This is a genomic window from Caballeronia sp. GACF4 (assembly GCF_023631025.1).
Taxonomy (GTDB): domain Bacteria; phylum Pseudomonadota; class Gammaproteobacteria; order Burkholderiales; family Burkholderiaceae; genus Caballeronia.
Genome location: NZ_JALQDW010000044.1, coordinates 1 through 55,622, shown reverse-complemented (window position 1 = coordinate 55,622; position 55,622 = coordinate 1). Strand labels below are relative to the sequence as shown.

Annotated in this window: 44 protein-coding genes, 2 pseudogenes and 1 riboswitch; of the genes and pseudogenes, 31 read left to right on the top strand and 15 right to left on the bottom strand. The window is 62.7% G+C overall.

The window, feature by feature from the left end; all coding sequences use genetic code 11:
• From NCR40_RS30945 to NCR40_RS30905, 8 genes and pseudogenes are all read right to left on the bottom strand, one after another.
• Nucleotides 1-350, bottom strand: a pseudogene (locus NCR40_RS30945) (hypothetical protein); the annotation flags it as partial.
• Entirely contained in the window at nucleotides 343-1,149 is an 807-nt protein-coding gene (locus NCR40_RS30940) for a DUF3304 domain-containing protein (protein WP_250511775.1), read from the bottom strand. The gene NCR40_RS30940 and the pseudogene NCR40_RS30945, both read right to left, overlap by 8 nt.
• Nucleotides 1,150-1,257: 108 nt before the next feature.
• Nucleotides 1,258-1,908, bottom strand: a complete 651-nt coding sequence (locus NCR40_RS30935) for a hypothetical protein (protein ID WP_250511774.1) — start codon at nucleotides 1,906-1,908, stop codon at nucleotides 1,258-1,260.
• Between the two features lie 99 nt (nucleotides 1,909-2,007).
• Nucleotides 2,008-3,441: pseudogene (locus NCR40_RS30930) on the bottom strand (type VI secretion system Vgr family protein); the annotation flags it as partial.
• A gap of 439 nt (nucleotides 3,442-3,880) precedes the next feature.
• A complete protein-coding gene (locus NCR40_RS30925; RefSeq protein WP_250468052.1) occupies nucleotides 3,881-4,912 on the bottom strand; it encodes an alpha/beta fold hydrolase in 1,032 nt (343 codons plus the stop codon).
• 152 nt (nucleotides 4,913-5,064) lie between these two features.
• Nucleotides 5,065-6,315: an acetamidase/formamidase family protein gene (locus NCR40_RS30920; protein ID WP_244831831.1), complete on the bottom strand. Its 1,251-nt coding sequence runs from the start codon at nucleotides 6,313-6,315 to the stop codon at nucleotides 5,065-5,067.
• Nucleotides 6,316-6,339: 24 nt separating this feature from the next.
• Entirely contained in the window at nucleotides 6,340-7,914 is a 1,575-nt protein-coding gene (locus tag NCR40_RS31405; RefSeq protein ID WP_284503553.1) for an amino acid ABC transporter permease/ATP-binding protein, read from the bottom strand.
• 19 nt (nucleotides 7,915-7,933) lie between these two features.
• Nucleotides 7,934-8,815, bottom strand: coding sequence for an ABC transporter substrate-binding protein (locus NCR40_RS30905; RefSeq protein ID WP_244831832.1), 882 nt, complete (start codon nucleotides 8,813-8,815; stop codon nucleotides 7,934-7,936).
• Nucleotides 8,816-9,116: 301 nt separating this feature from the next.
• Between NCR40_RS30905 and NCR40_RS30900 the strand changes: the two genes are divergently transcribed.
• Nucleotides 9,117-11,477, top strand: coding sequence for an acetamidase/formamidase family protein (locus tag NCR40_RS30900; protein WP_250511773.1), 2,361 nt, complete (start codon nucleotides 9,117-9,119; stop codon nucleotides 11,475-11,477).
• 23 nt (nucleotides 11,478-11,500) lie between these two features.
• Here the strand turns inward: NCR40_RS30900 and NCR40_RS30895 are convergent, their stop codons facing one another.
• A complete protein-coding gene (locus NCR40_RS30895; protein ID WP_244831834.1) occupies nucleotides 11,501-12,406 on the bottom strand; it encodes a LysR family transcriptional regulator in 906 nt (301 codons plus the stop codon).
• Nucleotides 12,407-12,534: 128 nt separating this feature from the next.
• Between NCR40_RS30895 and NCR40_RS30890 the strand changes: the two genes are divergently transcribed.
• The 5 genes from NCR40_RS30890 to NCR40_RS30870 all read left to right on the top strand — a co-directional run bounded on the left by NCR40_RS30890 (nucleotide 12,535) and on the right by NCR40_RS30870 (nucleotide 19,382).
• The gene (locus tag NCR40_RS30890; protein ID WP_250511772.1) at nucleotides 12,535-13,956 is read left to right on the top strand and encodes a M20 family metallopeptidase; all 1,422 of its coding nucleotides are present in this window, start codon (nucleotides 12,535-12,537) and stop codon (nucleotides 13,954-13,956) included.
• Nucleotides 13,946-15,238, top strand: a complete 1,293-nt coding sequence (locus NCR40_RS30885; RefSeq protein ID WP_244831836.1) for an MFS transporter — start codon at nucleotides 13,946-13,948, stop codon at nucleotides 15,236-15,238. Before NCR40_RS30890 ends, NCR40_RS30885 begins: the two co-directional genes overlap by 11 nt.
• A gap of 23 nt (nucleotides 15,239-15,261) precedes the next feature.
• Complete coding sequence (locus NCR40_RS30880) at nucleotides 15,262-16,317, top strand: serine hydrolase domain-containing protein (RefSeq protein WP_250511771.1); 1,056 nt, start codon at nucleotides 15,262-15,264, stop codon at nucleotides 16,315-16,317.
• A 440-nt stretch (nucleotides 16,318-16,757) separates the two neighbouring features.
• Nucleotides 16,758-17,387, top strand: a complete 630-nt coding sequence (locus NCR40_RS30875) for an SCO family protein (protein WP_250511770.1) — start codon at nucleotides 16,758-16,760, stop codon at nucleotides 17,385-17,387.
• A 30-nt stretch (nucleotides 17,388-17,417) separates the two neighbouring features.
• Entirely contained in the window at nucleotides 17,418-19,382 is a 1,965-nt protein-coding gene (locus tag NCR40_RS30870; RefSeq protein WP_250468059.1) for an RICIN domain-containing protein, read from the top strand.
• Between the two features lie 510 nt (nucleotides 19,383-19,892).
• Here the strand turns inward: NCR40_RS30870 and NCR40_RS30865 are convergent.
• Nucleotides 19,893-20,810 (bottom strand): LysR substrate-binding domain-containing protein, encoded by a 918-nt coding sequence (locus tag NCR40_RS30865; protein ID WP_250511769.1) that lies wholly within the window; start codon nucleotides 20,808-20,810, stop codon nucleotides 19,893-19,895.
• Nucleotides 20,811-20,967: 157 nt separating this feature from the next.
• Here NCR40_RS30865 and NCR40_RS30860 point away from each other — a divergent pair, with 157 nt between their 5' ends.
• From NCR40_RS30860 to NCR40_RS30815, 10 genes are all read left to right on the top strand, one after another.
• The gene (locus NCR40_RS30860; RefSeq protein WP_244831842.1) at nucleotides 20,968-22,023 is read left to right on the top strand and encodes an ABC transporter substrate-binding protein; all 1,056 of its coding nucleotides are present in this window, start codon (nucleotides 20,968-20,970) and stop codon (nucleotides 22,021-22,023) included.
• A gap of 30 nt (nucleotides 22,024-22,053) precedes the next feature.
• A complete protein-coding gene (locus tag NCR40_RS30855; RefSeq protein ID WP_250511768.1) occupies nucleotides 22,054-23,133 on the top strand; it encodes an ABC transporter ATP-binding protein in 1,080 nt (359 codons plus the stop codon).
• Nucleotides 23,120-23,992, top strand: a complete 873-nt coding sequence (locus NCR40_RS30850) for an ABC transporter permease (RefSeq protein WP_244831844.1) — start codon at nucleotides 23,120-23,122, stop codon at nucleotides 23,990-23,992. The genes NCR40_RS30855 and NCR40_RS30850 overlap by 14 nt, the downstream gene beginning before the upstream one ends.
• Nucleotides 23,993-24,006: 14 nt before the next feature.
• Nucleotides 24,007-24,804 (top strand): ABC transporter permease, encoded by a 798-nt coding sequence (locus NCR40_RS30845; protein ID WP_250511767.1) that lies wholly within the window; start codon nucleotides 24,007-24,009, stop codon nucleotides 24,802-24,804.
• Nucleotides 24,801-25,943 (top strand): NAD(P)/FAD-dependent oxidoreductase, encoded by a 1,143-nt coding sequence (locus NCR40_RS30840; protein ID WP_244831845.1) that lies wholly within the window; start codon nucleotides 24,801-24,803, stop codon nucleotides 25,941-25,943. Before NCR40_RS30845 ends, NCR40_RS30840 begins: the two co-directional genes overlap by 4 nt.
• A 7-nt stretch (nucleotides 25,944-25,950) precedes the next feature.
• Nucleotides 25,951-26,313 carry a (2Fe-2S)-binding protein gene (locus NCR40_RS30835; protein WP_250495321.1) on the top strand — a complete coding sequence of 121 codons (363 nt, stop codon included), beginning with the start codon at nucleotides 25,951-25,953 and terminating at the stop codon, nucleotides 26,311-26,313.
• The gene (locus NCR40_RS30830) at nucleotides 26,303-27,709 is read left to right on the top strand and encodes an FAD-dependent oxidoreductase (RefSeq protein WP_250511766.1); all 1,407 of its coding nucleotides are present in this window, start codon (nucleotides 26,303-26,305) and stop codon (nucleotides 27,707-27,709) included. Before NCR40_RS30835 ends, NCR40_RS30830 begins: the two co-directional genes overlap by 11 nt.
• On the top strand, nucleotides 27,702-28,877 hold the full coding sequence (locus NCR40_RS30825; protein ID WP_250511765.1) for an NAD(P)/FAD-dependent oxidoreductase: 1,176 nt from the start codon (nucleotides 27,702-27,704) through the stop codon (nucleotides 28,875-28,877). Before NCR40_RS30830 ends, NCR40_RS30825 begins: the two co-directional genes overlap by 8 nt.
• 59 nt (nucleotides 28,878-28,936) lie before the next feature.
• On the top strand, nucleotides 28,937-29,290 hold the full coding sequence (locus tag NCR40_RS30820; RefSeq protein WP_244831849.1) for a RidA family protein: 354 nt from the start codon (nucleotides 28,937-28,939) through the stop codon (nucleotides 29,288-29,290).
• Nucleotides 29,291-29,400: 110 nt separating this feature from the next.
• Nucleotides 29,401-29,569, top strand: a riboswitch (FMN riboswitch).
• A 100-nt stretch (nucleotides 29,570-29,669) separates the two neighbouring features.
• Nucleotides 29,670-30,173, top strand: a complete 504-nt coding sequence (locus NCR40_RS30815; RefSeq protein ID WP_250468067.1) for a 6,7-dimethyl-8-ribityllumazine synthase — start codon at nucleotides 29,670-29,672, stop codon at nucleotides 30,171-30,173.
• Between the two features lie 232 nt (nucleotides 30,174-30,405).
• Here NCR40_RS30815 and NCR40_RS30810 read toward each other — a convergent pair whose 3' ends face one another.
• Nucleotides 30,406-30,588: a hypothetical protein gene (locus tag NCR40_RS30810; protein ID WP_244831852.1), complete on the bottom strand. Its 183-nt coding sequence runs from the start codon at nucleotides 30,586-30,588 to the stop codon at nucleotides 30,406-30,408.
• A 279-nt stretch (nucleotides 30,589-30,867) separates the two neighbouring features.
• Complete coding sequence (locus NCR40_RS30805; protein WP_250511764.1) at nucleotides 30,868-31,578, bottom strand: hypothetical protein; 711 nt, start codon at nucleotides 31,576-31,578, stop codon at nucleotides 30,868-30,870.
• A gap of 160 nt (nucleotides 31,579-31,738) precedes the next feature.
• On the opposite strand from NCR40_RS30805, the gene NCR40_RS30800 reads away from it, so the two are divergent.
• The 5 genes from NCR40_RS30800 to NCR40_RS30780 are packed head-to-tail and all read left to right on the top strand — an operon-like array spanning nucleotide 31,739 to nucleotide 39,123.
• Entirely contained in the window at nucleotides 31,739-32,524 is a 786-nt protein-coding gene (locus tag NCR40_RS30800) for a type VI secretion lipoprotein TssJ (RefSeq protein ID WP_250511763.1), read from the top strand.
• Nucleotides 32,525-32,534: 10 nt separating this feature from the next.
• The gene (tssK, locus tag NCR40_RS30795; protein WP_350029341.1) at nucleotides 32,535-33,920 is read left to right on the top strand and encodes a type VI secretion system baseplate subunit TssK; all 1,386 of its coding nucleotides are present in this window, start codon (nucleotides 32,535-32,537) and stop codon (nucleotides 33,918-33,920) included.
• 1 nt (nucleotide 33,921) lies between these two features.
• Nucleotides 33,922-34,902 (top strand): DotU family type IV/VI secretion system protein, encoded by a 981-nt coding sequence (locus NCR40_RS30790; protein WP_250511762.1) that lies wholly within the window; start codon nucleotides 33,922-33,924, stop codon nucleotides 34,900-34,902.
• The gene (locus NCR40_RS30785; protein WP_250511761.1) at nucleotides 34,899-38,924 is read left to right on the top strand and encodes a type VI secretion protein IcmF/TssM N-terminal domain-containing protein; all 4,026 of its coding nucleotides are present in this window, start codon (nucleotides 34,899-34,901) and stop codon (nucleotides 38,922-38,924) included. The genes NCR40_RS30790 and NCR40_RS30785 overlap by 4 nt, the downstream gene beginning before the upstream one ends.
• A gap of 28 nt (nucleotides 38,925-38,952) precedes the next feature.
• Nucleotides 38,953-39,123: a hypothetical protein gene (locus tag NCR40_RS30780; protein WP_250511760.1), complete on the top strand. Its 171-nt coding sequence runs from the start codon at nucleotides 38,953-38,955 to the stop codon at nucleotides 39,121-39,123.
• Between the two features lie 355 nt (nucleotides 39,124-39,478).
• Here the strand turns inward: NCR40_RS30780 and tssA are convergent, their stop codons facing one another.
• The 3 genes from tssA to NCR40_RS30765 are packed head-to-tail and all read right to left on the bottom strand — an operon-like array spanning nucleotide 39,479 to nucleotide 44,136.
• A complete protein-coding gene (gene tssA / locus NCR40_RS30775) occupies nucleotides 39,479-41,056 on the bottom strand; it encodes a type VI secretion system protein TssA (protein WP_250511759.1) in 1,578 nt (525 codons plus the stop codon).
• Nucleotides 41,057-41,099: 43 nt separating this feature from the next.
• Nucleotides 41,100-41,840 (bottom strand): response regulator transcription factor, encoded by a 741-nt coding sequence (locus NCR40_RS30770; protein ID WP_250495312.1) that lies wholly within the window; start codon nucleotides 41,838-41,840, stop codon nucleotides 41,100-41,102.
• Between the two features lie 4 nt (nucleotides 41,841-41,844).
• Entirely contained in the window at nucleotides 41,845-44,136 is a 2,292-nt protein-coding gene (locus NCR40_RS30765) for an ATP-binding protein (RefSeq protein WP_250511758.1), read from the bottom strand.
• 294 nt (nucleotides 44,137-44,430) lie between these two features.
• Here NCR40_RS30765 and NCR40_RS30760 point away from each other — a divergent pair, with 294 nt between their 5' ends.
• The 10 genes from NCR40_RS30760 (at nucleotide 44,431) to NCR40_RS30715 (ending at nucleotide 55,505) form a co-directional block, all read left to right on the top strand.
• Nucleotides 44,431-44,919: an Hcp family type VI secretion system effector gene (locus NCR40_RS30760; protein WP_244831861.1), complete on the top strand. Its 489-nt coding sequence runs from the start codon at nucleotides 44,431-44,433 to the stop codon at nucleotides 44,917-44,919.
• 470 nt (nucleotides 44,920-45,389) lie between these two features.
• Complete coding sequence (gene tssB, locus NCR40_RS30755; RefSeq protein ID WP_244831862.1) at nucleotides 45,390-45,884, top strand: type VI secretion system contractile sheath small subunit; 495 nt, start codon at nucleotides 45,390-45,392, stop codon at nucleotides 45,882-45,884.
• Nucleotides 45,885-45,986: 102 nt separating this feature from the next.
• Nucleotides 45,987-47,411, top strand: a complete 1,425-nt coding sequence (tssC, locus tag NCR40_RS30750; protein ID WP_250511776.1) for a type VI secretion system contractile sheath large subunit — start codon at nucleotides 45,987-45,989, stop codon at nucleotides 47,409-47,411.
• A 217-nt stretch (nucleotides 47,412-47,628) separates the two neighbouring features.
• Nucleotides 47,629-48,117: an Hcp family type VI secretion system effector gene (locus tag NCR40_RS30745; RefSeq protein ID WP_244831864.1), complete on the top strand. Its 489-nt coding sequence runs from the start codon at nucleotides 47,629-47,631 to the stop codon at nucleotides 48,115-48,117.
• Between the two features lie 63 nt (nucleotides 48,118-48,180).
• Nucleotides 48,181-48,594 (top strand): type VI secretion system baseplate subunit TssE, encoded by a 414-nt coding sequence (gene tssE / locus NCR40_RS30740; RefSeq protein ID WP_244831865.1) that lies wholly within the window; start codon nucleotides 48,181-48,183, stop codon nucleotides 48,592-48,594.
• Between the two features lie 30 nt (nucleotides 48,595-48,624).
• Nucleotides 48,625-50,370 (top strand): type VI secretion system baseplate subunit TssF, encoded by a 1,746-nt coding sequence (tssF, locus tag NCR40_RS30735; RefSeq protein ID WP_244831866.1) that lies wholly within the window; start codon nucleotides 48,625-48,627, stop codon nucleotides 50,368-50,370.
• Nucleotides 50,334-51,359: a type VI secretion system baseplate subunit TssG gene (tssG, locus tag NCR40_RS30730; RefSeq protein WP_244831867.1), complete on the top strand. Its 1,026-nt coding sequence runs from the start codon at nucleotides 50,334-50,336 to the stop codon at nucleotides 51,357-51,359. Before tssF ends, tssG begins: the two co-directional genes overlap by 37 nt.
• Nucleotides 51,360-51,396: 37 nt before the next feature.
• Nucleotides 51,397-54,081 (top strand): type VI secretion system ATPase TssH, encoded by a 2,685-nt coding sequence (tssH, locus tag NCR40_RS30725; protein WP_250511757.1) that lies wholly within the window; start codon nucleotides 51,397-51,399, stop codon nucleotides 54,079-54,081.
• On the top strand, nucleotides 54,078-54,857 hold the full coding sequence (locus tag NCR40_RS30720) for a toll/interleukin-1 receptor domain-containing protein (protein ID WP_250511756.1): 780 nt from the start codon (nucleotides 54,078-54,080) through the stop codon (nucleotides 54,855-54,857). Before tssH ends, NCR40_RS30720 begins: the two co-directional genes overlap by 4 nt.
• A gap of 159 nt (nucleotides 54,858-55,016) precedes the next feature.
• Nucleotides 55,017-55,505, top strand: coding sequence for an Hcp family type VI secretion system effector (locus NCR40_RS30715; protein WP_244831870.1), 489 nt, complete (start codon nucleotides 55,017-55,019; stop codon nucleotides 55,503-55,505).
• Nucleotides 55,506-55,622 lie beyond the last annotated feature (117 nt).

Below are 55,622 nucleotides of genomic sequence, written 5' to 3'. Positions count from 1 at the left end.
TTGCTCGTCAGCGCGGATACGATTTCGCCGTCTTTGGCTTCTTTGTTGAGGTCCGTGCCCAGGCCGGAGTAGTAGAGCGGATACCAGAACTGATTCGGCAAGTCTTTTTTGCGTTCATCTTTGTTATCGCGGTACGCCTCCCAAAGTCGGCAGATATTGGAATATCGGGACGTCGATGGGTCATCATGGTCACGGTGTCGACCAAATCCATCAAAAAAGAAGCCGATATGAATTACCGCACCGCATGGGATGCAGTCATCGGAAGGATAAGCCTTCGTGTTGACGCCAATTGCGTCCAGCACTTCAAGAGGCGTGCGATCTGCGGGATCGGTTTTGTTCGTATTAGCCATTCTTACTTCCACCTGCGGCATGGATAAACTTGTTGCTCTTAATCTCGCGCACAACATCTGCAGGCAGCCTCTGCATTGCAAGACCAAACGCTCCGGGCTTGCCCTTCGACTCCATGACGATGCGCTGCACCGCCGGGTGTTCGTCAAACTTCGGATTGACGAGCAACGTGTAGTACACGTACTGCTCAAGATCGACCGAGTCGGTGAAGCGGTATTTCAGCCAGCCTTGAACAGCCACACGCGTGGTTCGACGGTAGGCGGCAGCCCAGTCAAGATCGTCTGGATTTGCAGCCTTGCCGTATTTCGTTTTAAACCAATGATGTACTTCAGCATAGTCAAATCGAGAGCCGCTAAAGTCATTGCGAAACTCGAATTCGACATGGTCGTCTGGATAGAAGTGCACAGCCAAGACGTCGTTGCCGGCCCGGTCAGACCTCTTCACAGGATCAAGATGAACCGTGGTTACTTTTTTGATCTCCTTTATGGGTGCGTACAGGTCCTTTACGGCCTCGTCCGCGTCATAGACTTGCCACTCGACCGTGAACTCCGTTCCCTTTAGCTTGTAGCAGCAGCTTATTCTTCCTTCGCCTGACCCTGGCGGCAGATCCCCGCCTCCACTGGCTCGATTCCCGTATTTGTCACGGACCACAAACTCCGTCAGGTTGTACGGCGTGTAGTTCATACCCTCCGCGCTCAACCCGCCATACACTGGCTCAGAAGAAAAAAAGTCGCAGCCCGCAAGAAAGACGGTTGCCACAAGCAAAACAAAGATGTGTTTCATCAAACTTGAAAGGTTCATTCGTATGCGCATGATTGCGTTAGTTCACCATTCCACCAGATAGATAGGGCAATACTTTTGCTTGCAACAACCGCGTTCAACCAGCGACGCCGCACGCGGTTAGCAAGATCAAATTGAATCGGCTTGGCCAACTTTGCTTCCGTTTGCCAAATGATCGAATTTGTTGCTCTTAATCTCGCGCACAACATCTGCAGGCATCTTCTGCATTGCAAGATCAAACGCTCCGGGCTTGCCCTTCGACTCCATGACGATGCGCTGCACCGCCGGGTGTTCGTCAAATTTCGGATTGACGAGCAACGTGTAGTACACGTACTGCTCAAGGTCGACAGTGTCGGTGAAGCGGTACTTCATCCAGCCTTGAACAGCCACACGCGTGGTTCGACGGTAGGCGGCAGCCCAGTCAAGATCGTCTGGATTTGCAGCCTTGCCGTACTTCGTTTGAAACCACTCATCGACCTTTCCATATTCGAATCGAGAGCCGCTAAAGTCATTGCGAAACTCGAATTCGACATGGTCGTCTGGATAGAAGTGCACAGCCAAGACGTCGTTGCCGGCCCGGTCAGACCTCTTCACAGGATCAAGATGAACCGTGGTTACTTTTTTGATCTTTTTTATGGGTGCGTACCCGACAAGCGCGAGTACTTTCTGCACTTTTACGACAACCGCATTCTCGCGCGTATTCGAAGCGTCTGGACCGACGAGCAGGCACATTGCTTTATCGCGCCCTGCAGGGAAATCTGGTTTCGAGATCGCGATCAAGGCGAGATCGTCTGGCGGAGCGATGGGGCTTCGAAGCCAGCGCGAGCGGATGCGCCATTACTTTTGTCGTCGGATCAGCACGCGCGATTATTTGCGCTTGAGGTTATTGACGAGGTCCGGATTGAGGCTGTCATGCAACGCGCCTACGATGATTGGTCTGTTTGGATCTTGTGCCGTAAAAACCAACGCCACCTCGGTCCCGTCGATCAGCGGCATGTGATGACCATAGTTAGGTCCCGCATACGGCCGTGCCATCCGGATAGGGCGACTGCGTCCACCCGGACTCCACTCGTCCAAATCGAACGGCATCTTCGTGACGTACAGGCCCTTCTCCGTGAGATAGCTGTACTTGTACTTGCCTGGAGAATCTATCCGCGCGGGAAGAGTTCCTGCGATCTTCGGTCGCTCAATCTTGTCGATGCTCGTGCGCCATCTCCGATCCGCGGGAATCGCCCGGAAAGCGCACCAATACGACGTACCGCGTCCACCTCCGCAGCGTACCGACGTGACAAAGAGACCATGCGGCGCGTCCTTCGGATTCACGTCCAGACGCATTACCTCACCTGCCTCGAGGGAGAACGGATTGCCTCGGCCTGAATAGCTGATCTGCTCCGCCAGATGCGCCTCATGACGAATCAGCGCAATCGTCTTGCCTTCTTCTTGCGTCTCATAGTGTTCGCCCCAATGGTTGTCCACTCCATCAGTGGTTTTATCGGCAGGCGCGGCATTGGACTCGACTAGCAATGAGACATCCGCTTGCCGATGGTTGTAATCGTCGAGCTGAATTGCTTCGGGCACGCGCCGGGTGATCGTTTTGAGCGAACGAAGCGATTCAGCACCCGCGCTTTCCAAACCGGAATGAAGACGATAAGGAACGACGCGCTGTTTGCGCGCGTAGGCATCGAGATCGTCGCCGAAAATCATGGCGGTACCATTGGACTTCTGCTCGAAGCGAAACCACAGCCCTTCCTCTGCGCAAAGTCGCTGAATGAAGGCGAATGTCGTCTCGTGATATTGAGTCACGTACTCGCGGCGTTTGTATTTGCCGCGAAGCTTCAGAAAATCGAAATCCACGCCAAGGCGATAGCCGTAGTGGCGCAATGTATCGGTGATGATTTCCACGACGGATTGCATCTGGAACAGCCTGCTTTTGCGGGCGCGGGCGAGATCGGCGATCCTGGGTACGAGCACGACGCGGTAACGCGTCTCGTCGGCGGACATTCCGAGTTGCTCAAAGCGGCAGATCATCCCGTGCGTGACGTACGACTTCGGCATCTTGCTAAAGTCCTTCCAGCGCTCACCGAACATTCTTTGCAGATACCCTTGATCGGGATCAACAGGATCGATGGTAAATGTCGCTGGTCGGCCGACGACTTGGTCCATTGGAATATCGGCGACCGGGCTCGTGAAATCTATTTGATATTCATAGAGCTCACTGACGCTCGCTTTGCCGGAAAATCTAAGCACGGAGACGGGAAAGGACTGCGGCTTGAGTTGTAGCGTATAGGCCTGACTTGGCAATACCATCGACATCTAAATACATCTCCTATGAATCTCTTTTGATGCGCGCGAAATTTCGATCCAGCGTTTCGGCATCCTGATCGCACTGCGTAGTTCTTTGCCATGAGATCGACGAATTGCTAGTCGAACTCAATTCAGGCCAGTAAGGAATTGTTGCCGAAAAAATCGCTGCTCGTGCGCAGCCAATCTCTCCGCAATGCGATGCTCGACTATAAGAATTTCTGCAGATTCATCGACTTAACAAGCCATTTGGATATCGATGCAGTATTCTATTTTTAGGAGTTTTCTGATGACCCAAAGGGCTTTCTCGCTGATACATCGGCCACATCTTTACCGAGGCTGCAGTCAGTCACGCGCCCAAAGAAGGCCGCCGTCAAAGCTTCCACCGACGGCGGTCATGTGACTTCCTAACGCGATCCTCGCACGCGCGCCATAACAGGCAACACTCGTCTCACAACTTCGTCACCTGCAACATCGCATCAGCAAACTCCCTCGGCGCTTCCTGCGGAAAGTTGTGTCCGACACCCCCGCCCAGCGTGCGATGCACATACTTGCCCGTGAACTTCTTCGCATACGCAGCAGGTTCGGGATGCGGCGCGCCGTTGGCATCGCCTTCCAACGTGATGGTGGGCACGGAGATGGTCGGTCCTGCCGCAAGACGCTGTTCGAGCGCGTCGTATTGCGCTTCTCCCTGTACAAGCCCGAGCCGCCAGCGATAGTTATGAATGACCACCGCGACATGGTCCGGGTTCTGGAACGATGCGGCCGAGCGTTCGTACGTGGCATCGTCGAAATTCCACTTCGGTGACGCAAGCTGCCAGATCAGCTTGTTGAAGGCATCGCGATTGGCCGCATAACCCAGCGCGCCACGCTCCGTCGAGAAATAGTACTGATACCACCACTGGAACTCCGCCTTGGGCGGCAGCGGCTTTTTGTTCGCCTCCTGACTGCCGATGAGATACCCGCTCACCGACACCAGCGCCTTCACGCGCTCCGGCCACAATGCAGCGATGCAATCTGCCGTGCGCGCACCCCAGTCGTAACCACCGAAGATGGCCTGCTCGATCTTGAGCGCATCCATGAGCGCGACGATATCCACCGCTGTCACGACCTGTTGACCGTTGCGCACGGTATCGGCGGAAAGGAAGCGCGTGGAGCCATAGCCACGCAGATACGGCACGATCACGCGATAACCGGCCGCGGCCAGAATAGGCGCAACCTCGGCATAGCTGTGGATGTCGTAAGGCCAGCCATGCAGCAGAAACACGACCGTGCCATTGGCGGGCCCGAGTTCCGCATAGCCGACGTTGAGCTTGCCCGCATCGATCTGCCTGATCGGGCCAAACGACGCGCCCGCGCTCGTCGCTCTAACAGTGGACGATTGCGCCTTCGCGAACGTGCTGAAGCCGAAGTCCGCAAGGGCGACGCTTGCAAGCGTCGTCCCAAGCATAAGACGACGCCGTTGATTGACGGGTTCTGACATGACCAGACCTCCTTATCGATTGGTTCGGGAATTTTCGTGGGTCCACTTGAAGAGTGGCCTCGACGGTTTTATATCCCAGCCGATCAGGAGCGATGTATCTCAGTGTATCCGTCCATTCAATCTACACATCGCGATTCAAAAGCGCGGAATACTCAGCGCTTTTTGTAGTTTGCAAACACCTCTTTGCGGATGGAGCCATGCACGCCCCAGTTCGCATCGACGACCTGCGTCACGCCGAAATCCGCCGCCACGGACATGAGCGCGATGGCCTCGTCTTCGCTCAGTCCATGAACCGTCATCAAGAAGCGCCGCAGTTTGCGAAAGGCATCGCGCATGGCACGGTCGAGGCTCGCGTGTTGCGCGACTTCGAGTTGCGCGTTGGCGCCGAGTTCGGCGAGATAGTTCGGAAACGTGAAGCCATACACGGACCATTGCTGATCCGTTTCGAGCAGCGGATGCGTCAATCCTTCGAGCAACGTGCCTTCGAGATCCGCCTGCTTGTGCAGGATGAATTCGAAGTCACCCGTGAGCGACGTTTCAATGGCCGTGCCGCCGAGTTCGCTGTCGCCTTGCGCCGCGTGCGGATCGCCGACTGAAAACAGCGCGCCCGCAACGGCCACCGGGTAATACATCTTCGAACCCTTGCCGATACGCCAGTCGTCGATATTGCCGCCGGTATAGCTCGGAGGAATCGAGCTGACATAGTCCGCTTCGGCGGGCGCCACGCCCATGGTGCCGAAATGCAGCCGCGCCGGCACGCGTATGTCGGGCAGGATGTTCTCGCGCTTCTTCACCAGTCGATGATCCACCTGCACGCCAGGATAATCGATGGTCGCATGCACGATGCCGTCCGGGTCGGTCTGCGGCGTCCACACATAGTTGTAGACGGCGCGCGCATACGGCTCGCCGGAAGTATCGAGTTCGAAGATCGTCACGACTTCGCGCGGCTTCGGCTCCTCGATCAGATCGTGATACTGAAAGCCCCACGACGCCGCCACGTTCGAGCCGAAGCATTTGCCCGCATGACACGCGTTGCAACTCGGGCGCGGCCGTACATCGAGGATGCGCACTTCGAGTACATCGCCGGGTTCGGCGCCTTCTATCTCGACAGGCCCGGTCAGCAGATGCACGCCGACGCCTTCGCCATCGCCCAGCTTGAAGGGACCTTCTGTCGGGCCAGCGCCGCGCCGCGATACGCCCTTGTGCTCGCGCGTCCATTCGAACACGCTCTGCGCGCCGGGGTCGCCCGCGACCATGCGCTCGTGGTCGTCGTTGGCATGATGCGTCAGCGTTTCGATGGTGGCGCGGTCGCCCGACTTGAGCGTGAGACGCGGCTCTACCCGTTTGCTGAAGTATCCCCAATGCACGGTGGATGATGAAACGGGCAGCGTGTAATGCTTCATTGAATCGTCCTCGGCTTTAGGGTTTTAATGCACCGTTTCGAGCGTGCTGCCCGCGCCCATCACGTTGAGAAAGCGCGCAGTCAGCGGATGATGCGGATGCGTCAACACCTGATGCGCCGGTCCTTCCTCGACCACCGTTCCGCCGCTCAAGAACACCACGCGGTCGGCCACTTCATCGGCGAAGCGCAACTGATGCGTCGAGATGATCATGGTGAGGCCGTCGTCGAGCGCGAGACGGCGGATCACTTCGAGCACTTCGCCGACCAGTTCGGGATCGAGCGCGGATGTCGGCTCGTCGAGCAGCAGCACGCGCGGGTTCGGCGCAAGCGCACGCGCTATGGCCACACGCTGTTGCTGGCCACCCGACAGATGACGCGGCAAGGCATCCGCGCGATGCACGAGGCCCACGCGTTCGAGCAAGGCATCGGCGCGACGGTTGGCATCGGCGAGCGTTGCGCCGTGCACCCATACGAGCGGCAAGGCAATGTTCTCGCGCGCCGTCAGATGACTGAACAGATTGAATTGCTGAAACACCATGGCGACGCCGAGACTCGCACGTTCTCGCGCCAGCTCGCGCGGATTCATTCGCCGCCCGTCATCGCGAAAGCCGAGACGCCGGCCGCCCACGCGTATCTCGCCTTCGCTCCATTGCTCCAGATGGTTGATGCAGCGAAGCAGCGTGCTCTTGCCCGAACCGCTCGGCCCGAGCAACGCGACGACTTCGCCGGAGCGGATGTCGAGGTCGAAGCCATTCAGCACGGCCTGTTCGCCGTAACGCTTGTGAACGCCACTGATCTGCACGGCCACGCCGTTGCGAGCCAGCGTGTCGTAGCGGCGCGCGCGTTCGGCAGCCGTGATCGGCGCGAAGACGGGCGGCAAGTCGCCGGGACTCGCGGGTTTCGGTGCGGGCGCGGGTTTGCGTCGTCCCCAGAAACCGCCGCCCGTGCTCGCGCGATCCAGATCGAGCGCTCGTTCGATCATCAACTGAATCGCTGCGATGGCGCCCGTGAGACACAGATACAAAAGCCCCGACGCGAAGAAGATCGAAAAGAAGTCGAACGTAGACGATGCAAGCTGCGTGCTACGCAAGGTCAGTTCGCCGACCGAGATCACCGACGCCAGCGACGAGTTCTTCAGTGCGCTGACCGTTTCGTTGCCAAGCGCGGGGATCATCGAACGAATCGCCTGTGGCGCGATGATTCTGCGCATCAGCACGCCCGGCGTCATGCCGAGCGCCTGCCCCGCGAGTGTTTGTCCGCGATCCACGCCGAGCACGCCCGAGCGGAATATCTCGGCGATGAACGGCGCTTCGTTCGCGGCGAGCGCGAGGCCCGCCGCGCCGATCGCGCTCAGTTTGATGCCGATATGCGGCAAGGCATCGTAGGCGAACACCAGTTGCAGAATCAGCGGCGTGCCGCGAAAGATCACCGTGTAGCCGCGCGCGATCGCCGCTAGCGGCCCGATACGGCTCAGTTGCATGGCCGCGAGCACGAGTCCCAGCACGAGGCCGCCCGCGAGTCCCAGCAAGGTCACGGCGATCGTGAAGCGGATGCCGTCCAGAAGATACGGCAGGCCGAGATAGTGAAGGAACAGGTCCATGAGCCGATGCTTCCCGTGCTTACTTCGCGACGATCAATTGCGGCGCGGCTAGGTTCTCCACGCCGAGGCCCCACTTCTTGAGCAAGTCCGACTGCGCGCCGCTCTTCTGAATGGCGACGAGCGCGGCCATCACGGCATCGCGGAAATCAGGCTTGTCTTTCGGCACGCCGATACCCACGAAATACGGCAAGGTCACCGCCGTCGCTTTTTCGAGCTTGTCCGGATACGCCTTGACGGCCTGATCGACCGTGTTCACGTCGTTGATATACGTATCTGCGCGGCCGGCGAGAATGGCCTGGATGCAGTTAGCGTTGTTGTCGTAAAGCTGCACGGTGGCTTCCGGCTTGCCTGCCGCCTTGCATTGCGGCGCGAGCGCCTGAACCAGCGGCACTTCCACGTAGCCGGTGTTTTCAGCGGCGGTCGTGCCGCACATCGACGTGTTGATGCCGGTAATTTTCTTGGGGTTGCCCTTCGCGACGAGCACGCCGTCGAACACCTTCGAATACGTGATGAAATCGGCGGCTTTGGCGCGTTCCTCGGTTGCGTAGATGTCGGAGATGACGATGTCGGCCTGACCGCTCTGCAGCGTCGTGAGCAACGCGGCGAAGGTGACGGGCTTGTACGCCATCGTGAAGCCGAGACACTGCGCGATCATCTCGCCCAAGTCGATATCGAAGCCGACGTACTTGCTCGGATCGTTCGGATCGAGCGCTTCATAGCCCGGCGTGTGCGGATTGATCGCATTGGTGAGCGTCTTGCCCTTGAACTGTGGATACTTCGCCTGCAACGCGCTGCATTCGGCGGGCGATGCGGCGTGTGCTTGCCCCGCGAACGCGAACAGCGACGCGCACAAAGCGCCGAGCCACACGCGAGCTAAACGGCCCATGAGATTCCTTTGCATCGATACGCTCCTGGCGGCTCTTGACCGCTGATGACGATTGACTTGCGATGCCCCGAGCGTAGGCGACCGAAATCCCGCTAACTTGTCTGGCTGCGCACAACTGCTGGTCCTCACGTGCACGCTCGTCCAAGAACCGCTTTCGCCGGTAACGCCGTGTCGCGCACGAGTGCATGCATGCGCCGCGATGGCGCATGCATGCACTGTGGTTCGGCACGCCTTGCATCGCGTCGCCGCATGGCCGCGATGGCGCGGGAGTTGCTTTTCCAAAGCGCGTCTTGCCTGCTATTCGTGGAGTTTTCGCTTGAACCTGTCGCGCTTCACCACCGAGTCGTATCCCGAGTTCGAACGTCGACATGAATGGAAAGCGGCGCTCGCGCGCCTGGGGTGGCACGGCAAGATAGAAGGCGGCGAACGCGGTCTGCAAGGCACGCTGACATCGCGTGTATCGGCGGGCGGCATCGAGTTCACGACGATCGCCTCGGCCGCGCAGACGCTCGAACTGAGCGCCGATCAAAGCGGCAGTCTCATGCTCGTATTGCTGATCGATGGCGACGCCACGCTCGTCGCCGACGGCCTGCGCGAACGCGTGAGCCCGCATGACATCGTGTATGCGGCATCGGGACAAAGCGCGTCGCTGATCTTCGCGGGGCGCTTTCGCGCCTTTATCGTGCGTGCGCCGAAGAGCGCGATCAACGCGCGCTTGCTCTCGCCGCTTTCTTTGCGCGTGGCGCTGCTGCCGGGCGCAACGGGCATGGGCCATATCTTCTCGGGCTTTTTGCGCTCGGTGGTCGAGAGCCTCGAGACCTTGAGCGCCGATGAATTGCGTCCCACCGAACTCGCGCTCGCGGAAATGCTCGTCGCGTGTCTTGCGGGACAGGAACGCAAGGGCTCGTTTAACGGACTCACGCCGTCGCAGGCGGCGCTGTTCTCGCGGCTATGCCGCTTCATCGAAGCGAATCTCGCCGAATCGACCTTGAGCGTCGCCACGCTTGCAAAGGACGAGCGCGTGTCGCCACGCTATGTGCAGAAGCTTTTCGAACTCGCCGGACAGAGCTTTTCGACCTATGTGCGCTCACGCCGTCTTGAGCGATGCCGCGCGGAACTGGCCGATCCGCTCTCCGAGAAAGTATCGATATCGGACATCTGCTTTCGCTGGGGCTTCAACGATCCCGCGCATTTCAGCCGCGTGTTTCGCGAACGTTACGGCGCGTCGCCGCGCACCTTCAGGCACGAGGCGAGCCTTGAAATAGCGCGTCATCTGGTGCGAAGTCTCTCGCGCGGCTTGCCGGTCAATGCGGCGAGCCTGATCGCGCAGGCGCGTCAGGATCATGCGGGCGATACGCTCGTCGCCGTGCGTGAAGAACTCGATGCCGTGCATATCGAACCTCGGCTCGGACGCGACAAGCCGCGCCATCATCTGCTGCGCGCAACGGCAAATACCGTGCATTGGGGCTATTTCAGCCACGATCTGAAGCCCGTGCTCGAAGTACAGAGCGGCGACACCGTGACCGTGGAAGCGCTCACGCAACATGCCGCGGATGACTGGGATCGTATGATCGCGGGCGATCCCGGCGCCGAGAGCGTGTTCCACTGGACCGCCGAGCGCAAGAACGTGGACCGGCGCGGCGCGGGACCGATGAACGCATCGATCTACGGACGCGGCGCGGGCGAAGGCTTCGGCGTGCATATCTGCACGGGACCGATTGCCGTCACGGGCGCGGAGCCGGGCGACGTGCTCGAAGTGCGGATCGTCGATATTCATCCGCGACGCTGCGCGAACCCGAGATATCATGGCCGCGCATTTGGCAGCAACGTGGCCGCGTGGTGGGGCTTTCACTATCGCGAGCTCTTGACCGAACCCAAGCCTCGCGAAGTCGTGACGATCTACGAGCTTCATACGGATACCGAACGCGTCGACGAGAGCGCCTATGCGCGCGCCGTCTACAACTATCGCTGGACGCCGCAACGCGATCCGTTCGGCGTGATGCATCCGATCATCGATTATCCCGGCGTGCCTGTCGATCATTCGACCGTCGTCGAAAATCACAACGTGCTGAAGAACGTCACCATTCCGGTGCGGCCGCATTTCGGCGTGATCGGCGTCGCGCCTCGACAAAACGGTCTGATCGATTCGATCCCGCCTTCGGCCTTCGGCGGCAATCTCGACAACTGGCGCGTGGGACCGGGTGCAAGCGTGTTTCTGCCAGTGGGCGTGGCGGGCGCGCTGCTTTCCATCGGCGACCCGCATGCGTCGCAAGGAGACTCCGAGTTGTGCGGCACGGCTATCGAATGCTCGCTTACGGGCGACTTCGAACTGATCCTGCACAAGAAGCACACGCTCGCCTCACAGCCCTTTGCGGACCTCACGTATCCGCTCGTCGAAACCGCCGACGAATGGGTGTTGCACGGCTTCAGCCACGCCGACTATCTCGCGGAATTCGGCACCAGCGCGCAGAGCGAGGTCTATCAGAAGTCCACGCTCGATCAGGCCATGCGCGACGCCTTCATCAAGACGCGCCGCTTTCTCATGTCGACCAAGGGACTGAGCGAAGACGAAGCGATCTCGTTGATGTCGGTGGCCGTGGACTTCGGCGTGACGCAAGTGGTCGATGGCAACTGGGGCGTGCACGCGATCATCCGCAAGGCGCTTTTCACGGATTAGCGCTTATATATGGAGCGCCATCGTTACTGAACCGCCTCGGGCTCCTCGATCGCCCGCGTCAACAATTCGACGAACGCCACCACCGCTTGCGGCAAGGTGCGTCCCGCCATCGTCTGAATCTGCAAGGTGCGCTGATGCAGTTCGGGATTGCTGATGGGCACGGCCGCCATATCGTCACGCTGCAAACGGCTGCGCACGGTGAGGTAGCCGGTCAGCGTGATGGCGTCGGTGCGTTGCACGAAACTCTGCAAGGCCATGTGATAGTTCGCGATGAACACCGGCTCGAAGACGAGCCCTTCGAGACTGCACGAGATATCGAATAACTGACGCAGCGTCACGCCCTGGTTATGCATGGCCATCGGCCATTCGTGGAGATCGGCGAGCGAAACCGACTCGCGTTTCGCCAGCGGATGACCACCGCGCATCAATGCGAACACCGGCGCGCGCTGCGCATAATGCACGTGCACGTCCTTCTCGGGCGCGACGCTGAAGCACACCGCGACATCGTGCGTGCCTTCGCGCACGCGCTGTGTGGCGACCGATGGCGGCGATACATCGAGTTGAAACTGCGCACGCGGATGCGTCTCCAGAAACCGCGCAAAGGCTTGCGGCAAGAAATCCGGCGCCACGCCTTCGGACGCGGCGACGCGTATCGTCACGCGGCCGCCCGCGCTCAAATCGCGTATTTCATCGATCACGCGCTCGTTTTCCAGATGACTGCGGCGCGCATGATTGGCGAGCAAGCGCCCGGCATCGGTCAAGACCATGCCGCGCGGACGCCGTTCGAATAGCGGTGTGCCCATCTGCTCTTCGAGCTTCGCCATCTGCCTGCTCAATGCCGACACCGCCACGAACAGCCGCTCCGATGCCTTGCTAAGCGAGCCGCTTCGCGCGATTTCGAGGAAGTAACGCAACGCCGTCTCGTCCATTTCCGCCTTCTCGTTCCGCTCCGGGATAACCCTCGATTTGCCTTTTAGGCAAGGGTTCTTGAGAAATATTGTAATTGTCCAGAAATATCGGCGGCGGCAGCATGAGTCACGATTAAAGGGAGAACGACGTGACCCGCGATACCGCCATCCAGCTTGCCACTCAGCGTTATGAGTCCGGCGCGTTCCTCGAAGACCTGCAGCGACGCGTCGGTCTGCGCACCGATAGTCAGGAAGCCGACAGCGGCGCGCGCCTCTTCGCTTACCTCGAAGAAGAACTCACGCCCACGCTCGAGGAATGGGGCTTCGCGTGCCGCATCGTCGAGAATCCGGTGGCGGGCGCGGGGCCATTCCTCATCGCGCATCGCCATGAAGCCGCGGACTTGCCGACGGTGCTTGGCTACGGTCACGGCGATGTCGTACGCGGCTACGACGCGCAATGGTCCGAAGGCCGGTCGCCGTGGCGCGTGACGGTGGAAGGCGAACGCTGGTACGGCCGCGGCACCGCCGACAACAAGGGCCAGCACAGCATCAATCTCGCGGCGCTGAAGGCCGTGCTCGACGCGCGCGAGGGCAAGCTCGGCTTCGATCTGAAGCTGCTGTTCGAGACCGGCGAGGAAGTCGGTTCACCCGGCCTGCATGCGGTGTGTCTCAAGTTGCGCGATGAACTCGCGGCGGACGTGTTGATTGCATCCGACGGACCGCGCCTCGCCGCCAACCGCCCGACGCTCTTTCTCGGATCGCGCGGCGTCATCAATTTCCGTCTCGATGTGAAGCTGCGCGATGGCGCGCATCACTCGGGCAACTGGGGCGGCCTCTTGCGCAATCCGGCCGTGGTGCTGGCAAACGCCATTGCATCCATGGTCGATGAGAACGGCAAGATCGTCATCGAAGGATTGCGGCCGCCGCCGGTGCCGGAATCGGTGCGGCGCGCGCTGGAGGGGATCGTCGTGGGCGGCAATCCCGGCGAACCGGAAGTCGATGCCGACTATGGCGAGCCGGGTCTCACGCCCGCCGAACGCGTGTTCGGCTGGAACAATATCGAAGTGCTGGCGTTTCGCGCGGGCAATCCCGAGAAGCCCGTCAACGCCATTCCGCCGCATGCGTTCGCGCACATGCAGATTCGCTTCGTCGTCGGCACGAACTGGCGCGAGCTTGCCAGGATCGTGCGTGACCATCTCGATGCGCACGGTTTCACCATGGTCGATATCGAAGTGGAACGCGGCATGCCCGCCACGCGCGTCGATCCTGACAACGCGTGGGTGCAGTGGTCGATCCGTTCGCTGACGCAGACGACTGGCAGCGCGCCCGTGCTCTTGCCGAACCTCGGCGGCACGCTCCCCAACGATGTATTCGCCGATGTGCTCGGCATGCCGACCATCTGGGTGCCGCATTCGTATCCCGGATGCTCGCAGCATGCGCCGGACGAACACATGCTCGCGCCGGTGGTGCGCGAAGGCTTGCGCATCATGGCGGGTCTTTACTGGGACCTCGGCGCGCGCGATGGCAACGTAGCGCCTCGGTCGAACGGAGAAGCCCGCCATGAGCACTGATTCCGTCACGATATCCCCCGCGCGCGATGAGCCGGCGAAGCATCGCAACGTGGCGCGTCTGATCGTCGCCACGTCTATCGGCAATGCGCTCGAGTTTTACGATCTCGTCGTCTATGGCTACTTCGCAGGCGTATTGTCGAAGCTGTTTTTTCCCACGCAGGATCACACCGTCTCGCTGCTGCTCACCCTCGGCACCTTCGCGCTGTCGTATCTCGCGCGGCCCGTCGGTGCGCTCGTGCTCGGCTCGTATAGCGACCGGCATGGCCGCAAGGCATCGCTTACGCTGTCCATCGCGATGATGACCGTCGGCACGGCCATGGTCGCGCTCATGCCTTCGTATGCAAGCATCGGCATTGCGGCGCCCATTCTGATCTTCTTGTCGCGTTTGTTGCAGGGCTTTTCGGCGGGCGGCGAGTTCGGCAGTTCGACGGCATTTCTCGTCGAACATGCGCCCGAGCGCAGCGGCTTCATGTCGAGCTGGCAGTTTTCGAGTCAAGGCGCGAGCACGCTGCTCGCGTCGCTCTTTGGTGCCGTGCTGACGAGCACGCTCACGCCTGCGCAGCTCGAAGGCTGGGGATGGCGCATCCCGTTTCTCTTCGGCGTGTTGATCGGACCGATCGGGCTGTATATTCGCCGACGCATGGACGAAACGCCGGAGTTCGAGCAGGCCGAGAAAGTGGCGTCGCCCGTGCGCGAGTTGCTCAAGACGCAGAAGGAACGCTTGCTCATCTCCATTGGCTCGCTCGTGCTCACGACCACGGCCAACTACATGCTGCTTTATATGCCGACGTACGCGACGCGGCAGTTGGGCTTGTCGCCGTCGTCGGGCTTCATCGCCACGTTGACGGCGGGCTTCATCATGATGGTGCTCGTGCCGGTGGTGGGACACCTGTCGGACAAATTCGGGCGCATTCGCATCATGCAGGTGACGGGCGTCGTGTTCTTTCTGACCGTTTATCCGGCGTTCATGCTCATGAATGCCCATCCTTCGCTGCCGACCTTGCTCGCCGCGGTGATCTGGGTCGCGTTACTCAAGGCCACCTACTTCGCGCCGATTCCGGCATTGATGGCCGAACTCTTTCCGACCGCCACGCGCACCACGGGCATGGCCTTCGGCTACAACATCGGCACGACCATTTTCGGCGGCTTCACGCCGCTCGCGGTGGCTTCGTTGATCGCGGTCACGGGCAACAACCTTGCGCCGGGACTGTATCTGATGATCGCTGCGGTCGTGAGCCTCTTTACGCTCGTGTGGGCGCGCATGCGGATCAAGTTGCGCTAAAGCCTTTGCCAGGAACTTTGAAAATGAACGAGACATTGAAACGTGCGATTCAGTTTTCCATCGATCATGAATCGAAGTGGGACCGGAACGTCGATGGCAACTGGGGCGTGCATATCAACGATCCCGCGCCGTGGAACAAGCTGCTTGGACCGGTACATGATCGTGGTCCGGTGTCGGGCGCGATTGCGCTCGATGGCCACGTGATCACCACGTGGGGCAAGCCGGATCGCGCGGACCTTACCTTCAGCATTGCGAAGACGTACCTCGCCTTGCTTGCGGGCGTGGCGCACGACCGTGGCTTGCTGCCCGATGTCGATGAAGCCGTGCGCGAGCGCGTGCCCGGTATCGGCTTCGACGACGCGCATAACGCCCCGGTTACGTGGGCGCAACTGCTGCAGCAGACGAGCGAATGGCAAGGCGAGTGCTTCGGGCTTTCGGATCAGGCGGATCATTATCGCGCGGTGACATTTGGCGAGCCGCCCGCAGGCAAGAAAGGCGACTTGCGGCCGTTGCAGACGCCTGGCACCTTCTGGGAATACAACGACGTGCGGATCAACCAGTTATCGCTTGCGTTGATGCATCTGTTTCGTCGGCCACTCCCCGAAGTGTTTCGTGAAGCGATTGCCGAGCCCTGCGGCATGAGCGATGGTTGGCAATGGGTGGGTTACGACCATGCGTGGACCGAGATCGATGGACGGCGCATGCAGTCCGTTCCCGGTGGAACGCATTGGGGCGGCGGCATGTCGGTCAGCGCGAACGACCAGTTGAAGATCGCGCGGATGTTGCTGGACGAAGGTCTGGTTTCCGGGCGGCGGGTGCTGTCCCGCGAGTGGATCGAGAAAATGCGCACGCCTTGTGATATCGCGCCGTTTTATGGGTTTCTTGTCTGGCTCAATACGGGGCGGAAGATGTTTCCCTCGGTGCCGGAGTCGAGCTATTTTGGCGTGGGCGCGGGAAGTTCGTTCATGTGGATCGAACCTTCCACGCGGCTGGCGGCTATCGTGAGGTGGCTGGATTCGGCGTTTGCCGGGGAGTTTTTTGGGTTGGTGTTCGATGGCGTCAAGAGGATGACGCGTTGAAAGCTTGAGCTTCTTTCCGGCCGACACGACAAGTTGGCCGTCCTCTCATTTCGGGCTTTCGATAAATCTCCCAAGCGCGTACCTAGCGTGCACTAAAAAGGCCCCTGAATTCCGCCTCTGCTAAATGCCCCACATCGCAACATCAGCAGTTCCGACCGAGTAGAACTTCCCGCAATTTCGACCCTTTATTTAAGCGCTCAAACGCAATGTGTCCGAGTACACATACGCGAGTATTTCCATTCGTGCGATGAACGTTCGACGCTGATTTGACCTGCTAAGCTTTGTTCCAATGGCATGACCAATACGCGAACGCGAAGCGGCTCGATCACGCTTCCCGGCATGTACGTCATTGGCCATTCGAACGGCGGGTCAGAGCCATAGAGCTCGATACGGGGATCATCAAAGTGTGGACAAGGTCAAGTTCGGCAGGTCACAAAACGATGCCCGATCGTGTGCGTTCCGGCATTCGTGCATGCACCCCGTCGTTGACTCGTCGCGCCCTGCTCGGTGACATCGCGGCGCTCGCTCTCGGTGCAGCGTCCCCCTTCGCCTTCGCTCAACATGATGCGGTGGGACTCGTCACGCCGCCGCTTCGCCTTGACGATATCGTGCTCGTCGATCAGACCGGCAAGACGCGTCGCTTGAACGAAGTGTTGCGTCACGGCGTGACTGCGTTGCAGACGGTCTACACCGGTTGCGGCACGGTATGTCCTTTGCAGGGCGCGCTATTCAGCGCGGTACAGAAACGCATGACGAGCATCCGTACTCGTCATGCGGTGCAGTTGCTATCGATTGGAATCAATCCGCTTTCCGATTCACCTCAGGCATTGCACGCATGGCTCGCCCAGTTCGAGGCGGGTCCTTCGTGGATCGCAGCGACTCCGACGCTTGCGGATGTCGACAAGATGCGCGTGGCGCTGTCGGGCAGCAAGGCATCGGCAAGTGACATCGCAGACCATTCGACGCAGGTCTATTGCTTCGATGCCAATGCGATGTTGCGCTGGAGAAGCGCCGATCTTCCACGCGTGAACGATGTCTGCGATGTGCTCGGCGCGCTTGCACTGACATAGCTATTCGACTTATCCACGGGGAGCAGGACCATGCCACGAATCCTTTCGGCCGGGAGCGTGTTGCTTGACGTTGCCCGCCATGCGCGCGTCGTCTTGCTGCTGGCGTTGGCGCTAACGTTAGCGAGTGTGTCGCACCAAGTCCGCGCGCAGACATCGGCGCCCATCACGCTAAGCGGCACCAGCATGTGCGCCGACGTGAGCGGCGAATCCAAAACACCGAACGCGCCAGTCATTACATGGCCCTGCACCGGCGGCGCGAATCAGCAATGGAAGCCGGTTGCTACAGGCACGCGCTACAACCTCATCAATCTCAATAGCGGTCTATGCATGGACGTGTCGGGTCAAAGTCCCGATCCTGGCGGTCCTATCATTCAATGGACCTGCAGTGGCGGCACGAACCAGGCGTTTTCGTTGATCCCGCAAGGCGGAGGTTACGCGATCGTCGCGGGACACAGCGGCTTGTGCGTGACCGCGTCGAGTACGACCTCACAAGGCGTGCAACTGACGCAGCAGGTGTGTAACGCAAGCGCGACGCAGACATGGAAAGTCAGCGGCTTGCCCGCGCCGCAAGCTGCATTGCCTTCGAAATGGACGGCGCCCATCACGTTGCCGCTCGTGCCGCTCCAAGCCGCGAATCTTCCCGATGGAACCGTGCTGGTCTGGTCGGCCGACAGCGCCCTCAACTTCACCTCTGGCGAAGTCACGCCGGGCAAGACGTACACGGCGATCTTCAATCCATCGACGGGCACGAGCAAACAAATGATCGTGACCAACACCGGGCACGACATGTTCTGTCCGGGTATCGCCAATCTTCCCGATGGCCGCATCTTCGTGACGGGCGGATCGAGCACGAAAAAGACCAGCATCTATTCGCCTACGACCGGCACATGGACGTCGAGCAATCAGATGAACATTTCGCGCGGCTATCAGGGCAGCGTGACCTTGAGCAACGGTAACGTGTTTCTCGTGGGCGGCTCATGGAATGGCGGGCTCGGTGGAAAGACGGGCGAAACGTGGACCTCGGGCTCGGGCTGGCAAGTCAACGGCGCCATTCTCGACGACTACATCCTGACGAACGACGCTGCGGGCGTGTTCCGCGCCGACAACCACGCGTGGCTCTTCGCGGTCGCCAACGGACGCGTGTTTCATGCGGGCCCGAGCCGCGCCATGCACTGGTTCGACACGGCGGGCAACGGCAGCGTCACCGCAGCCGGCAACCGGGGCAGCGACAATGACGCGATGAACGGCAACGCGGTCATGTACGACGTCGGCAAGATACTTGCCGTGGGTGGCGCGCCGAGCTACGACCAATCGACGGCCACCTCCAATGCGACGCTGATCGACATCAGCAGCGGAACGGCGATCACGCGCACCATCGCACCGATGAGCTATCAGCGCGCGTTCAACAACAGCGTCGTGTTGCCGAATGGGCAGGTCGTCGTGATCGGCGGTCAGACCTTCGCCGTGCCGTTTTCGGACGACAACGCGATCCTCACGCCCGAGTTGTGGGACCCGACCACGAATGCGTTTTCGCGGCTCGCGCCACAAGCCGTACCGCGCACTTATCACAGCATGGCGCTGCTGCTGAACGATGGACGCGTGCTCAGCGGCGGCGGCGGATTGTGCGGCTCGTGCGCCACGAATCACACGAATGTCGAGATATTGACGCCGCCTTATCTTCTCAACGCGGACGGGTCCGCCGCAACCAGACCGACCATGAGTTCCGCGCCGACCGATGCGTTGCTCGGCACGACCATCGTCGTATCGGCGACCAAGGGCATGACAGCATTTGCGCTGATGCGCTCATCGTCGGCCACGCATTCGGTGAACAACGAACAGCGACGCGTGCCGCTGACGTTTACGGTGGGCACCGCTGGCGAGTACAAGTTGAAGATTCCGTCCGATCCGGGCATCGTCGTGCCCGGCTATTACATGCTTTTTGCGCTGAACGCGAAGGGCGTGCCGAGCCTCTCGCGTACCATGCGCGTGCATTGATGGCGCAGCGCTTGGTCGGCCTCGCGCTCGTTGCGATGGTAACGGTTGCCCATGCCGCATGTGAACCGCGCGACCTGGGCTGCGCGATTTTCGACGGAGAGCATCCGCTGTCGACGCATTTGCGTGATGACGATCGCACGTTGCCTGCGTGGACGACTCGTTGCGTCAATTGCCATGTGGGCACATCGAAAGCGGCGGCCTTTGCGCCGCCGCTGACTCGCGAGTCCTTGCTTGGCGAAACGCGTCGTCGCGGAGGGCCGATGAGCCATTACGATCCCATCGCTTTTTGCCGCGCGATCAAGGATGGCGTCGATCCAGCGGACATCGTGCTTCGTCGGGCGATGCCGCGTTACAAGATCGCTGACGCACAGTGCGCCGCGCTCTGGCAATTCGTTATGAGCCGATGAGCGCGCGCATTCGTCGATGCGTCTTGAACGACGCAGCCGCTTCGCGCGGTCACGAGCACGGTACGGCGGCATGAGTGAATCGGTTGATCGTTGCTTGAAAGACTCAAGCCACCTTCGCCCCCTTCACCACCTCCTCCAGCAACTCCGCATGCAGCCCCTTCAGCACCTTCACGAACTCCGATGCCAATCTCTCCCTCGGCCGATGCGGCGGAAACAGCAAATAAGTCGGAAACAACGTAGCCGGCAAAAATGGCTTGATGACAATTCCAGGACCCGCGAAATCCCGCGCGACGATCGGATGCGCGAGCGTCACGCCCATCCCATGACGCACCATCTCGCAGCACATTGCCGTGTACTGCGCCTCGATGGCAAGCACGCGCTCCACGCCCGCACGCTGAAACACCTCGTCCATCAGCGTGCGCGTGCCGTCGCCGTGACACAGCGAGATGAACGACTCGCCTTCGAGATCCTGCGGCTTGATGCTGCGTTTCGACGCCAGCCGATGCCCCTCCGGCATAACACACACCGCCGCCACGTTCGACAACTGCTCGACCTCGCAATCCGACGCCTCGCTCACATACACGGCCACGCCGAGATCGCAGAACTGCGACGCCGTCCAGTGATTGACCGTACCCGATGTGTTCACGTGCAACGACACGGTCACCGTCGGATATAACTCGACGAAGCGCTTGATCGCATGCGGCACGAGAGTCATGCCCGCCGATGGCATCGCCGCTATGCGCAAACGTCCGCTGCCTAGATTGCGTATCTGCGCCGCCGCGTTCGCCAGGCCCTGCAAGCCGACGAACGCACGTTCGACCTCGCGGAAGAACGCGGTGCCCTCGCTCGTGGGTATCAACCGCACGCCGCTGCGCTGAAAAAGCTGCAAGCCGGTTTCGCGTTCGAGCTGCGAAATCAGCCGGCTCACGTTCGGCTGCGAGGTAAAGAGCGCCTTGGCCGCCGCGGTCATCGACCCCGACACCATGACCGCCCGAAACGCCTCGATGTGCTTCAGATTCATGCGTGATCTCCCTCTCCGGGTGAACCCCGATCCATATCATCCATGCATAGGTAGGTATTTTATTCGTATTGGACGATATGGTCCGGCGGCGCGAAACTGCATTTCAACGACGGGTCATGAAGCCCGCCCCCACACCCCGGATCTGGAGATCGTCGTCATGAAAAGAGCGTTGCATCGCCGTCTGTCCGTCCCCGCTTGTACCGCCTTCGCGGCTCTTTCTTTCGCCGCTCCGCTTCTCGCTCACGCCGAAACCACGCTCTATGTCGCCAATGTGGGCGGCTCGAACGAGCAGTTGTATCGCCAGAAAATCATCCCGCCGTTCGAAAAAGCGCATGACGTCAAGATCGTCTACGTTGCGGGCAATTCCAGCGATACCCTCGCCAAGTTGCAAGCGCAAAAAGGCCATCAGCAGATCAACGTCGCCGTGATGGACGACGGCCCGATGTATCAAGCGATGCAGCTCAATCTCTGCGCCAAGCTCGACGAAGCGCCCGTGATGAAGGACGTCTATCCGCTTGCGCGTCTCGGCGCGACGTCGATCGGCGTCGGCATGGTGGCGACAGGCATCGGCTACAACGAGGAAGCGTTCAAGAAGGCCGGTCTGCCGCCGCCCGATTCGTGGAAGGTGCTCACCGACAAGCGCATCAAGGGCAAGCTCGGCGTGCCGCCGATCACCAACACGTATGGTCTGCATACGCTCGTCATGCTCGCGCGTTTAAACGGCGGCGGCGAGAAGAATATCGAGCCGGGCTTCGCGGCGATGACCAAGGATGTCGCGCCGAACGTGCTGTCCTGGGCGCCCACGCCCGGCGAAATGGACGGTCAGATGCAATCCGGCGACGTGGTGCTTGCGCCCTACGGCAGCGGTCGCGCGGTTGCGCTGCAGAACACGGGCTTTCCGCTCAAGTTCGTCTACCCGAAGGAAGGCGCGGTCGCGTTGCAGGTGGCGGCATGCGCCATCGCCGAGAACGCACAGCCGCAGTTGTCGCAGCAGTTCGTCCAGTATCTGTTGAGCCCGGAAGTGCAGGCGTTGCAGGCGCAAGGCATCGGTCTCGGTCCGGTCAACAAGACGGTCAAGCTGACGCCGGAAATCGCCGCGCGCGTGCCTTACGGTCCCGACCAGATCGCGAAACTGACCGCGATGGACTGGACTACGATCAACCAGCATCGCACCGAGTGGACGGAGCGCTGGAACCGTTCGGTCGAGCGTTGAACCCCACACCGGCGTGAAGGAGCGAGGCGCATGGCCTTCCTGACTCTGCAAGGTATCTCGAAACGCTACGGCGATTTCACGGCGATCGAACAACTCGATCTCGATGTCGAACGCGGCGAACTTCTCGCGCTGCTCGGACCTTCGGGTTGCGGCAAGACGACCACGCTGCAAATGGTGGCGGGGTTCGTCACGCCGACCACGGGCCGCATTCTGCTCGATGGCCGCGACATCACGCACGAACGTCCGGAGAAACGCGGCATCGGCGTGGTGTTTCAAAGCTATGCGCTCTTTCCGCACATGACGGTGGCGGGCAACGTCGGCTTCGGTCTGGAAATGCGCAAGGTCAAGCGCCGCGAACGCGAAGAGCGCGTGGACGAAGCACTCGCGCTCGTGCGTCTAAAGGGACTCGGGCATCGCTATCCGAAGGAATTGTCGGGCGGCCAGCGGCAGCGCGTGGCCATTGCACGCGCCATCGCCATGCAGCCCGAACTGCTCTTGCTCGACGAACCGATGTCCAATCTCGACGCCAAGTTGCGCGAGGAAATGCATATCGAATTGCGGGCGATTCAAAAGCGCCTCGGCATCACGACGATCCTCGTCACGCACGATCAGGTCGAAGCCATGACCATGAGCGATCGCATTGCGGTGATGCATCGCGGAACCATCGCTCAATTGAGCACGCCATACGACGCCTACGAGCGTCCCGCCACGCCGTTCGCATCGACCTTTCTCGGGCGCACCAATACGTTTTCCGGCGAAGTCCTGCGGCGCAATCCGCGTTGCGCCGAAGTCGATGTACTCGGCACCACGCTGCACGTGCCGCACGAAGGCCGTCATGTGAACGGCGCGGTCAACGTTTATATCCGCCCGGAGAAGGTGCATATCGCCAATGGCGCAGCGCGCGTGCGCGGACGTATTGCAACGCGCGTGTTCGTCGGCAATCAGTGGCTGCTCGAAGTGGAAACGGAACTCGGCAAGTTGTGTGTCGCGCAGCCGAATCACGGTGCGCCGCCGCCCGAGGAAGGTCACGAAGTCGGCCTCGCCTGGACCGACGACGATCTGCGCGTGCTCACGCAAGATGCTCCGGAGGGTGCTCATGGCCACGCTTGACGACGACCGTCCCGGCGCCGCGCCGTGGCTCCTGTCCGGCCCCGCGCTGCTGCTTTTTGTCGGCTTGCTGCTGGCGCCGCTCGCGCTCACGCTCGTGCTGTCGTTTCGCGTCTTCAGCGACACGGCCGGCGTCACCGCCGCCTACACGCTCACGAACTATTGGGAAGTAGTGAGCGACCCGTACTACCACACCATCTTTCTGCGCACTGCCGGCCTCGCCTTCGCGGTCACGCTGCTCTCCATCGTGCTTGGCGTGCCGGAGACCATCGTGCTCGCGCGCATGAAGAAGCCGTGGCAGTCGCTGTGTCTTCTCGTCGTGCTCGGCCCGCTCCTAATCTCGGTCGTGGTGCGCACGCTTGGCTGGCAGATTCTGCTCGGCAACAACGGCGTACTCAACAACGTGCTGCAAGCGCTGAAAATCACCGATGAACCCATCCGCCTCGTCTTCACGATGACCGGCATGATCATCGCGCTCACGCACGTTCTGGTGCCCTTCATGGTGATGTCCGTGTGGGCCACCATGCAAAAGCTCGACCCGCAAGTGGAATGGGCCGGACGCTCGCTCGGCGGCTCGTCGTTCGCGGTGTTCCGCCGCGTGGTGCTGCCGCAGATCATGCCGGGCGTGCTGTCGGGATCGATCATCGTGTTCGCGCTGTCGGCATCCGCGTTCGCCACGCCCGCGCTGATCGGCGGACGGCGTCTGAAGGTCGTCGCCACCGCTGCCTACGACGAGTTTCTCGGCACGCTCAACTGGCCGCTCGGCGCGAGTATCGCCGTGTTGTTGCTGATCGCGAACGTGGCAATCGTCATGGGTTGCAGCCGCCTCGCCGAACGCCGGTTCCGGCATATCTTCGACTAACGCGGACGACGATCATGAAACAGAACGGCATTCTCGGGCTCGTCTACAACGCGTTCTTCCTGACCTTCGTCATGGCGCCGCTCGTGGTCGTGATGCTCGTCGCCTTCACCGACAAAGGCTTCATCTCGATGCCTTTCGATGGCGCGTCGCTGCGCTGGTTCCGCGCGATCGTCGAGAACGGCGACATCGTTTCGGCGTTCTGGCTGTCGATCCGCCTCGCGTTCGCGGCGGCGACCATCGGCGTGCTGCTCGCGGTGCCCGCGGCGCTGGCCATCGCGCGTTATCGCTTTCCCGGCCGCGCCGCGCTCACGAGCTTTTTCCTCTCGCCGATGATGATCCCCGCCGTCGTGCTCGGCATCGCGTTCCTGCGCTTTCTGTCGCTGCTGCATCTGTCGGGATCGTTCTGGTCGCTGGTATGCGCGCACGTCATCATCGTCTTGCCGTATGCGTTGCGGCTTGCGCTTTCGTCCGCCGTCGGCCTGGATCGCGATGCCGAACGCGCCGCGCTTTCATGTGGCGCGAGCCGCTTCACCGCATTTCGCCGCGTGGTCCTGCCGATGATCCGCACCGGCGTGGCAGGCGGCTGGGTGCTCTCGTTCATCCAGAGTTTCGACGAACTCACGATGACCATTTTCGTCGCGACGCCCGGCACGACCACGCTGCCCGTCGCCATGTACAACCAGATCGCGCAGACGATCGATCCGCTGGTCGCCTCGGTCTCGGCGGTGCTGATCGTCGGCACGGTGTTGCTGATGATCCTGCTCGACCGCATGGTCGGACTGGACCGCATTCTGATCGGAGAAGCGCGATGACACTTTCAACCTCCGCCAGCCCCGACGTGCTCGTGCTCGGCGGCGGCCTGGTCGGTTCCGCCGTGGCTTACGGTCTTGCCCGCGAAGGCGCGCGCGTGACCGTGCTCGACGAAGACGACGGCGGCTTTCGCGCCTCGCGCGGCAACTTCGGCCTCGTATGGATTCAAGGCAAGGGCTATGGCCTCTCGCCTTACGCACGCTGGTCGCGCAGTTCGGCCACGCGCTGGCCCGGACTCGCCGAGAGCCTCTTGAACGAAACGGGCATCGACGTGGCCTTGCGCCAGCCGGGCGGCTTCCACTTTTGCTTTAACGACGACGAACTCGCCGACCGCGAGAAGCGTCTCTCGACGCTCAAGGCCGAGATCGGCGACTACCCGTATCAGATGCTCGATGCCGCCGAGATTCGCGAGCGCATTCCGCAGATCGGCCCGCAAGTGATCGGCGCGAGCTACACGCCGATGGACGGCCATGTGAACCCGCTCAAGCTCTTGCGCGCGCTTCATTCGGCGATGCAGGCGCGCGGCGTGAAGCTCGTCTCGGGCGAACGCGCGGAACGCATCGAACCGGACGCGAACGGCCAAGGCTTCGTCGTGCATGGCAAGCGCGGAACGTATCGCGCGGGGCGTGTCGTGCTTGCGGCTGGCCTCGGAAACCGCATGCTCGCGCCGTTCGTCGGATTGAACGCGCCGGTCGCGCCGAATCGCGGACAGGTGCTGGTGAGCGAACGCGTCGCGCCGTTTCTCGACTATCCGACGCTCAACGTGCGCCAGACCGACGAAGGCAGCGTGCAATTCGGCGATTCGATGGAAGAAGTCGGCTTCAACGATTTCACGACCACGCATGTGCTCGCCGATATCGCGCGGCGCGGCGTGCGCGCGTTCCCGATGTTGCAGCACGTGCGGCTCGTGCGGATGTGGGCCGCGCTGCGCGTCTACAGCGCGGACGGCTTTCCGATCTACGACCGGTCGGAAGCGCATCCCGGCGCGTTCGTCGTCACTTGCCATAGCGGCGTGACGCTCGCCGCCGCGCATGCCATGCGCGTGGCGCCGTGGATCACCGGTGCACCCGTGCCCGAGGAATTGCCGACCTTCTCCGCACGCCGCTTCGAGAACGCTCAAGAACCGATTCCCGCACACTGAATTCGACATGACTTCCCAATCGACTCACACGCTGTTCAAGCCGCTGCCGGGGGAAACCGCCGCGGCCATCGAGATCTTCTTCAACGATCAGCCTTTGTCCGTGCCGGGCGGCCGTTCCGTCGCGGCCGCGCTGCTCGCGGCGGGCGTCTCGCGCTTTCGTGCGACGCCGGTGTCGGGTGCGCCGCGCGCGCCGTATTGCATGATGGGCGCGTGCTTCGAATGCCTCGTCGAAATCGACGGCATTCCGAGCCGTCAGAGTTGCATGGTCGAAGTGCAGGCGGGCATGCGTATCCGCTCGCAGGAAGGCGCGCGCGATCTGCCGCCCATGACACTCGCCGATACCCCGCTGGAGAACGCGCATGGCCGCTGATTTCGCCTCCGAAGCCGTCGATGTGGTCGTGATCGGCGCTGGACCGGCCGGCATGAGCGCGGCCACGCGCACCGCCCGCGCGGGGCTCAAAACCGTGTTGATCGATGAACAGAACGCCGTGGGCGGCCAGATTTATCGTGGCATCGCTCACGCCGATGCGCGTCGCAAGGAAATACTTGGCCCCGACTACGCGGCGGGCGCGGAGATCGCCCGTGCGTTCGCGGCATCGGGCGCACGTCACGTGACCAATGCGAGCGTCTGGCAAGTCACGCGCGAGCGCGGCATCAACTATCTGAAGGACGGCAAGATCGGCAGCTTCGACGCGCAACGCGTGATTCTCGCAAGCGGCGCGCTGGAGCGACCCTTCCCGATTCCAGGCTGGACGCTGCCCGGCGTGCTGACGGCGGGTGCCGCGCAGATTCTCCTGAAGAGCGCGGGTGAAGTGCCTGCCGCGCCACCGGTTCTCGCGGGCTGCGGGCCGTTGCTGTATCTGCTTGGCTGGCAATATGTGCGCGCCGGTGTGCCGATTCGCGCGCTCGTCGACACCACGCGTCACGAAGACCGCTGGCGCGCGAAGCGTCACATGCTGTCCGCGTTGCGCGCGTGGCCGTTCCTGAGCAAGGGCCTGCAACTGATCCGCACCTTGCGCGACGCCGGCGTGCCAATCTTCGAAGCGGCCGACGATCTGCGCGTGGAAGGGCGCATCGGCGCGGATAACGTCGAGCATGCGGCCGCGCTTCACTTCACGACGCAAGGCGCGGCGCACCGCCTTGAAGCGGACGTGATCCTGCTGCATCAGGGCGTCGTGCCGAATACGCAGTTCACGCAGGCTTTGCGGGCGTCGCATCGCTGGGACGACGCGCAGCTTTGCTTCACGCCCAAAGTCGATGCGTGGGGCGAGCTGGATGTGCCCGGCATCTTCGTCGCGGGCGACGGCGCGGGTATCGGCGGCGCGCAGGCGGCGGCCTTGCAGGGCTCGCTCGCGGGTCTCGCGGTCGCGGCGCAACTCGGCGCGCTGAACGCCGCCACGCGCGACGCCGAAGCGGCCGGGCAGCGCCGCGCGCTGGCGGGCGTGCTGCGCATCCGGCCATTTCTCGACAGCCTTTATCGTCCGCGCGATATCAACCGCATTCCGCGCAACGAGACTATCGTGTGCCGCTGCGAGGAAGTCACGGCGGGCGAATTGCGCAAATTCGTCGAGATGGGTTGCGTCGGACCGAATCAGGCGAAGTCGTTTGGACGTTGCGGCATGGGTCCGTGTCAGGGCCGCATGTGCGGCCTCACGGTGACCGAAGTCATCGCGGATGCGCGGCGTGTCTCGCCCGCCGAAGTCGGCTACTACCGCATTCGTCCGCCGATCAAGCCGCTCACGCTCGGAGAACTCGCCGGTGAATGACGCAACCGACGTTCAGGAAGCCGATGTGCTCGTGGTTGGCGGCGGACTGCACGGCACGAGCAGCGCGTTCCACATGGCGCGGCGCGGCGCGAAGGTGATCGTGCTCGAAGCCGATTACGTCGCGCGTCATTCGTCCGGCGTGAATGCTGGCGGCGTACGCACGCTCGGACGCGCGCTGCCCGAGATTCCGCTCGCGCTGATGTCGCGTGAAATCTGGCACGGCATGCGCGATCTGATTGGCGAGGATGGCGGCTTCGTGCCATCGGGCCAGCTCAAGATAGCCGAGACGGACGACGAGCTCGAAGCATGCCGCGAGCGCGTCGCCCTGCTCGAATCGCATGGCTTCACGCACGAGAAAGTGATCGACCGAGAGGCCGTGCTCGAACTCGAACCCGCGCTGGCTCGGCATGTCGCGGGCGGCATCTGGGTCGAGCGCGATGGCTTCGCGCTGCCGTATCGCACGACCACGGCCTTCCGGCTCGCCGCGCAAAAACTCGGCGCGCGCTTTCTGGAAGGCACGCCGGTGCGTCGTATCGAGCAACGCGGCGCGCGCTGGTTCGCCTACACGCCGCACGGCACGTTCAGCGCGGAAAAGCTGCTCGTCACGGCGGGCGCGTGGTCCGGCGAACTCGCGAAACAGGTAGGCGAGCCGGTGCCGGTGCATCCCGAAGGTCTGATGCTGATGGTCACGCATCGCGTCGCGCCCTTCTGTCGCGCGACACTCGGCGCAACGGGACGGCCGCTGTCCTTCAAGCAGTTCGATAACGGCACGGTGGTGATCGGCGGCAAGCTGATCGGCATTGCGGACCTGCTTGCGCGTCATGGCGAAGTGGATTTCGTGCGCCTCGTGCGCAGCGCTAAAACCGTCACCGATCTGTTCCCGCATCTGCGCCATCTGGGCGTCAATCGCGCGTGGGCCGGTGTCGAGGCATTCACCGAGGATGAGCTTCCAGTGATCTCGGCAAGCCGCAAGGCATCGAATCTCTATTACTCGTTTGGCTATTGCGGCAGCGGTTTTCAGCTCGGGCCGGGCTGCGGCAAGCTCGTCTCCGAACTCATGCTCGATGGCGCGCCGTCCATTTCACTCGATGCATTCGCCATCGATCGCTTCGGGCGCGCGGCCGCTTCTTCTTCGGATGCGAATACCGCGCGTCTCGTCGCGCATTGAATGCCGCGCGTTTTCGCGCGGCGACTTCGTTTCAATCTCAACGTTCAAGGAAAAACATCATGGGCGATATCGTTCGCATCGACACCAATCAGCGGATGAGCCGCATCGTCAAGGCAGCGGGTCTCGTGTTTATCGGCGGCCAGACTTCCGCCGATCATTCGCCGGATATCAAACTGCAAACCGCCAAGGTGCTCGAAAAGATCGACGGCTTTCTGGAGAAAGCGGGCATCGACAAGACGCGTCTCGTGTCGGCACAAGTGTGGCTTGCGGATATCTCCCGCGATTTCAGCGGCATGAACGAAGTGTGGGATGCGTGGGTGCCGCAAGGGCATGCGCCGACCCGCGCGACGGTGCAAGCGCAATTGGCAACGCCCGAGTTGCTGGTGGAGATCGCGGTGGTGGCGTTGGCGTGAACGGGCTGCTGCCGCTTATCGCTTTTCGTGATTTGAATGTGCGAAACGCACCGCACAAAAAGCCACGTTTCATGGTAACTTCCAGCCTGTTCATCGCACGGTTGCGATGAGCGAGTTCTCGGGGCGGGGTGAGATTCCCCACCGGCGGTAATCGTTTCCCGATGTTTTCACGAAAGGGACGTAGCCCGCGAGCGCTCTCCGGCTTTCACGGTCGGAGAGGTCAGCAGACCCGGTTTGATTCCGGGGCCGACGGTATAGTCCGGATGAAAGAGAACAGGACAGTCAGTGTGCTTCGTCACGCTTCGTTCGCGCTTATTTTGTCGCGTGCGAAGGCCATTGGCCGTCCTTCGCCCTGTTCACACCAAACAGGCTGATGTCCATGAACTTTTCCAATTCGAACGAAACCCAAGCAGTATCGGCTGCAGGCTCCACTCGTGCGCGCGTCGCTTTCGTGCAGGCTTGCTGGCATCGCGATATCGTCGATCAATGCAAGACCTCGTTCATCGAAGCCATGCAAAAGCGCGGTTACACAGCGGACGATATCGATCTCTACGAAGTCGCTGGCGCATTCGAGATTCCGCTGCACGCCAAACGTCTTGCGCTAAGCGGCCAATACGCGGGCATTGTCGCGGCGGGACTGGTGGTCGATGGCGGGATATATCGGCACGAGTTCGTCGCGACGGCTGTCATCAACGGCTTGATGCAGGTGCAACTCGAAACCGGCACGCCGGTGTTTTCGGCCGTGCTTACGCCGCATCATTTTCATCATGGCGAAGAGCATATCGGCTTCTTCAAGGAGCACTTTCTCGTGAAGGGTGCGGAAGCGGCGCATGCTTGCGCGGATACGATCGCCAAGTTGAGTGCGTTGCCGGTGGCGGGTTGAGCATTTGAAGCAGATGAGCGGGCTTTTTGACGAAGGCCCGCTTTAATCGCAAAGCGACGTTCTTCAATCGCCGACCGCGAACAGCCGTCGATCCCACACCACGATATCGGTTCCGGAACCACGATCCGCGCGGCATCGGGATGAGCGGATTTCGCGACGGCGTTGAGCTCAGCGCACGCAATCACGGCCGGAACCCGCAACACGGCGGACTTTGCGTTACGCCGCGATCCACTCAACTTGCGGAATCCCCTGGTTTCACCGCGCGCATGGAATCCAGCGCCTGCAACACCTCTCCATCCGACGACACCACGCAGAACCCCGCCGACGGTAAATCGTCATTGCCGACCGTCGCGAAACCTGCTATTAGCAACGCTGCCAGCACCACACCCGCCACCCATCCCAGACGCTTTTTCATGATGTTCCCCGCTCATGCTTCCCGAATGACTCCATGACGCGCACTTTGCGCCAGCAGAGTTACACGAGCGTTAGCAAAAGGAAGCACGGGGGTTTCATCTGAAACATAGCTCCGTTACACGCCCATCAAGGCTGCAACGCCGCAACGTCACGCCGATTTCCGCCAAAAATCAAGCGAAACGCGTGTTACACTCGGTTCGCTTTTTTAAGACAATTCCTCTTGCCCGATCCGCCAAATCGTCTTTAGGGAGTACTGGCATCCGGTCACGGAATCAGGGAATCAAGGAATTGGCAAGTTGCGCACGACCGGCTGGCCATCGGGATACACCGCGAGCGTGTTGCCCGGGTCGTATGGCAGATCGGCGGACATCGGCTTGCCGTCGAGCATGAAATCAACCTTGTAGAGATCGCCGCCGCGAAAGCGGGCGTGCTGGACATCGCCGCATTGGTCGTTCGTCACGAAGTGCTCCACCGGCACGTCGACGGGCGAATCGGGCGTGGCCGGCTTCGGCGGGGGAATCAGGAAATGCCAGAGCGCCATGCCGATAAGGCCGCCCGCCACGCCGCCGGCGACCGTCACCGATATCTTGTGCGTCAGCGCGTGCCCAAGCACGCCGCCGCCCGTACCCAGCAGGATGCCGAACGGTCCGACCACCCAGCCCACGGCGCCGCCCGCGAGCGCGGCCGGCAAAATCCAAATGCGCTCCGCCAGAAAATGCGCCGCGAGCCACGCCGCGCCCGCCGCCCCGAGCGGAGCGCCAGTCAGACCTTCGATATGCCGCACGAACCACGGGCGCGCATTCGCCTGCGCCACCTCGAACTCGCGCACGGTGGTGAGCGTCGGGCGGCACTCGTGCTGACTGGCGAGCGTGGTCGTGGTGAGCGTGCTGACGGAAACGACCGGCACGGTGACGGGCAGGCCCGTGTGCGCAACTTCGGTCGATTGCACCTCAGGTTGAGCGGTGTCGCTGCCGTTAACCGTGTTAGCCATATCGGCGGCCCTGCATCCGGGTGCGGTGGCCGAAAGCATCGCGAAAGTCATCAAGCATGCGCCCGCGACGGCAAGACGGCGCAAGCCCGGCTTCGGCGGCAAGGATCGCTTGGCCAGACCATGACTACGACTACGATTACGACGGGAAAGATCGAGGGACATGAGTAGACCGACTCTCAGGCAAGCCGAATTTGCCGCAAGCGTAGCAGAGCAGACGATTCGCGTCGCCCCCACGTTGCGACGCACGGCGCAACGCGTACTCACCGTCTGCGCGCTCGCCTTCGGCTTGGTACTCGCGGGCTGCTCCATGTTCAGCGGCACGAGCGCGAAGCAGGCCGTCGCGGCCGTCGACTGGAGCGCGGCGGGCGACGCCATCCTCGTGCAGCTCGACGCCGACGATCTACTCAACGAATACAACAACGAGCCGCATACGCTCCTGCTCGGCGTGGTGCAGACCGCCGACGCCGATTCGTTTCGCAAACTGTCGGCCGATGCCGGCACGCTCGCCTCGACGCTCGGCGAAGCGGCGCCGAATCCCGCGATCCTTCAGCTCACGCGCTACGTCGTGCAGCCGGGCGGTCACACGATCCTCTCGATCGATCGCGCCGCGAAAGCGAAGATGGTCGGGCTGATCGCGGGCTTCTACACGATGGACCCGGCGTCCAGCGCGCGTCTCTTCGAGATTCCGCTCGCCATATCGAATCAGGCGTTCGTCGGCCACGATTATGCGGCGCAACCGCAAACGCTTGCGTTGCGCCTGTCGCTCGGACGTGATGCGATCAGCGACGCCGCGCGTCTGAATCCGGAACCGCCGCAGATCGTCGCCGCGCAAAAACGCGCACAGGCGAAGCAGCAGATCGTGCCGCTCGACGGCGGCGGCAAGGAAGTGCCGCTCACGCCATCGAACGGCGCAGCCGATACCGCCACCATCAAACTCCCCAACTGACGAGCCCGACGTGGAACACAAGCAAGCCGTCTACTGGCATCAGGGAATGTTTCTGCAGCCGCAGCATTTTCAGCTCGCGGATCAGCACAGCCGTTTCACGCAGACGCCGCTTTACGAAGCCGGCGTGCCGCATTTCTGGGGCGTCGGCGCGCTCGAACTGTCGAGAAGCGCCATCGCGAATCGCACCATCGACGTGCAGCGCGCGCGTCTTCTGTTCCGCGATCATCACTATGCCGAGTATCCCGAGAACGCGGTGATCGCGCCGCGCACCTTCGAGGCAAGCTGGGTGCAGGGCGACCGTCCGCTCAACGTCTATCTCGGCGTGCGCCGCGCGAGCGAGCAGGAAAAGAACGTCACCGAAGTCGGCACGCTCGCCGACGCCGCGAACGTCGCCACACGCTTCGCCACGGTGATGTCCGTTCCCGAGACGCCCGACCTCTATTCCGAAGGCCCCGACGCGCCGCTGCAAACGCTGCGCTATGTGCTGAAGGTGTTCTTCGAATCGGAGCTGGATCATCTGGATCAGTACGAGCTGATTCCCATCGCGCGGCTGGTGCGCGATGGCGACACCGTCGTGCTCGCCGACCGCTTCATCCCGCCGAGTTACGCGCTCGCCGGTTCCGATGCGCTGCGCACGATGCTGCGCGAGATCCGCGACGAGCTTGCAGGACGCGCCCGCCAGTTGCAGGAGTACAAGAATCCGCGCGAGATGCAGAAGGCCGAGTTCGACGCGTCGTACATGCTGTTCCTGCTCGCGTTGCGATCGCTCAATCGCTTTTCGCCGAGCCTGTTCCATCTGATCGAGAGCGAACAGGTGCATCCGTGGCTCGCATATGGCGTGTTGCGGCAACTCGTCGGCGAACTGAGCTCGTTCTCGGAGCGCTTCACCATGCTCGGTGAGATGGACGGCGGCGCCGGTCTGCCCGCTTACGATCACCTCGACCTCGACGGCTGCTTCGGGCGCGCGCGCGTGACCATCGGGCATCTGCTCAACGAGATCACGGTCGGGCCGGAGTTTCTGGTCGTGCTGGAGCCACGCGACGGCGTCTATCACGGACAAGTGCCGCGCAGCGTGTTCGGCAACCGCAACCGCTTTTATCTCGTCGTGCGGACGCAGGAAGATCCGCAATGGGTGGTGGATGGCATCGTCAACGGCGCGCGTTTGTCCGCGCTCGGCGAGATTCCGACGCTCGTGCGCCACGCCCTGCCCGGCCTCGAACTGATTCATATGCCGCACGCGCCGCAGGGTTTGCCGCGTCGCGCGCATTCGTTCTACTTCCGTATCGAACAGGTGAGCGAGCAGTGGGAACTCGTCGAGCGCGAAGGCGATATCGCTCTTCACTGGCTCGATGCCCCCGCCGATCTGCGCGCCGAGATCGTGATCCTGCGGAGATGACGTGCATCTGACCGACACTTTGATCCCCGTCATCGCGCTGGTGCGGCAGACGATCGATACGGCCGCCGCCCCGGCCTTCTTGCGGCCGTCGACGGCGGCGCCTGCCGTTCCAAGGCCCTTGCCCGCCGCGCCGCGTCCGGTTGCATCGCAGCCTGCTTCCGCTGGCGGTTCGCCGTTTGCGCCGCAGCCTATCGGCGAGATGGCCGCCAATGGCAATGCAAGCGCTAACGCTAACGCCAACGCCAACGCCGTCGCCATCGCCATCGCCGATGCCCCGCCGGCGCCCGCGCCGCTTCCTTCGCTCGCGCCACGGGCGAGTGTATCGAACGCATCGAGCGGCACGCCCGCCGAGGACGCCGCGCGCGCACGCGCACTCGCCGAAGCGATCGACGAAGCCATCGACCAGGCGCGGCACGACGCGCGCATCCACAATTTCGTGCCATCGGATTTCGACAACGCGCTTTTCGCCGTGCTCGCCTGGGCCGACGAAGTGCTGATCTCATCCGAATGGGCTGGCGCGCCGCACTGGCAGCGCCATCTGATGCAGCGCCGCCACTTCAACACGACGACCGCCGGCGTCTCGTTCTACGCGCGTCTCGACGACCTGCGCGACGATCAGGCCGATGTGCGCGAAGTCTTTGCGCTGTGTCTCGCGCTCGGCTTCAAGGGTCGCTATGCGCAAGAGCGCAGCTCGCGTCAGCTCGACGAACGCCGCCGCGTCACGCTTCAGAAAGTGCTCGACGAAGGCGGCGTTCCGGCCGCCACCGGCGCGGTGCTCTTTCCGCAAGCGTATGTCAGCGAGGAATCGGCGCGCGCGGCGCAAACCGGCGTCGAACCGGCGGCGCGCCGGGTGCGCTGGCGGCTTCGCCGGCAGACGCTCATCGGCTTCGGCTTGCCCGTGGTCGTGCTCGCCGTGCTCTACGGCACCTATCACCTGATCATCGTGCAGATGGTGAACGCTCTTCTTCCGCTCATCCAATGAAAGTCCTGCGCACCGTTCTGCTGTGGCTCCTTGCGCTCGTCGTGCTGGCGCTCGTCAGCTGGGGGCTGACGCTGTATCTCGAATGGCCGTTGTGGGCGTCCGCCGCGATTTTCTTCGGCGCGCTCGGCATGTTCTTCATGTTGATCTTCCTGCGGCGCCTGACGCTTGCGTATCGTTCCCGCAGCATCATCGCGCGGCAGCGGCGTGCCGAACAGGAAGCCGCGCAGCGCGGGTCGCGCACGGGCGCCTTGCGCCGCAAGTTCCGCGATGCCGCGGCGCTCCTGCGCGGTTCGAGCCTGAAGCGTCTCGGCAATCCGCTCTACGTGCTGCCCTGGTACATGGTGATCGGCAGACCGGGCGCGGGCAAGACCACGGCGCTCGCGCGCTCGCGGCTGTCCACTTCGCTGCAGGATCACACGCAACAAGGCGCGCCGGTCCCGCAAACCGAAAATTGCGACTGGTGGTACTTCGACCGCTCCATCGTGCTCGACTGCGCGGGCCGTTATGTCGATGCCGACAACGAAGACGCCGACCGCCGCGAGTGGAATCTGGTGCTGGACCTGCTGTCGCGCTATCGCGGACGCGAAGGCATCAACGGACTCGTGCTCGCCATCTCCGCCGACCGGCTCGTCACGCCGGACCGCGAGGCGATCGATCAGGAAGCGCGCGTGATCCGTGCGCGCATAGAACAGTTGATCCGCCTTTTCGGGCGGCGCTTTCCGGTGTACGTGCTCGTCACCAAGTGCGATCAGCTCTATGGCTTCGAAAGCTGGAGCACGCTCTTGCCCGAGACCGCGTTGAATCAGGCGATGGGGCATCTCGCGCCCGCCACCGCCGACGATCCGCCGACCGAGCGCTTCCTCTCACTGGCCTTCGATGCCATCGTCGAACGACTACGCGCGATGCGGGTTGCGCTGGTTGCGCGGCATCCGCAATCGGCGGTGGAACTGCTGCTGTTTCCGAACGAACTCGACCGCCTGCGCGCGGGCACCGAACTCTTCGTGAAGGCGTGCCTTGGTAACAGCCCGTATCTGGAATCGCCGTTCTTGCGCGGACTGTTCTTTTCGAGCGGCCTGCAGGCCGGCGGCGCGCGCTCGGCGGTGCTGCCGGAGACGCTGCGCCCGATGCCGCCGCACGAACCCTCGACGACCGGCGTGTTCCTGCACGATCTCTTCGGCCGCATCCTGCCGCAAGACCGCAACGTCGGCAAACCTGCCGCGCTCGTCAATCGCTGGTTCGCCGCGACCCAGCATCTAGGCATGCTCGCATGGGTGATGTTGGCCGTTGCGTTCGGCTTGCTGATCACGATGTCGTTCATCCGCAACGTCAACACGCTGACGCAGATCGAGCGCAGCTATCCATTTCATCAGCGCTTCGACGGCTTGCTCGTCGATGACGCCGCTACCCTCACGCGCAGCAACACCGCGCTGCGCGAGATCGATCGCCGCAACCGCAACTGGCGTTCGCGCTGGATGATCTCCGGCCATATCGACCGCTTGCAGGAACGGCTGCGCCAGCAATACACGCAGCAATATCTGCAGTACATCCGACCAGCCGTCGAACGCGATTTCGATCTGGATTTGCGGCGCGATCTCGTCAACGATACCGACGGCACGCTGCCGCTTAGCATCCTCAACGAAGTGCGCGTGACGAATCTGCTGCGCGCGAAAGTGGCGGGCGCGGATCGTCCGGAACTTGCCGCGATGCCTCAGCCGCTTTATAGCGACATGGCGCCGTGGTCGTCGCAACTCTTCGACCAGATCAACGACTTGCGCATTTCCTATATCGCGTGGTCGGCGACGAATGCGCGCGACATCGTGACGCGCGTGGCGCAACAGCAGGCGACGCTTGCCCAGGCGCTGTACCAGAACCGCATGCACTGGCTCACGCAGCTTGCGCCGATCGACCCGCATCTGCACGATGTCTCGCTCGCCGACTTCTGGCTCGACGCGAACTCGGCGCGCGCGCAATCCCTGCGTCTGGCAAACGTGGATGCTCCGGTTGCGGGCAATGTCGCGGGCGGGCGCATCACGGCGGCGTCGAGCCGTGCAACGGCGCCCGATTCGAAGGCCGTGGAAGCCGCGCGCACCGACGCGCAACTCGCCGAAGCGAACCGGCTCGCGGAGATCAAGGTGCCGGCCGCGTACACGCGCGCGGGACGGGTGGATATCGACGGCTATCTGAAGGAGATTCACCAGGCGGTCGTCGACGATGCGCAACTCATGCAGCAACAGGCGTTCTTCGACCACGACTATCAGATCGAGCGCTTTCAGGCGTGGCAGAGCTTCGTGCAAACCGTGCCGCAGGGCGAACGCATGCTACCGGGCCGCGATGCCTGGCGCGGACGGCTCGCGACCATCACGCAGAACGCGAGCCCTTATCTGCGCGCGCTCGATCGCGTCAACGACGAGTTCGAAGGCGTGGCCGACGCCCAGTTGCCCGACTGGCTGCAGACCGCTCGACGCATGGGCCGCCTGCGGCGCGATGCCACCGGCGCGCTGATCGCGAGCCGTGCGGGTGGCATCGTGCAAAGCATCAACTCGTTCGGCGGCCAGGCGATCCGCGACAGCATCGCGAGCAGTCCGCTGGCGGGCGCGGCGGCGGTGCGCGTCAATGCGCGGGCGGCATCCGCCATGCGCGACTATTTTCAGGACATCGATCAGATCGCGGCCACCGTCACCGATGGCACCGCGAAGGCATATGGCGTATCGGCTGCGTTTCATGGCTTTGGCGTCGATCCGGCGGTGAAGACATCGCCTGTACACGATGCCGCGCGCGCCCTTCTGCGCCTGCGTGACGAAGTCGATTCCAACGGCGCGGCTGATCAGGCCATCTGGCATCTGATCGGCGGGCCGCTGCATTTCGTGCTGGCTTATACGGAAGAAGAGACTTCGTGCGCGTTGCAATCGGATTGGGACAGCAAGGTGTATTGGCCGTTGCAGGCGGCGACCAGCATGACGCAGGTCGTCGATCAGTTGTACGGTCCGCAGGGTTCGGTGTGGAGTTTTGTCGATGGGCCGGCCAAGCCGTTCCTGACGCATTCGGCGAGCGCGATTTCTGAAGTGCAGACGGCCGATTACAGCGTGCCCTTCACCGCCGCGTTCCTGCCGACGCTGAATTCGGCGGTCGGCAAGCGCACCGCGCAGCTGATGGAAGCACAGCGCGCCAAGTCCCGCGCCGAAGCCGACGCAGCGCAGGCGCAGGCGGCGCAAGAACAGGCCAAGCAGCAGCAGGCCAATGCGGAGCAGGCCATTGCGAGTGTGAAGCAGCAGATTGCGGCGGCGCAGGCGAAGGCGTATCCGTTGACGATTACGGCGCAGCCTATCGACGTGAATCCTTCAGCGCGCATGCGGCCATTCGCGACTGTGCTGACGGTGCAGTGTGCGGCGGGCGCGCGCACGTTGACCAACTTCAACTTCCCGGTGAGCGACACTTTCAACTGGACACTCGGCCAGTGTGGCGAGGTGAGTTTGCTGATTCGTTTCGATGGCCTGACGCTCTCCAAGCGTTATCGCGGCGATGCGGGCGTGGTCAGTTTCCTGCGCGACTTCCGCGATGGGCACCGATTGTTCACGCCGCAGGATTTTCCGTCGTCGGCGGCGGCGCTCGCGCAGCGCGGCATCGACCAGATCACGGTGCGTTACGAGTTCCGTGGCGAGGACGCGATCATCGATGGCGCGACGCAGCTGGCGCAATTGCAGGACGCGCAGCAGAAAGAGACGCAGCTGCGCCAGCAAGCGATCGATACGCTTGCGGCGCAGACGCAGCAGTTGTTGCTGATCAAGCTGGCGGGTAATGGTGGCGGGACGACGCCGCAGCCGCTACGCGTGTCGTTGCCGCAGCAGATCGGGATGTGCTGGAATGCGCCGGCTTCTCCGGCTGGAACGCAGACGCTGCAGGCGCGTTTCGATAGTCTGCTGGAAGCGCGCGGCCCGCTGGTGACGGCGGCGGCGCCTTCGTTTGCACCGATTCAGTCAGGACCGATGACGGCGCCGGACGTGCCGCCGTTGCCGAATTTCTGATGAAGGCGAGCGCGGCCCCGATTATGTCGTGCGTTGTCAGTTCGAAACCATTGCGCGCATGCCCGAGCAGGATCAGCAACTCGTGCGCGGCGTGCTCGATGCGTTGATCTTCAAGAATCAGGCGCGCGCAATGACGCGCGTGACCGAGAGCGAGAAGCAGCTCGCGCGTAAAGCGCGTAAAGACAGTAAGAAGGGGTAGGGACCACAGCGGTAAATGGAGCGCGGCTGGGAGTTAACACTCGCGGCCCGCTGACCAGTTCACTTGACGGCCTGAATATGGCTAACGCCAATCCTAAAGCACGTTCGCCTGTCGCGGAACGGTTGCTGACAGTGCAGCAGCTCTCCTGCGAGCACAACCAACTGGCATAAGCAGTATCACAGCAGCTTCGAACGGCGGCCTGCGCCCAAGTTTCCAACCTATGTTCCCTGGATTTGCCTCACTGGACGATGGCTTGAATAGGCGGGCTACCGGAACCGTGGGTGGCGCGCGTTGAGCAAGCGAACGAGGCGTTGTCAGGCGGCCGTCGTCACGCGTCGCGCACGACCGCCTTCCCCTACACGCCCCCCAACGCCAACTTCACCGCCGCAGCCGCATCGATCTTCGCAATGCGCGCGACCAGTGCAATCGCTTCGGCATGCGCATCGTTTTGCTGATACAGCGCGTGCGCCGCGCTCAACGCCTCCAGCGCGAGTTGCGGCGTCCAGCGGTCGAGCTCATGCCGATCCACTTCGCCGACGATCATCTGCGCGAACGGCCGCAGCGGCGCGTTCGGCCGATGCGCCAGCATCAATTCGCTCAAGTGGATGGTCGCGCGCAGGCGTTGTTCCGGATTCGTGCCCAACGTCGCGCCCTGGAGCGCCACTGCCGCCGCTTCGAGGTCGCCCGCCGCGGCGAGCGAGCGCGCCGTGCCGAGCGCCACCGCGAGCGCATCCGGCGCCGCGCCGCCGCCCGAACCCGTCGCCGCATTGCGTTGCAGGCTCGTGATCCATTCGAGCGTCGCGCCATCCGCGAAAGGCTTGCCATCCGCGAAAGTCAGATTCGGCAACTCCGGGGCTCGGCGCAACAGTTGCAGCGTCGCCGCGTTCACTTCGGCGAGCGCGTCCGCGAACGGCTCGCCAAGATTCACAAGCGCCTGCGCGCTCGCGCGATTCAAATCCATCCAGAACGGAAACGCCGGCAAGTTCGCCTCTGCGAACGTGAGTGTGTCCTCGGGCGCATCGCCGGATTGCAGGCGGTCCAGCGCAATCGCCAGTTCCGCGATCGGCCCCGGAATGCGCGTCTGGCCACGCTCGGCAAGCGGCGCGGTTTCAATCGCGCCCCACGCCGCAAGCCGATTCAGCCGATACGCCTGCGCATCGCTCGCCCGATTGCCACGCCGGAAGCCCGCCAGCGTCACCAGCCGCTCGGCGATCTGCTCGAAGGCGCGGTCGGCATCGGCATCGGACACAATGGCCGCGCTCGAAAGCGGCGCGACGGCAAGCGATGCCGCAGCGGCCGGCGCAGAAGGACGCGAGATTTGTGCTGGTCGTGTCTCCGCCGACGCGACAGGCGCGTCTAAAGCAGGCACGGGCTCGGGCACAACTTCCCGAACCGGCAACGTGCGAATCTGATTGAGCAACGGCCGCACGCTCGGCGCGTCCGGGTCTTTCTCGGCAAGACGCGTATCGATGGCTTCGAGGCGCGTCTGCAACGCATCGATCAATGCGCGCTCCTGCTGCGTATCGCGGTCCACCTTGTCCACGACGAACTGAACCGCCCGCTCGAAAATCCACGACAACGCGTTGCGCCGTGCCCGCAAGCGCGAGAGACCCGGATGCAGCGTTTCCCAGTAATTCGCGAGCAGATCGTCGATGACCGTCAAGCCGCTCGCAAGGCCTTCGAGGCCGGAACGGCGCATGAGCGCGCCCGCGAGATAACACGCGACGAGCAAGTCCTTGCCGCGTTCGGCGAGCAGCACGGTGGCAGCGCGCTGCACCACGTCCCAGTCCGTGCCGGCCGCCGCGCTCGGGCTGTTGAGTTTGTCGATCTCGGTCTGCAGGCGATCAAAGTCGGGATCGTCGCGGACATCGCCGCCAGCGGGGTTGTCCGGCGTAATGGGCGCGGAACCGAGCGTATCGAAAGGAGGACTCATGGCTTATTCGTCGAGGATAAATCGGGAAACACGCAAAGGTCGATCACCACACTTCCTCGATTTCCGCATTCAGGTAGTAGCCCGCGCCGCGTTCCGTGCACAGCAGCTTGGGCGCGCGCGCATCTTCCTCGATCTTGCGACGCAGCCGCAAAATCTGGACGTCGATGGCGCGGTCATAGACATCGTCGAACGCGCGGGTGCGCTCGATCATGTGTTCGCGCGACACCACGCGATTAGGCGCGCCGAGCAGCACGACCAGCAAATTGAACTCGGCGTTGGTGAGGGTAACGGTCTCGTCGTCCTGCGACTTGAGGCGGCGCGTGTTCAGATTTAGCGTCCAGCCGCCGAAGCGATACGCGCGCGGCAGCTTTCCGCGCGTGATCGGCGCGCCCTGCGCCGTGCCCGCGCCCGTGCGCCGCAGCACGGCGCGCACACGGGCGAGCACTTCGCGCGGCGAAAACGGCTTGGTGACGTAATCGTCCGCGCCGAGTTCGAGGCCCATCACGCGGTCGGCTTCCTCGGTACGGCCCGTAAGGCAGATGATCGGCATGGCGCCGCCCTCGCCGCCCGCGCGCCATTCGCGCGCGAGTTCGAGGCCGTCGCCGTCGGGCAGGCCGAGGTCGAGCAACACGAGATCGAAGGTATCGGCGGCGAGGCATTCGCGCGCTTCGGCGGCGGATGCCGCGCCTTCGGTCGTCATGCCGTGTCCGGCTAGATATTCGACGAGCAGAACACGCAAGGAATGGTCATCGTCGACGATCAATATGCGGGGTGAACTCGGCATGGCGTTAGCGCGTGGCTTCGTGTGAGTGATAAAGCGCCTGCACCGCGCGCGAAAAATCGGCGCGGCCAAACGGTTTGGCGAGGAACGGCACGCTCACGCCCGCGGCGATATGCGCGCCCTGCCGCGCCCCGCTGATCAAGAGCGCGGGCAGCGCGGGACTGCGTTCGCGCGCGGCGACGATGAGTTCGTCGCCGCGCAGGTCATCCATTTCGATGTCGCTGACGAGGAACGCGAAGCCGTGCGGATCGGCTTGCAATGCGTCGAGCGCGGTGGCGGGCGACGCGTAGCTCGCAGGCTCGAAGCCGGATTCGGCGAGCCAGTCTTCGAGGAGCGCGCGGAGGGTGTCGTCGTCTTCGACAAGGAGGACGGGCTCGCCTTGGCCGATGGGAGCGTTGGGCTCGGTGCAGGGCGTGCCCGGCGCGTGAACCGCATCCATCGCTCGCGACATGGACGCAATGCTCGGCGCTGTCGCCAAATGATCCGCGTTAGCCTTTTCTCCATCCGACGGCAACGCATCGGTTCCGAAAGTCGACCGCGGCGGCGTCACATAAGCCGCATCCGCATCACTAGCCTCATGCATTCCCCCGTCGCCTAGGCCACCGCGCGGCCCCGTCGCCACACCCTTCACGCGCTTCGCCGGCAACAACACCCGAAACATCGCCCCACCCAGCGGCCCGTTTCCGACCGTAATCCCGCCGTCGTGATCCGCGACGATTCCCGCCGCGATCGACAACCCCAACCCATGCCCGCTCTGCTTGCGCTTGGTCGAAAAGAACGGGTCGAAAATCCGCGACGCGATATCCGGCGCAATTCCGGGCCCATCGTCGTGCACTTCCAGAATCACCGCGGTGCGCTCCGGCACGCGCCCGACATCCGCGATTTCCTCGCGCGGCACGCCCGCCGACACGCGCAGGATCACCCAGCTGCGCGCCGCCTGCGCCGCGTTGCGCAGCAGGTTCAAAAGCACCCGCACGAACTGCGCATGATCGCCCGCGACAGGCCACGCATCGATGCCGCTGGCGCCCAGGCGAACGTCGTCGTATTCCACGGCAATCGTCACCGGCCCGCGATGATCCGCCGTCGCCAAACCCACCGCCTCGTCGATGACCACGCGCATCGACACCGGTTCGCTACGTCGCGGACTGCCGCGTCCGACCGCGAGCAGCATCTGCTCGGTCATCGCGGTGCCGCTTCTGACTGCCGCCAGCACGTGTTGCAGCGGACGGCGCGCATCGGCATCGGCGGGAAGAAGTTCATCGGCGTATTCGGCGTGGCCGCGCACGGCGCCCAGCACATTGTTGAAATCGTGTGCAATGCCGCTCACCAAAAGGCCGAGCGATTCGAGCTTCTGCACGCGTTGCAGACGCGCCTCGTAACCACGCCGTTCGAGCAGCGCGACCGCCACGTAAAACACCAGCGTGCACAGCACGGCGAGGTCGATCTGCAACTGCCGCACGCCGACGATGCCGTTTTGATGGTACGAACCATTGCCCGTCACCGTGAGCGCCACGCCCGTCGTCACGATGACGAAAGCCGCGAGCGTCGCCGCGCGGATCGACCCGGCGACCGCCGCCCAGACGAGCAGCAGAATCAGCAGCAAATGCTCGGTCTCGTCAGGAAGCTGGATGCGGAACGCCTCGATCATCAGCGCCGCGCCGCACAGCGCCGGCACGACGACGACCCACGCGCGCACCGGCCGCGCATCCGGATCGGGCGGCGTAGTCCACGCGAGCAGACCGGGCACGAGGACGAGCATCGCCAGACCGTTGCTGCCCATGATGGTGCGCCAGACATCGATGAGATCGCGACCGCCGATCGCATGCGATAGCGCGCTACCCGCGAGCGCCATCGCGAAAACGGTGCCAAACGGCAGCAATAGCAGGAAGCGTGTGAAGCGCGCGGTGGTATCGAGACGCGCGCGGCGGCTCACGAAGCGCCAAGCAAGCCCGACGCCCACGCCCACGCCGAGCACGTTGACGAGCGCGAAGGACGCATCGACCCAAAGCGGGAACACGTCGAACTGACCGACGATGACCATCGCGATGAAGATCGCGACGAGCGCGGCCGGCCATTCGCCGAGCGGCCGACGCCAGAGATAGGCCACCGCCATCGCCGGGGCGGGCCACACCACCGCCGCCAACGCCGAACCGGTGCCGAGCGTGTCGAGCGGTGTCGAAAGGACGCCGTAAAGCACGCCCAAAGACAGGGCGCGCCGCAAGCCCGCCACATGGTGACGCGCGCCGGTAGCGGGCAGACCGTGCGGCGCGGCGGCGGCCGCACGAACGTCATTGGTCACAGTGGCCCCCGGTTGAGCGAGCGCATCGGCGATAAGCATTCCGATACGACCTGAGATTTATCTTAGAAATGGTCGCAAGTGTAATGCGGGCTAAAGCAACGCACAACGCAGCGCACAAATCGCGCAACAGGCGACCGAACGTGCGCGAACCCAGGCAGTTGCGCGTTCGTTACGGATGAAACATGCGGCGCCCTTGGCGCAACACGGCTGCAACGGCGCCCGCCGACACTACAAACATGCGCCGGGCCTGAAGAGAACGGCGCTCCAACCCGAACAACCTAGAAGAGGTGAATCATGCCGATGCCGTGCTATCTGACCGTCGAAGGTCAAAACCAGGGAAAAATCGAAGGCGCCACGAAGGTGCAAGGTCACGAAGGCAAGATCCTCGTGCAGGCCGTGGATCACACCATCGAAATTCCGAAAAGCCCGCAGACCGGACTGCCCACCGGCAAGCGCGTGCATGGCGCGATGACGGTGAGCAAGGAGATCGACAAGTCGAGCCCGAAGCTTTATCAGGCGTTGACGTCCGGCGAACAGTTGAAGACCGTCACGCTCGAGTTCTATCGCATCTCGCCGAAAGGCACGGAGGAAAAGTACTACACCGCCAAGCTCGAGAACGCGATCCTGACCAACATGAAGTCATGGACACCGAACTGCCTCGATCCGAACAACCGGCAGATCGGACACATGGAGGACCTCGCGTTCACCTACGAAAAGATTACCTGGACCTACGAGCCGGACGGTATTGAAGCCGAGGATTCATGGCTCGCGCCGAAGGCCTGAGCCACCTGGACAGCCGCTGGACATAAGCTCGAAAGCCTTGTCGCACAAGGGTTTTCGAGCGCTGAAGCCGCGTCTTCGGAGGCCGCCGTATACGGCTTGTCGAGGACGATCTTTAGAGCATATGAACTGATAAAAATGCGTTGGGTTTTTGAGATACGTCTGTTTATAATGGCTCGCACTCAATTCCGGGACAGGCACTCACGCCTCAAGGACCGTTTCCCATCCGGACTCGCCGATCCTTTCGCTCAATCGCGGGCAGAGCATCCGACAGTCTGAAGCGGCTCACATCCGCCCCGCGCCGCACCCCGCATTCCGTATCACGCAATTTCGTTAGTTATCCCGTGCTCAGGCGATGGCTGCCCGCCCGAGCGTATGCAGTGGCGGCGGCCCGCGTCAGTCGCACGGTGCGCGAGACGCGTTTTCATCGATGTCCGCACTGCCAGCGCGGCGCCGTGAATCTGGAGATGGAAATGGCAAATGATGGTTCGGTTGCTCCGAAGGAACGCGTCAATATCGTCTATCGCCCGGCCACGGGAGACGCGCAGGCAGAAGTGGAACTGCCGCTCAAGTTGCTCGTGCTCGGCGACTTCACGTTGCGTCAGGACGACGTACCGATCGAAGACATGAAGCCGATCAACGTCGACAAGGACAACTTCAACGAAGTGCTGAAAGGCCAAAAGCTCGGCCTGCAACTCTCGGTGCCGAACAAGCTCGACGAGAAAGCCGGTCCCGACGACGTGCTCTCGCTCGACCTGAAGTTCGACTCGATCAACGACTTCACGCCCGATGCGCTCGCGGAACGCATTCCCGAGCTGCGTCAGATGCTCGAACTGCGCGACGCCCTGAAGGCGCTGAAAAGCCCGATCGGCAATCTGCCCGACTTCCGCAAGCGTCTGCAAGAGCTGATCCAGGACGAAGGCGTGCGCGCGCGGCTGCTCGGCGAACTCGGCGCACAAGACAAGTAACGCGGAACCAGCACTTCGTAGATGAAGGAGATTGAATTGAGCGACGAACAACAGCAATCCGGCGCAGCGGCGCCGGCAGAGGCCGCGGCGGGCGAAGTCTCGCTGCTCGATCAACTGGTGGAGTCGGCCCGCATCAAGCCGGGCGACGAAGCGTACTCGATCACGCGCCAGGGTATTCAGGCGTTCGTCGCGCAACTGCTCGAACCGCAGCGTTCGGTGGAGCGTGTCACCGCCGCGACCGTCGACGACATGATCGCGAGCCTCGACCGCAAGCTGTGCGCGCAGGTCGATGCCATCCTGCATCACGATGACTTCCAAAAGCTGGAATCGTCGTGGCGCTCGCTCAAGTTTCTGGTGGACCGCACCAACTTCCGCGAGAACATCAAGATTCAGTTGATGAGCGTGAGCAAGCAGAAGCTGCTCGACGACTTCCAGGACGCGCCCGAGATCACCAAGTCAGGGCTGTACAAGAACGTCTATACGGCCGAATACGGCCAGTTCGGCGGCCAGCCGTTCGGCGCGATCATCGCTAACTACGAGTTCAATGCAAGCGCGCCCGATGTCAAGCTGCTGCAATATTCGGCAAGCGTCGCCGCGATGGGTCACACGCCTTTCGTCGCCGCCGCCGGCGCGGATTTCTTCGGCATCGACTCGTTCGATCAGTTGCCGAACCTGAAAGATCTGTCGTCCATCTTCGAAGGTCCGAAGTACGTCAAGTGGAACGCCTTCCGCGAAAGCGAAGATGCGCGCTACGTCGGCCTGACCGCGCCGCATTTCCTCCTGCGCGTGCCGTACGGCCCGGAAACGGCGCCTTCGAAGAAATTCAATTACAAGGAAGACGTGTCGAGCGGTAACGACCAGTTCCTGTGGGGCAACGCGGCCTTCGCGTTTGCCACGCGTCTCACCGAAAGCTTCGCGGACTACCGCTGGTGCGCCAACGTGATCGGCCCGCAAGGCGGCGGCACGGTGCAGGACTTGCCGGTGTATTCGTTCGAATCCATGGGCGAGATCCAGAACAAGATTCCGACCGAAATCCTGATTTCCGAACGACGCGAGTTCGAGCTCGCCGAGCAAGGTTTCATGGCGCTCACCATGCGCAAGGACAGCGACAACGCCGCGTTCTTCTCCGCCAACTCGGCGCAGAAACCGAAGTTCTTCGGCCAGTCGAAAGAAGGCAAGGAAGCCGAGCTCAATTACAAGCTCAGCACGCAATTGCCGTACATGTTCGTCATGAGCCGCATGGCGCACTACATCAAGGTGATGCAACGCGAGAACATCGGCACGTGGAAGGAGCGCGGCGATCTGGAGAAGGAACTCAACAACTGGATTCGCCAGTACGTCGCCGACATGGACAACCCGAGTCCGGGCGTGCGCAGCCGCCGCCCGTTGCGTCAGGCCGAAATCAACGTGCTCGACGTGGAAGGCGAACCGGGCTGGTACAAGGTCGACATGAAGGTGCGTCCGCACTTCAAGTACATGGGCGCGTCGTTCACGCTGTCGCTCGTCGGCAAGCTGGAAACTGCCTGATGCGCGCATCGGGTTCGAGGCAGCCGCGAACATAAGCGGCGCTTCGGCAAGGTTTCATCCGTAACACGCGGGCGGTCACCTGCAACGAGGCGGTAACCGCCCGCGCTCACACTGTGTTCATGCGCTCCGACACCTACACGTAAATGGGCGCATCGAGTCGATGCATCAAGTCAAGAAGCGACACGCGGACAAACCATAACGGCAACTGGAGGCCACCATGCCGATGCCATGCTACCTGACCCTCGAAGGTCAGAATCAAGGAAAGATCGAAGGTTCCACGAAGGTTCAGGGCCACGAAGGCAAGATCCTCGTGCAGGCCGTGGATCACACCATCGAGATCCCGAAGAGCCCGCAAACGGGTCTGCCCACGGGCAAGCGCGTGCATGGCGCGATGTCGGTGACCAAGGAAATCGATAAGTCCAGCCCGAAGCTCTATCAGGCGCTCACCTCCGGCGAGCAGATGAAGACCGTGACGCTGGAGTTCTATCGCATTTCGCCGAAGGGCACGGAAGAGAAGTACTACACCGCCAAACTCGAGAACGCGATCCTCACGCACATGCAGTCCTGGACGCCGAACTGCCTCGACCCGAACAACAAACAGATGGGTCACATGGAAGATCTCGCGTTCACCTACGAAAAGATCACGTGGACCTACGAGCCGGACGGCATCGAAGCCGAAGACTCGTGGCTCGCGCCGAAGGCCTGACGCATTCCAAATCACGCATGACGCGGCGGCGGACTTACGCCGCTGCGTCGATCGGGACCGTCGATGAGAGAGCGCAGGCTGCTGGAACGCATATCCGGCTGGGAACAGGGCGCGGTGCGCACCAACGAGACCAGCACCGAGGTGCTCGTGAGATCCGTGATGGAGCATCTGTCGCGCATCCTCAATACGAGACAGGGCAGCGTGCAGCTCGATCCGCAATTCGGCGTGCCCGATTTCACGAATATCGCGGGCGGGCTGGAAGGCGGATCGACGGGCGAAATCGAGGAAGAGATTCAACGCATGGTGTCGCGTTACGAACCGCGCGTGCTCAACCCGAAAGTGCATCTCTTGAGCGACCGCAGCGACGTAATGTCGATCCGCTTCAGTCTCGACGGCACGCTCGCCGTGAACGATCGCGAGATTCCACTGCGCCTGTCCACCACCGTGAATTCCGATGGCCGCGTCACCGTGCTTTGACGCCTTGACGGCCCGCGACCGATCCCGACGATGCTCAATCGCTATTACGAAAACGAACTCACCAAGCTGAAGACGCTTGCCGTCGAGTTTGCCGAGGCCAATCCGGCGCTCGCGCCGATGCTCGCAGGCCGCTCGACCGACCCGGACGTCGAACGCCTGCTCGAAGGCGTGGCCTTCCTCACGGGTCTTGCGCGCCAGAAGCTCGACGACGAGTTCCCGGAGTTCATCCAGGAACTCTCCACGCTGCTGTTTCCGCACTATCTGCGTCCGGTTCCCGCGACGACGATGGTGCTGTTCGAGCCGCGCGGCGCGCTCACGGAAACCGCGAGCGTGGCGGCGGGCGTGGAGCTGGCATCGGCGCCGGTGGACGGCACGCCCTGCCGTTTCCGCACGACCCAGGCCGTGGACGTGCATCCGCTCACGCTCGCCGCGCGGCTTTCGGCGGGCGAAGGACGCACGCCTTCCATCGATCTCGACTTCAGCTTGCGCGGGCTCGATCTCGCGCGCTGGCAGACGAAGTCGCTGCGGCTCTTTCTGGCGGGCGGCTACAGCGATGCCTCCAAACTCCTGATGCTGCTCATGACCGAAGTGACGTCGGTGCGGCTGACGGCTAGCGGGGTATCGACGGAACTGGGCGCGCGTTCGCTCGTCCCGTCGGGCTTCGACAGCGAGCTCGTGCCGTATCCGAGTCACGCGTTTCCGGGGTATCGCAGTCTGCAAGAGTTCTTCGTGCAGCCGGAGAAATTCCTGTTCCTCGACTTAAACGGGATTGACAAGCTGCGCGGCGCCACCGGCACGACGTTCTCGGTCACGCTGTGCCTCAAACGTTTGCCCGTATGGCTCACCGAATTGAGCGCCGACGCCTTCATGCTCAACGTGACGCCCGTCATCAATCTGTTCGAGCATCACGCCAATCCGATCACGCTGGATCATCGGCAAATGGACTATCGCGTGAGCCCGGAAGGCGCGAACCGTCAGCATTACCAGATTCATTCAGTCGACAAGGTCACGTCGTATCGGCAAGGCGTGGCGCAGCAGCGCGTGTACCGGCCATTCGGCGTGCTCGGGCACGCGGCATCCGCCGCGACGGCGAGCGAAGACCAGCGCGCGCCGGGCGATCTCGTCTATCACACGTCGTTGCGCCCCGCCGCCGTCGGCAACGAGACTGAGCTGTATCTCTCGGTGGCGTATCCGCCCGAGGCCACGCCGCAGACCGAAACGCTTTCCATCGAGCTGACCTGCACCAACCGCTATCTGCCCGAGAGCCTGCGTTACGGCGATCTCAGCGAGCCAACCAGCAGTTCGCCCGAGCGCCTCAAGTTCCGCAATATCCGGCCGATGACACCGGTGGTCAATCCGCCCGTCGGCGAGGCGTTGCGTTGGCGGCTGCTCGGTCACGCCGCGCTCAACTTCCTCTCGCTCGCGGATGCCGCCAACCTGCGCGCCCTCCTCTCGCTCTACGTGTTCTCTGAGCGTCAGGAGCAAGGCCACGAGGCGGCGAACCGCAGACGCATCGCGGGCCTGAAGGAGATGAGCGTCACGCCCGAAGTGCGGCTCTTCGGGCGCAACATGCTGCGCGGTCAGCTGATCCGCGTGCGCTGCGAGATGGATCACTTCGCGGGCGCGGGCGATCTCTACGTGTTCGGCAGCGTGCTCGACCGTTTTCTCGGCGCCTACGCAAGCATGAACACGTATACGCGATTCGAGCTGGAAGACATTTTCTCCGGAGAGGTATTCAGATGGACGCCGCGGCTCGGTCAACAAGCTCTGCTCTAGACGACGCGCTATTTGAGCAAGGCGAACGCTTTGCGTATTTTCAGGCGGTGCGCCTGCTGCGCCGCCGCGCGCGTCTTGCGGGCGACGATCCGGAACGCCTGCGCGTGCGTCCGCGTCTTGCGCTCGGCTTTCCCGAAAGCGATATCGACCAGATCGAGCGCGATCTGCCGCGCCGTCATGCCGATCTCGACGACGACGCGCCCGAGCCCGCGCCGACGCCGCGAATTACCGCGAACTTCTTCGGGCTATACGGTGTGTCCTCGCCGCTGCCGAGCTTCTATACCGAAGACCTGATCGAGGAAGAACGCGAAGGCCGCAGCGGGATGCGCGAGTTTCTCGACATCCTGCATTACACGCTGTATCCGCTGTTGTTCGAGAGCTGGGTCAAGTACCGGCCGCACGTGCGCGTGGTCGAGGAAGGCGACACGGCGATGCTCGAACGCCTGTATGCGTTCGTCGGCCTGCACGAGCGCTCCATGCGCCGCGACGACACGCCCGGCGTCTCCGACATGCTGCGCTACGCGGGCCTCTTCTCGCAGCGCCCGCATTCGGCGCTTGGCCTGAAAACGCTGCTCGCCGATGCCTTCGCGCCCGCCGATGTGCATATCGTCAATTGCGTGGAAAGCTGGCTGCCGATTCCCGACGATCAGCGTCTCACGCTCGGCGATGGCCGTCATGCGCTCGGCGTCGAATGCTATCTCGGACAAGAGAGCCGCGATGCCAACAATCATGTGCGTATCGAGTTGCGCGGCCTGCCGCTGGCTCTGTTCGAAGCGTTGCAGCCAGGCCGGCGCGAGTACGAGCGTCTGCGTTTTTTCACGCGCTATTACCTGACCGAACCGTTCGACGTGACCGTGCTTCTCGAACTGCGCGCGGGTCTCGCCGAGAACGCCCGCACGGGCGGCATGCAATGGAACGCGCTGGGCCGCGACACGTGGCTCGCGCCGCGCGCGAATGCCGTGCCGCGTCCGGTCAGCTTCGCGATCTGAACCACCGATATCAAGAGACACGAGAGGAGCCCAAGCCATGTTGCTGGTCGATCTGAAACCGCTGGTAAGCCGGCTCAACGGCTACTGCCGGCAAGCGCTCGAAAACAGCGCCGGTCTGTGCATCTCGCGCGGCCAATACGAGATTTCCGTCGAGCACATGCTCGTCAAGCTGCTCGACGATCCGCAAAGCGATTTCCCGCTTTTGCTGCGCGAACAGAACATCGATGCCGCGCTCTTTCGCCGCGCGCTCGATCAGTCGATAGAAGATTTGCGCGGCGGCAATACGGGCCGGCCGGTGTTCTCGCCGGTGCTGCTCGAACTGCTTCAGGATGCGTGGCTGATCGCCTCGGTGGACTTGCTCGAAACGCGCGTGCGTTCCGGTGCGATCCTGCTCGCGTTCCTCGCACGCGCCACTTTCTATGCAACCGGCGGCTATGCCGACATGCTGCGGCCGATCAACCGCGAGAGCTTGCTCGCGCGCTTCGGCGCGGCGTCGGCGGCGTCGATAGAGCAGACGGCGGCGGGCACTTCGTCGGCATCGGAAGGCGGCGCGAACGCGGCGGCCGGTTCGGACGGCAGCGCAATCGCCAAGTACTGCGAGAACTTCACCGAGAAGGCGCGCGAGGGCAAGATCGATCCGGTTTTCGGACGCGACGCCGAAATCCGCCAGATGGTCGATATCCTCGCGCGGCGGCGCAAGAACAACCCGATCTGCGTGGGCGATCCGGGCGTCGGCAAGACGGCGGTGGTCGAAGGACTGGCGCTGCGTATCGTCGATGGCGACGTGCCCGAGTCGTTGCGCGACGTGACCATCCTCGGTCTGGACATGGGCATGTTGCAGGCGGGCGCGAGCGTCAAGGGCGAATTCGAAAACCGGCTGAAGGGCATCATCAACGAGATCAAGGCATCGGTGAAGCCGGTGATCCTGTTCATCGACGAGGCGCATACGCTGATCGGCGCGGGCGGTCAGGCGGGCACGTCGGACGCCGCGAACCTCTTCAAGCCGGCGCTCGCGCGCGGCGAGTTGCGCACCATCGCGGCGACCACCTGGGCCGAGTACAAGAAGTACTTCGAGAAAGACGCGGCGCTCGCGCGGCGCTTCCAGCTCGTGAAGCTCGACGAACCCGACTTGCCGACCGCGGTGCTGATCCTGCGCGGCCTGAAGGAACGTTACGAAGACGTGCACAAAGTCGTGATGCGCGACGACGCCATCGTGGCCGCCGCCGAATTGTCGAGCCGCTATATCACCGGGCGCCAGTTGCCGGACAAGGCCGTCGATCTGCTCGATACCGCGTGCGCCCGCGTCAAGGTGCTGCAAAGCGCGAAACCCGATGTGCTCGAAGACACCGAGCGCCGCATTCAGGCGTTGGAGCGCGAACGGCGCGGACTCGAACGCGATCGCGACAACATGCAGCCGGTGGACGACGAACGCCTCGCCGCCATCGCCGATGCCCTGCCTTCGCTCGAAGCCCGCGCGGCGGATTTGCGCGTGCGCTGGCTCGCGCAGAAGGAAGCGGGCGAGGCGCTCGTCGCGGCACGGGGAGCCGTGGCCGCCGCACGCGCCGCCGCGCAACCCGAAGCGCAGATCGACGCCCTGCGCGACGCCGCCAAGCGCGCCGAAGCCGATTTGCGCGAAGCCCAGGGCGATCAGCCGATGGTGCGCGTGGACGTCGATCCCGACGTGGTCGCGAAGGTCGTCAGCGACTGGACCGGCATTCCGCTCGGCAAGGTGCAGCGCGATCAGGCGCAGACCATTCTGAACATGGAAACGACGCTCGCCAGACGCGTGCGCGGTCAGGACCACGCGATGCATCAGATCGCCGAAGTGCTGAAGTCGTCGGCGGCGGGGTTGAAGGACCCCGAGCAACCGATGGGCGTGTTCCTGCTTGCGGGACCGTCGGGCGTCGGCAAGACGGAAACGGCGCTGACTGTCGCCGACATTCTCTTCGGCGACGAGAAGTCCACCGTCACCGTCAACATGAGCGAGTTCCAGGAGCGCCATAACGTGAGCCGTCTGATCGGCTCGCCGCCGGGTTATGTCGGCTATGGCGAAGGCGGTCTTCTGACCGAAGCCGTGCGTCAGCGTCCTTACTCGGTCGTGTTGCTCGACGAAACCGAGAAGGCGCATCTCGACGTGATGAACCTGTTTTACCAGGTGTTCGACAAGGGCATGCTCTCGGACGGCGAAGGCAAGGAAATCGACTTCTCCAACACGGTCGTGTTCCTGACTTCGAACCTCGCCACCGATGTCATCACCGAACTCACGGCGAACGGCGAGCGTCCCGACGACGAGACCATTCTCGCCGCCGTGCGGCCGATCCTCTCCGCGCACTTCAAGCCCGCGCTGCTCGCGCGCATGACCGTGATTCCGTACTACACGCTGCCGACGGATGCGCTCGCGGGCATCGTGCGCCTAAAGCTCGACAAGATCGTGAAGCGTCTTCTGGGCGCCAACAAGATTCGTCTCGCGTACACGGACAAGGTCGTGGACACCATCGCCGCGCGCTGCACGGAAGTGGAAACGGGCGCGCGCAACATCGACTTCATTCTGCGCGGCACCGTCATGCCGATGCTCTCGCACGAGATCCTTATCCGCATGAGCGAAGCCGAGCAGCCGACGCACGCCGAGCTCGATGTGAACGACGAAGGCGTGTTCGTCGTGTCGTTCGGTTTCGAGCCTGCCGAGGCGAAGGCCGCTGTCATCGAGGAAGAAGCGCAATGAAGCAGGTATGGGTCACGGCGCTCGCCAAAGACGAAGCGCGCATCGCGCAAGTGGCGGCGACGCTCAAGCGCTACGGGATCGCGGCGCAAGGCCACGTATGGCTCGACGAACCGGACAAGGCCGTCGCGCGTGTCGTGCTCGACGCGATGCAGGCGGCCGACGCGTGGATCGTCCTCGTCGATGAAGCGGCGCTCGCCAAACCATCCGTGCGCTATGGCTTGTCGCTTTTGTACGCGAGCCTGCAGGCATCGCGCGGCGCGGCGCCGCCGGTGCTGTTCCTCACCGCTTCGGGCGATACCGTGCCGCCACCGTTGTTCGCCGGTGCGCTCACCTTCGCCGATCGGAACGCCGCGTGGCCCGCGAAGCTCGTCGCCGCGCTCGCACGCGCGCCGAAGCAGGCGCCGTTGGCGGCGCTCGGCGGCTATCGCCTGACGCTGTGGGGCGACGAGAACATCGGTCAGTGGTTCGAGATCGGCTCGCTCGAAGGGCCGCTTGCGGGCTTCGCGTTCGGCGTGCCGCGCAGCGACGAAGTATCGATCGACTTTCAGGCGGTCGGCGCACGCGGCGCGCTGCCGGCAAAGACCACGCTCGAATACGCGCAGGAGGGTTTGCGCATGCAGATTGGCGGCACGGATTACGTGAGCTGGGCGGTGAGGAATGCGATCGGCCCGGACGATTCGTACTTCGTGCGCGTGCGCGGCTGCCCGGCCACGCTGCTGCTCATGCCTTATCCCGAAGGCGACGACGTCGAAGCGACGATCGTTCGGCTCGGATAACACCGCCATGTTTCGGATGTAACAAACCCGCGCCCCACTCGAAACGAAGCCGCAACGCGGCGACCTTAATCTGTACTCATGCGCTGAACGAGATCGAAGGCGCAAGCGGCCAGGCAAACACACAGCGCGCCGCCAACCCAAACTAACTGGAGATTAATCATGCCGATGCCCTGCTACCTCACCCTCGAAGGCCAGAACCAAGGAAAGATCGAAGGCTCCACCAAGGTTCAAGGCCACGAAGGCAAGATCCTCGTGCAAGCCGTGGATCACACCATCGAAATTCCGAAGAGCCCGCAAACTGGTCTGCCGACCGGCAAGCGCGTTCATGGCGCAATGACGGTGACGAAGGAAATCGACAAGTCGAGCCCGAAGCTGTATCAGGCGCTGACTTCGGGCGAACAATTGAAGTCGGTGACGCTCGAGTTCTACCGCATTTCGCCCAAGGGCACGGAAGAAAAGTACTACACGGCCAAGCTCGAAAACGCGATCCTCACGCACATGCAGTCGTGGACGCCCAATTGCCTGGACCCGAACAACCGTCAGATGGGCCACATGGAAGACCTCGCGTTCACCTACGAAAAAATCACGTGGACGTACGAGCCGGACGGCATCGAAGCCGAAGATTCTTGGCTTGCTCCCAAGGCTTGATGTAACGCGTCGGGGGGCGGGGGGGCCCCCGGCGGCGCCGCCCCGGTTCCGCGCCCTTAAAACCACAAAAATACTCTACACACCAAACACCCCCAAAAAAAACAGTTAATTAGATTT

Excerpts from the sequence above, each read along its gene's own strand:
- NCR40_RS30940 (WP_250511775.1), bottom strand. The coding sequence starts at position 1,149 with ATGAACCTTTCAAGTTTGATGAAACACATCTTTGTTTTGCTTGTGGCA.
- NCR40_RS30770 (WP_250495312.1), bottom strand. The coding sequence starts at position 41,840 with ATGCCGAGTTCACCCCGCATATTGATCGTCGACGATGACCATTCCTTG.
- NCR40_RS30855 (WP_250511768.1), top strand. The coding sequence starts at position 22,054 with ATGGCCTTCCTGACTCTGCAAGGTATCTCGAAACGCTACGGCGATTTC.
- NCR40_RS30920 (WP_244831831.1), bottom strand. The coding sequence starts at position 6,315 with ATGAAGCATTACACGCTGCCCGTTTCATCATCCACCGTGCATTGGGGA.
- NCR40_RS30745 (WP_244831864.1), top strand. The coding sequence starts at position 47,629 with ATGCCGATGCCATGCTACCTGACCCTCGAAGGTCAGAATCAAGGAAAG.
- tssE (WP_244831865.1), top strand. The coding sequence starts at position 48,181 with ATGAGAGAGCGCAGGCTGCTGGAACGCATATCCGGCTGGGAACAGGGC.
- tssF (WP_244831866.1), top strand. The coding sequence starts at position 48,625 with ATGCTCAATCGCTATTACGAAAACGAACTCACCAAGCTGAAGACGCTT.
- NCR40_RS30845 (WP_250511767.1), top strand. The coding sequence starts at position 24,007 with ATGAAACAGAACGGCATTCTCGGGCTCGTCTACAACGCGTTCTTCCTG.
- NCR40_RS30870 (WP_250468059.1), top strand. The coding sequence starts at position 17,418 with ATGCCACGAATCCTTTCGGCCGGGAGCGTGTTGCTTGACGTTGCCCGC.
- tssA (WP_250511759.1), bottom strand. The coding sequence starts at position 41,056 with ATGAGTCCTCCTTTCGATACGCTCGGTTCCGCGCCCATTACGCCGGAC.
- NCR40_RS30830 (WP_250511766.1), top strand. The coding sequence starts at position 26,303 with ATGGCCGCTGATTTCGCCTCCGAAGCCGTCGATGTGGTCGTGATCGGC.
- NCR40_RS30800 (WP_250511763.1), top strand. The coding sequence starts at position 31,739 with ATGAGTAGACCGACTCTCAGGCAAGCCGAATTTGCCGCAAGCGTAGCA.
- NCR40_RS30860 (WP_244831842.1), top strand. The coding sequence starts at position 20,968 with ATGAAAAGAGCGTTGCATCGCCGTCTGTCCGTCCCCGCTTGTACCGCC.
- NCR40_RS30895 (WP_244831834.1), bottom strand. The coding sequence starts at position 12,406 with ATGGACGAGACGGCGTTGCGTTACTTCCTCGAAATCGCGCGAAGCGGC.
- NCR40_RS30850 (WP_244831844.1), top strand. The coding sequence starts at position 23,120 with ATGGCCACGCTTGACGACGACCGTCCCGGCGCCGCGCCGTGGCTCCTG.
- NCR40_RS30875 (WP_250511770.1), top strand. The coding sequence starts at position 16,758 with ATGCCCGATCGTGTGCGTTCCGGCATTCGTGCATGCACCCCGTCGTTG.
- NCR40_RS30880 (WP_250511771.1), top strand. The coding sequence starts at position 15,262 with ATGAACGAGACATTGAAACGTGCGATTCAGTTTTCCATCGATCATGAA.
- NCR40_RS30925 (WP_250468052.1), bottom strand. The coding sequence starts at position 4,912 with ATGTCAGAACCCGTCAATCAACGGCGTCGTCTTATGCTTGGGACGACG.
- tssG (WP_244831867.1), top strand. The coding sequence starts at position 50,334 with ATGGACGCCGCGGCTCGGTCAACAAGCTCTGCTCTAGACGACGCGCTA.
- NCR40_RS30835 (WP_250495321.1), top strand. The coding sequence starts at position 25,951 with ATGACTTCCCAATCGACTCACACGCTGTTCAAGCCGCTGCCGGGGGAA.
- NCR40_RS30905 (WP_244831832.1), bottom strand. The coding sequence starts at position 8,815 with ATGCAAAGGAATCTCATGGGCCGTTTAGCTCGCGTGTGGCTCGGCGCT.
- NCR40_RS30840 (WP_244831845.1), top strand. The coding sequence starts at position 24,801 with ATGACACTTTCAACCTCCGCCAGCCCCGACGTGCTCGTGCTCGGCGGC.
- NCR40_RS31405 (WP_284503553.1), bottom strand. The coding sequence starts at position 7,914 with ATGGACCTGTTCCTTCACTATCTCGGCCTGCCGTATCTTCTGGACGGC.
- tssH (WP_250511757.1), top strand. The coding sequence starts at position 51,397 with ATGTTGCTGGTCGATCTGAAACCGCTGGTAAGCCGGCTCAACGGCTAC.
- NCR40_RS30810 (WP_244831852.1), bottom strand. The coding sequence starts at position 30,588 with ATGAAAAAGCGTCTGGGATGGGTGGCGGGTGTGGTGCTGGCAGCGTTG.
- NCR40_RS30805 (WP_250511764.1), bottom strand. The coding sequence starts at position 31,578 with ATGGCTAACACGGTTAACGGCAGCGACACCGCTCAACCTGAGGTGCAA.
- tssB (WP_244831862.1), top strand. The coding sequence starts at position 45,390 with ATGGCAAATGATGGTTCGGTTGCTCCGAAGGAACGCGTCAATATCGTC.
- NCR40_RS30820 (WP_244831849.1), top strand. The coding sequence starts at position 28,937 with ATGGGCGATATCGTTCGCATCGACACCAATCAGCGGATGAGCCGCATC.
- NCR40_RS30865 (WP_250511769.1), bottom strand. The coding sequence starts at position 20,810 with ATGAATCTGAAGCACATCGAGGCGTTTCGGGCGGTCATGGTGTCGGGG.
- NCR40_RS30715 (WP_244831870.1), top strand. The coding sequence starts at position 55,017 with ATGCCGATGCCCTGCTACCTCACCCTCGAAGGCCAGAACCAAGGAAAG.
- NCR40_RS30785 (WP_250511761.1), top strand. The coding sequence starts at position 34,899 with ATGAAAGTCCTGCGCACCGTTCTGCTGTGGCTCCTTGCGCTCGTCGTG.
- NCR40_RS30720 (WP_250511756.1), top strand. The coding sequence starts at position 54,078 with ATGAAGCAGGTATGGGTCACGGCGCTCGCCAAAGACGAAGCGCGCATC.
- NCR40_RS30815 (WP_250468067.1), top strand. The coding sequence starts at position 29,670 with ATGAACTTTTCCAATTCGAACGAAACCCAAGCAGTATCGGCTGCAGGC.
- NCR40_RS30760 (WP_244831861.1), top strand. The coding sequence starts at position 44,431 with ATGCCGATGCCGTGCTATCTGACCGTCGAAGGTCAAAACCAGGGAAAA.
- NCR40_RS30885 (WP_244831836.1), top strand. The coding sequence starts at position 13,946 with ATGAGCACTGATTCCGTCACGATATCCCCCGCGCGCGATGAGCCGGCG.